Source organism: Arsukibacterium sp. (assembly GCF_036735525.1).
GTDB lineage: Bacteria > Pseudomonadota > Gammaproteobacteria > Enterobacterales > Alteromonadaceae > Alishewanella.
In genome coordinates, this window is record NZ_DAINOE010000004.1 from 1 (window position 1) to 57,671 (window position 57,671).

General features: G+C 49.4%; 50 protein-coding genes, 1 tRNA gene and 1 pseudogene (1 of these 52 running past the window's edge). 32 read left to right on the forward strand and 20 right to left on the reverse strand.

What is annotated here, in order from left to right; translation table 11 throughout:
- On the forward strand, window positions 1–1,784 hold a 1,784-nt coding region (locus V7D78_RS01440; protein ID WP_333606645.1), incomplete at its 5' end, for a putative bifunctional diguanylate cyclase/phosphodiesterase.
- Here V7D78_RS01440 and V7D78_RS01445 read toward each other — a convergent pair.
- The 3 genes from V7D78_RS01445 to V7D78_RS01455 all read right to left on the reverse strand — a co-directional run bounded on the left by V7D78_RS01445 (window position 1,758) and on the right by V7D78_RS01455 (window position 3,947).
- The gene (locus tag V7D78_RS01445) at window positions 1,758–2,411 is read right to left on the reverse strand and encodes a cold shock and DUF1294 domain-containing protein (RefSeq protein WP_333606646.1); all 654 of its coding nucleotides are present in this window, start codon (window positions 2,409–2,411) and stop codon (window positions 1,758–1,760) included. The genes V7D78_RS01440 and V7D78_RS01445 overlap by 27 nt on opposite strands.
- 127 nt (window positions 2,412–2,538) lie before the next feature.
- Window positions 2,539–3,423, reverse strand: coding sequence for a carboxylating nicotinate-nucleotide diphosphorylase (gene nadC, locus V7D78_RS01450; RefSeq protein ID WP_333606647.1), 885 nt, complete (start codon window positions 3,421–3,423; stop codon window positions 2,539–2,541).
- A 2-nt stretch (window positions 3,424–3,425) separates the two neighbouring features.
- On the reverse strand, window positions 3,426–3,947 hold the full coding sequence (locus V7D78_RS01455; RefSeq protein WP_333606648.1) for a retropepsin-like aspartic protease family protein: 522 nt from the start codon (window positions 3,945–3,947) through the stop codon (window positions 3,426–3,428).
- 82 nt (window positions 3,948–4,029) lie between these two features.
- On the opposite strand from V7D78_RS01455, the gene ampD reads away from it, so the two are divergent.
- The 14 genes from ampD (at window position 4,030) to V7D78_RS01525 (ending at window position 21,788) form a co-directional block, all read left to right on the forward strand.
- Entirely contained in the window at window positions 4,030–4,569 is a 540-nt protein-coding gene (gene ampD, locus V7D78_RS01460) for a 1,6-anhydro-N-acetylmuramyl-L-alanine amidase AmpD (protein WP_333606649.1), read from the forward strand.
- Between the two features lie 12 nt (window positions 4,570–4,581).
- Window positions 4,582–5,454: a regulatory signaling modulator protein AmpE gene (gene ampE, locus V7D78_RS01465; RefSeq protein WP_333606650.1), complete on the forward strand. Its 873-nt coding sequence runs from the start codon at window positions 4,582–4,584 to the stop codon at window positions 5,452–5,454.
- Window positions 5,455–5,818: 364 nt separating this feature from the next.
- Window positions 5,819–6,577, forward strand: coding sequence for a pyruvate dehydrogenase complex transcriptional repressor PdhR (gene pdhR, locus V7D78_RS01470; RefSeq protein WP_333606651.1), 759 nt, complete (start codon window positions 5,819–5,821; stop codon window positions 6,575–6,577).
- A 52-nt stretch (window positions 6,578–6,629) separates the two neighbouring features.
- Window positions 6,630–9,296: a pyruvate dehydrogenase (acetyl-transferring), homodimeric type gene (gene aceE, locus V7D78_RS01475; RefSeq protein ID WP_333606652.1), complete on the forward strand. Its 2,667-nt coding sequence runs from the start codon at window positions 6,630–6,632 to the stop codon at window positions 9,294–9,296.
- An 11-nt stretch (window positions 9,297–9,307) separates the two neighbouring features.
- A complete protein-coding gene (gene aceF / locus V7D78_RS01480) occupies window positions 9,308–10,981 on the forward strand; it encodes a pyruvate dehydrogenase complex dihydrolipoyllysine-residue acetyltransferase (RefSeq protein WP_333606653.1) in 1,674 nt (557 codons plus the stop codon).
- Window positions 10,982–11,133: 152 nt separating this feature from the next.
- Entirely contained in the window at window positions 11,134–12,546 is a 1,413-nt protein-coding gene (gene lpdA, locus V7D78_RS01485; RefSeq protein WP_333606654.1) for a dihydrolipoyl dehydrogenase, read from the forward strand.
- A 628-nt stretch (window positions 12,547–13,174) separates the two neighbouring features.
- Entirely contained in the window at window positions 13,175–16,360 is a 3,186-nt protein-coding gene (locus tag V7D78_RS01490) for an ATP-binding protein (protein ID WP_333606655.1), read from the forward strand.
- A gap of 223 nt (window positions 16,361–16,583) precedes the next feature.
- Window positions 16,584–16,814, forward strand: a complete 231-nt coding sequence (locus tag V7D78_RS01495) for a type II toxin-antitoxin system CcdA family antitoxin (RefSeq protein WP_333606656.1) — start codon at window positions 16,584–16,586, stop codon at window positions 16,812–16,814.
- A gap of 328 nt (window positions 16,815–17,142) precedes the next feature.
- Window positions 17,143–18,147 (forward strand): nuclease-related domain-containing protein, encoded by a 1,005-nt coding sequence (locus V7D78_RS01500; RefSeq protein ID WP_333606657.1) that lies wholly within the window; start codon window positions 17,143–17,145, stop codon window positions 18,145–18,147.
- Between the two features lie 110 nt (window positions 18,148–18,257).
- The gene (locus V7D78_RS01505; RefSeq protein WP_333606658.1) at window positions 18,258–18,434 is read left to right on the forward strand and encodes a hypothetical protein; all 177 of its coding nucleotides are present in this window, start codon (window positions 18,258–18,260) and stop codon (window positions 18,432–18,434) included.
- A 49-nt stretch (window positions 18,435–18,483) separates the two neighbouring features.
- Window positions 18,484–19,110, forward strand: a complete 627-nt coding sequence (locus V7D78_RS01510; protein WP_333606659.1) for a tetratricopeptide repeat protein — start codon at window positions 18,484–18,486, stop codon at window positions 19,108–19,110.
- Between the two features lie 86 nt (window positions 19,111–19,196).
- Window positions 19,197–20,327: a tetratricopeptide repeat protein gene (locus tag V7D78_RS01515; protein ID WP_333606660.1), complete on the forward strand. Its 1,131-nt coding sequence runs from the start codon at window positions 19,197–19,199 to the stop codon at window positions 20,325–20,327.
- A gap of 18 nt (window positions 20,328–20,345) precedes the next feature.
- Entirely contained in the window at window positions 20,346–20,885 is a 540-nt protein-coding gene (locus V7D78_RS01520) for a hypothetical protein (RefSeq protein WP_333606661.1), read from the forward strand.
- 228 nt (window positions 20,886–21,113) lie between these two features.
- Window positions 21,114–21,788 (forward strand): hypothetical protein, encoded by a 675-nt coding sequence (locus tag V7D78_RS01525; protein WP_333606662.1) that lies wholly within the window; start codon window positions 21,114–21,116, stop codon window positions 21,786–21,788.
- A gap of 17 nt (window positions 21,789–21,805) precedes the next feature.
- On the opposite strand, the gene V7D78_RS01530 is transcribed toward V7D78_RS01525, so the two are convergent.
- Both V7D78_RS01530 and V7D78_RS01535 read right to left on the reverse strand, forming a co-directional pair.
- Entirely contained in the window at window positions 21,806–23,476 is a 1,671-nt protein-coding gene (locus V7D78_RS01530; RefSeq protein ID WP_333606663.1) for a serine hydrolase domain-containing protein, read from the reverse strand.
- Between the two features lie 216 nt (window positions 23,477–23,692).
- A complete protein-coding gene (locus V7D78_RS01535) occupies window positions 23,693–24,001 on the reverse strand; it encodes a hypothetical protein (RefSeq protein ID WP_333606664.1) in 309 nt (102 codons plus the stop codon).
- 212 nt (window positions 24,002–24,213) lie between these two features.
- Here V7D78_RS01535 and V7D78_RS01540 point away from each other — a divergent pair, with 212 nt between their 5' ends.
- Entirely contained in the window at window positions 24,214–25,302 is a 1,089-nt protein-coding gene (locus tag V7D78_RS01540; RefSeq protein WP_333606665.1) for a nuclease-related domain-containing protein, read from the forward strand.
- A 7-nt stretch (window positions 25,303–25,309) separates the two neighbouring features.
- A complete protein-coding gene (locus tag V7D78_RS01545; protein WP_333606666.1) occupies window positions 25,310–26,248 on the forward strand; it encodes a glutaminase in 939 nt (312 codons plus the stop codon).
- Window positions 26,249–26,257: 9 nt separating this feature from the next.
- Here the strand turns inward: V7D78_RS01545 and ctlX are convergent, their stop codons facing one another.
- Window positions 26,258–27,169: a citrulline utilization hydrolase CtlX gene (ctlX, locus tag V7D78_RS01550; protein WP_333606667.1), complete on the reverse strand. Its 912-nt coding sequence runs from the start codon at window positions 27,167–27,169 to the stop codon at window positions 26,258–26,260.
- A gap of 308 nt (window positions 27,170–27,477) precedes the next feature.
- Between ctlX and V7D78_RS01555 the strand changes: the two genes are divergently transcribed.
- The gene (locus V7D78_RS01555; RefSeq protein ID WP_333606668.1) at window positions 27,478–28,302 is read left to right on the forward strand and encodes a substrate-binding periplasmic protein; all 825 of its coding nucleotides are present in this window, start codon (window positions 27,478–27,480) and stop codon (window positions 28,300–28,302) included.
- A 10-nt stretch (window positions 28,303–28,312) separates the two neighbouring features.
- Here V7D78_RS01555 and V7D78_RS01560 read toward each other — a convergent pair whose 3' ends face one another.
- Both V7D78_RS01560 and V7D78_RS01565 read right to left on the reverse strand, forming a co-directional pair.
- The gene (locus tag V7D78_RS01560) at window positions 28,313–28,999 is read right to left on the reverse strand and encodes a cupin domain-containing protein (protein ID WP_333606669.1); all 687 of its coding nucleotides are present in this window, start codon (window positions 28,997–28,999) and stop codon (window positions 28,313–28,315) included.
- A gap of 13 nt (window positions 29,000–29,012) precedes the next feature.
- On the reverse strand, window positions 29,013–29,387 hold the full coding sequence (locus V7D78_RS01565; RefSeq protein WP_333606670.1) for a VOC family protein: 375 nt from the start codon (window positions 29,385–29,387) through the stop codon (window positions 29,013–29,015).
- A gap of 278 nt (window positions 29,388–29,665) precedes the next feature.
- Between V7D78_RS01565 and V7D78_RS01570 the strand changes: the two genes are divergently transcribed.
- A complete protein-coding gene (locus tag V7D78_RS01570) occupies window positions 29,666–30,562 on the forward strand; it encodes a PAS domain-containing protein (RefSeq protein ID WP_333606671.1) in 897 nt (298 codons plus the stop codon).
- Between the two features lie 16 nt (window positions 30,563–30,578).
- Window positions 30,579–32,111 carry a putative bifunctional diguanylate cyclase/phosphodiesterase gene (locus tag V7D78_RS01575; RefSeq protein WP_333606672.1) on the forward strand — a complete coding sequence of 511 codons (1,533 nt, stop codon included), beginning with the start codon at window positions 30,579–30,581 and terminating at the stop codon, window positions 32,109–32,111.
- 48 nt (window positions 32,112–32,159) lie between these two features.
- Here V7D78_RS01575 and V7D78_RS01580 read toward each other — a convergent pair whose 3' ends face one another.
- From V7D78_RS01580 to V7D78_RS01590, 3 genes and pseudogenes are all read right to left on the reverse strand, one after another.
- Entirely contained in the window at window positions 32,160–33,071 is a 912-nt protein-coding gene (locus V7D78_RS01580; RefSeq protein WP_333606673.1) for a metallophosphoesterase family protein, read from the reverse strand.
- Window positions 33,072–33,170: 99 nt separating this feature from the next.
- Window positions 33,171–36,233: pseudogene (locus V7D78_RS01585) on the reverse strand (efflux RND transporter permease subunit).
- Complete coding sequence (locus V7D78_RS01590; RefSeq protein ID WP_333606674.1) at window positions 36,230–37,306, reverse strand: efflux RND transporter periplasmic adaptor subunit; 1,077 nt, start codon at window positions 37,304–37,306, stop codon at window positions 36,230–36,232. Before V7D78_RS01590 ends, V7D78_RS01585 begins: the two are co-directional and overlap by 4 nt.
- 265 nt (window positions 37,307–37,571) lie before the next feature.
- On the opposite strand from V7D78_RS01590, the gene V7D78_RS01595 reads away from it, so the two are divergent.
- Both V7D78_RS01595 and V7D78_RS01600 read left to right on the forward strand, forming a co-directional pair.
- Entirely contained in the window at window positions 37,572–38,624 is a 1,053-nt protein-coding gene (locus V7D78_RS01595) for an alkene reductase (RefSeq protein WP_333606675.1), read from the forward strand.
- Window positions 38,625–38,641: 17 nt separating this feature from the next.
- Window positions 38,642–39,667 (forward strand): zinc-binding alcohol dehydrogenase family protein, encoded by a 1,026-nt coding sequence (locus V7D78_RS01600; RefSeq protein ID WP_333606676.1) that lies wholly within the window; start codon window positions 38,642–38,644, stop codon window positions 39,665–39,667.
- 20 nt (window positions 39,668–39,687) lie between these two features.
- Here V7D78_RS01600 and V7D78_RS01605 read toward each other — a convergent pair whose 3' ends face one another.
- The gene (locus V7D78_RS01605) at window positions 39,688–40,293 is read right to left on the reverse strand and encodes a YkgJ family cysteine cluster protein (protein WP_333606677.1); all 606 of its coding nucleotides are present in this window, start codon (window positions 40,291–40,293) and stop codon (window positions 39,688–39,690) included.
- A 113-nt stretch (window positions 40,294–40,406) separates the two neighbouring features.
- The gene (locus V7D78_RS01610) at window positions 40,407–41,597 is read right to left on the reverse strand and encodes a 7TM-DISM domain-containing protein (RefSeq protein ID WP_333606678.1); all 1,191 of its coding nucleotides are present in this window, start codon (window positions 41,595–41,597) and stop codon (window positions 40,407–40,409) included.
- A gap of 175 nt (window positions 41,598–41,772) precedes the next feature.
- Between V7D78_RS01610 and V7D78_RS01615 the strand changes: the two genes are divergently transcribed.
- The gene (locus V7D78_RS01615) at window positions 41,773–42,114 is read left to right on the forward strand and encodes a c-type cytochrome (RefSeq protein WP_333606679.1); all 342 of its coding nucleotides are present in this window, start codon (window positions 41,773–41,775) and stop codon (window positions 42,112–42,114) included.
- On the opposite strand, the gene recQ is transcribed toward V7D78_RS01615, so the two are convergent.
- A complete protein-coding gene (gene recQ / locus V7D78_RS01620; protein WP_333606680.1) occupies window positions 42,093–43,916 on the reverse strand; it encodes a DNA helicase RecQ in 1,824 nt (607 codons plus the stop codon). The genes V7D78_RS01615 and recQ overlap by 22 nt on opposite strands.
- Window positions 43,917–44,037: 121 nt before the next feature.
- On the opposite strand from recQ, the gene V7D78_RS01625 reads away from it, so the two are divergent.
- From V7D78_RS01625 to V7D78_RS01640, 4 genes are all read left to right on the forward strand, one after another.
- Window positions 44,038–44,490, forward strand: coding sequence for a thioesterase family protein (locus tag V7D78_RS01625; RefSeq protein WP_333606681.1), 453 nt, complete (start codon window positions 44,038–44,040; stop codon window positions 44,488–44,490).
- 83 nt (window positions 44,491–44,573) lie between these two features.
- Window positions 44,574–45,479: an EamA family transporter RarD gene (rarD, locus tag V7D78_RS01630; RefSeq protein ID WP_333606682.1), complete on the forward strand. Its 906-nt coding sequence runs from the start codon at window positions 44,574–44,576 to the stop codon at window positions 45,477–45,479.
- 33 nt (window positions 45,480–45,512) lie between these two features.
- The gene (locus tag V7D78_RS01635) at window positions 45,513–46,190 is read left to right on the forward strand and encodes a DUF599 domain-containing protein (protein ID WP_333606683.1); all 678 of its coding nucleotides are present in this window, start codon (window positions 45,513–45,515) and stop codon (window positions 46,188–46,190) included.
- Window positions 46,191–46,638: 448 nt separating this feature from the next.
- The gene (locus V7D78_RS01640; protein WP_333606684.1) at window positions 46,639–47,346 is read left to right on the forward strand and encodes a hypothetical protein; all 708 of its coding nucleotides are present in this window, start codon (window positions 46,639–46,641) and stop codon (window positions 47,344–47,346) included.
- A gap of 108 nt (window positions 47,347–47,454) precedes the next feature.
- Here V7D78_RS01640 and V7D78_RS01645 read toward each other — a convergent pair.
- The 4 genes from V7D78_RS01645 to rpsU all read right to left on the reverse strand — a co-directional run bounded on the left by V7D78_RS01645 (window position 47,455) and on the right by rpsU (window position 51,915).
- Window positions 47,455–47,531 (reverse strand) — tRNA-Ile (locus tag V7D78_RS01645).
- Window positions 47,532–47,859: 328 nt separating this feature from the next.
- Window positions 47,860–49,704, reverse strand: a complete 1,845-nt coding sequence (gene rpoD / locus V7D78_RS01650; protein ID WP_333606685.1) for an RNA polymerase sigma factor RpoD — start codon at window positions 49,702–49,704, stop codon at window positions 47,860–47,862.
- Window positions 49,705–49,790: 86 nt separating this feature from the next.
- Window positions 49,791–51,557 (reverse strand): DNA primase, encoded by a 1,767-nt coding sequence (dnaG, locus tag V7D78_RS01655; RefSeq protein WP_333606686.1) that lies wholly within the window; start codon window positions 51,555–51,557, stop codon window positions 49,791–49,793.
- Between the two features lie 142 nt (window positions 51,558–51,699).
- Window positions 51,700–51,915 (reverse strand): 30S ribosomal protein S21, encoded by a 216-nt coding sequence (rpsU, locus tag V7D78_RS01660; protein WP_189430033.1) that lies wholly within the window; start codon window positions 51,913–51,915, stop codon window positions 51,700–51,702.
- Window positions 51,916–52,158: 243 nt separating this feature from the next.
- Between rpsU and tsaD the strand changes: the two genes are divergently transcribed.
- Window positions 52,159–53,172 carry a tRNA (adenosine(37)-N6)-threonylcarbamoyltransferase complex transferase subunit TsaD gene (gene tsaD, locus V7D78_RS01665; protein ID WP_333606687.1) on the forward strand — a complete coding sequence of 338 codons (1,014 nt, stop codon included), beginning with the start codon at window positions 52,159–52,161 and terminating at the stop codon, window positions 53,170–53,172.
- A gap of 162 nt (window positions 53,173–53,334) precedes the next feature.
- On the opposite strand, the gene plsY is transcribed toward tsaD, so the two are convergent.
- Window positions 53,335–53,940, reverse strand: coding sequence for a glycerol-3-phosphate 1-O-acyltransferase PlsY (gene plsY / locus V7D78_RS01670; protein WP_333606688.1), 606 nt, complete (start codon window positions 53,938–53,940; stop codon window positions 53,335–53,337).
- Window positions 53,941–54,078: 138 nt separating this feature from the next.
- Between plsY and folB the strand changes: the two genes are divergently transcribed.
- The 3 genes from folB to V7D78_RS01685 are packed head-to-tail and all read left to right on the forward strand — an operon-like array spanning window position 54,079 to window position 55,753.
- Window positions 54,079–54,456 carry a dihydroneopterin aldolase gene (folB, locus tag V7D78_RS01675; RefSeq protein WP_333606689.1) on the forward strand — a complete coding sequence of 126 codons (378 nt, stop codon included), beginning with the start codon at window positions 54,079–54,081 and terminating at the stop codon, window positions 54,454–54,456.
- Complete coding sequence (gene folK, locus V7D78_RS01680; RefSeq protein WP_333606690.1) at window positions 54,456–54,950, forward strand: 2-amino-4-hydroxy-6-hydroxymethyldihydropteridine diphosphokinase; 495 nt, start codon at window positions 54,456–54,458, stop codon at window positions 54,948–54,950. Before folB ends, folK begins: the two co-directional genes overlap by 1 nt.
- The gene (locus tag V7D78_RS01685) at window positions 54,947–55,753 is read left to right on the forward strand and encodes an undecaprenyl-diphosphate phosphatase (RefSeq protein ID WP_333606691.1); all 807 of its coding nucleotides are present in this window, start codon (window positions 54,947–54,949) and stop codon (window positions 55,751–55,753) included. Before folK ends, V7D78_RS01685 begins: the two co-directional genes overlap by 4 nt.
- Window positions 55,754–55,760: 7 nt before the next feature.
- Here the strand turns inward: V7D78_RS01685 and V7D78_RS01690 are convergent, their stop codons facing one another.
- Window positions 55,761–56,993, reverse strand: coding sequence for a multifunctional CCA addition/repair protein (locus tag V7D78_RS01690; RefSeq protein WP_333606692.1), 1,233 nt, complete (start codon window positions 56,991–56,993; stop codon window positions 55,761–55,763).
- 91 nt (window positions 56,994–57,084) lie between these two features.
- On the opposite strand from V7D78_RS01690, the gene V7D78_RS01695 reads away from it, so the two are divergent.
- Window positions 57,085–57,671 carry the 5' portion of an ExeA family protein gene (locus tag V7D78_RS01695; protein ID WP_333606693.1) on the forward strand. The gene runs 337 nt beyond the window's last position, so the window shows 587 of its 924 coding nt (coding positions 1–587); the start codon lies at window positions 57,085–57,087; its stop codon lies off the right edge, out of view.

The window sequence follows — 57,671 nt, forward strand, 5'->3', positions numbered from 1 at the left end:
TGCCACTAGGCTTGTTGTTCACACCCTTTATCAGTTGCTGGTGGTTACGACGGCGTTACCAGCACCAGCTATCCAGCCTGCAAGCGAGCGAGCAGCAACTCACTACTTTGCTAAATACGGTAGATGCCTATATTTATATTAAAGACTTAAAACTACGCTATCAGTATGTCAATCCTAAGGTGGCGCAGTTGTTTCAGCGCACCCCTGAGCAAGTTATCGGCCATTCCGATTTTTTATTTTTTGACAGTCAAACTGCCGCCATTTTACAGGTTAACGATCAACGCGTGCTGCAGGGCGGCGAACGCATCGTTGAAGAAGAGCCCTTAACCACGACCGATGGCAAGAAGCTCACCTGCCTGGTGGTAAAGATTCCGCTACGTGATGCCAAGGGCAATATCTACGCGCTTTGTGGTATTGCGACTGATATTAGCGAGCATAAGCAAAGTCAGGCGGCCATTCATCATCTGGCATTTTACGATGCACTGACTGAGCTACCCAATCGCCGGTTATTTTTGGAGCGGCTGGCACAGGCGCATCAACTGTCCTGTCGTTTACCGCAAACCGGCGCCGTGCTGTTTATCGATCTTGACCATTTTAAAGATTTAAATGATACCCTGGGCCATGCAGTAGGCGATCAGCTTCTGCAACAAGTTGCAAAACGTCTTGCGGAGCAACTGAGAAAGACCGATACGCTGGCGCGGTTTGGGGGCGATGAATTTGTGGTGTTGGTCACCGATCTACAAGCTAAGTCCGAACTGGCCAGTCTGCGGGTTGAGGTGCTGGCGAATAAGTTATTGCAATGCCTGATCAGTGATTTTACTCTGGCAGAGCGGCAGTACAGCATTAGCGCCAGTATTGGCATTGCTATGTTTGATGATGCCGCCTCGGTAGATGAGTTGTTACAACGGGCTGATTTAGCCATGTATGACGCGAAAAATCGCGGTCGTAATCAACTTTGCTTCTTTAATCATCAGATGCAAGCGCAAGCCAGTGAGCGCACCCAATTACTGGCCGGTTTACGCCAGGCATTAAACGAGCAACAATTTTTTCTGCATCTGCAAGGACAGTATGACAGTCAGGGGCAACTGCTGGGCGCTGAGGTGTTATTGCGCTGGCAATATGCAGAGCATGGTTTAATATCGCCGGCTGATTTTATTCCGCTGGCCGAGAGCAGTAACTTAATTATCCCTATTGGTAATTGGGTGCTGCGCCAAAGCTGTGAAATCTTAGCGCAGTGGCGTTATATGACGCAGCGCCAGCATTGGCATCTGTCGGTAAACATCAGTGTCCGCCAACTGCAAGCGACTAACTTTGTCAGTACAGTGGCGGATATTTTGCAAAGTACCGGCGCAGATGGTGCTAATTTGGTGCTGGAGTTGACCGAGAGTCAGTTGCTGGAGGATGTTGAGCAAGTGATAAACACCATGCAGCAATTACGGCAGTTAGGCGTGCAGTTCTCACTGGATGATTTTGGTACCGGTTATAGCTCGCTCAGTTATTTAAAGCGGTTACCGCTATCACAGTTAAAAATTGATCGCAGTTTTGTGCGTGACATCTTAATTGATAGTAATGATGAAGCGATCGTGAAAACCATTCTGGCCTTAGGTGAGGCGCTGGAGTTACAGGTTATTGCTGAAGGGGTAGAATCAGCGGCACAACATCAGGCATTAACTATGTTAGGCTGCCAGCAGTTTCAGGGTTATTATTTTGCCCGTCCCAGCCTGTTACAAGACTTAAAGGCGCAATGGCAGCCGCCGTCAGGACCACAGAGCGAGCCTGTTTAAAAACTGTTGGCCGTGTTGTGATAGCAGCCATATCAACAAGATACTATTGCCGATAACGACCAGCCAGAATTCGCGTTGAAATAAAAACTTACTGCGTTTATGCGCCAGTTTCTTTTGGGCAATTAACGCCCCTGGCCAGCCACCGATTAAACTAAATAACTGTAGGCTTTGCTCGGGCAGGCGGGTACTTTGCCGGGCGATAGCAGCATTTTTGTCGGCCTGGTACAGCCAAAAGGTAAACAAGCTGGCTTCGATATACAGCAAAGGCAACACATAGGGCAAAGAGCCAAATAACAGCGCTATCACTACCAGCACCAGAAAAGCACAGCGAAAATACAAGGCGACATCCTGGGTGTAATCTAAATCAACAACAGGAGCAATCCGTTGTGCGGTGTGAGGGTGGGCGTTTGGCTGTGCCTGCTGCAGCACGGTTAAGGCCTCGGCGATAGGCCGGTTTTTGCGGTCATGGCCAAGTTTAAATGACAGCATGTCACCTTCGCCTGGCCTTGGGTTTGGCACCTCAAAGTCACGAATATGGAAAAATAATTTTTGCTCCGTTTGGTCGCAGACCACAAAGCCAAAGCCTTTATCGTCGCGCCAAAACACTACCCTTCCGGTTAACTGCATTATGTATCACCAGGCTGTCAGTCAGCAGTGTAAGAAGTCGACGCTGCACATCAGCTGTGCAGCCAGCACTATCGTAATAGAGTACTGTAACAGATTATAACTGAATTGCCGGTGAATTCAGTTCGTATTAGCGGTCGTTTATCTGCAGTCTCATCGACAGATCCACTGCCTGTACATGTTTGGTCAGGGCGCCGCTGGAGATATAATCAACCCCGGTACTGGCCAGTTCGGTTAATCGTTCAGCGGTAATATTACCTGACACCTCAAGTTTAGCTTTTCCGGCATTAAGCGCCACTGCTTGTTGGATATCAGCCAGGGTAAAATTATCCAGCATAATGATATCGGCATTCGCCGCTAAGGCCTGTTGCAGTTCGCTAAGGTTTTCTACCTCCACCTCGAGGGGTTTTCCAGGAAAGTTTTGCCGTGCAGTGTTAATAGCGGCACTAATACTGCCAGCCGCAGCGATATGATTTTCTTTAATTAAAAACGCATCGAACAGACCAAAACGATGGTTTAAACCGCCACCACAACTGACCGCATATTTTTGGGCAAAGCGCAGCCCCGGCAGGGTTTTGCGGGTATCCAGCAGCCGGGTGTTGCTGGCGGCTAAATACTGCACATAATGCGCAGTGGTGGTGGCGGTGCCACTGAGTAATTGCAGAAAGTTCAGTGCTACCCGCTCGCCGGTCAGTAAGGTGCGGGCCTGGCCACTCAAAGTGCATAATAGACTGTCTGGTGCCACCTGCTGGCCATCTGTTACTTGCCAGTTAATGGTCACGGTGCCGCCAAGCTGGCTGAACACTTCATCCAGCCAGGCACAACCACAGACAGTACAGGCTTCGCGGCTGATAATAGTGGCCGTGGCCTGTTGTTCCGCCGGGATCAGTGACGCGGTAATATCGCCGGTATCCAGCGGTTGGCCGCCCAGATCTTCGGCCAGTGCGGCAGCCACAGTGCGGCTGATTTCTTCAGACAATAACGGATGACGTACAACAGCAGACAAAGTAGGCATAATTAATTTCGCTGGATCAAAGTGAGTTGGTTTCCTTGCTGGCGGAATTCTAACTGTTTTAGCGCACTCATGCCTAATAAAATCTCTGTGCCGCCCATATTCGGCACTATGCTGGCGGCGACCTGGGTCAGCACTATATCACCCAATTGTAGACTGGCGATTTCACTGCGCCAGGCCTGTGCCACGCCGTTGGCGGTCATCACCTGAATAGCGGCGCCACGCGGCATACCCAGTTGCTGCGCTATGGCAGAAGGCACTGCTACCTTAGTGGCACCGGTGTCCAGCAAAAAGGTTACCTTTTGCTGGTTAATCAGGGCAGTACCCACATAATGGCCGGCGCGATTGCGGGTTAGCTCAGTGATCACTTCGCCTTGACCGCCACGCAGGCTATGTAATTGCTGGTTTGGATTATCCTGTTTAGCCAGATAATCCTGAAAAAACCAAAATAGCCCGCCCAGTAAGAGTAGCCAGGTAATGAAGGTAAATACCCGGGCAATGCCGGCTGTGCTCTGTGGCTCTTGCATAAAAACTCCGCTGCACCGACAATAAGGCTACAGCTTACGCAGAGCCGCTTTAAAAGGCAAAAATCACAAGGCAAAATTCCTGATGCTATTGCCACCTCAAATGATTCAGCGTGCCAGCCCGCACCATGACGAGCGCCCAGTTGCCGGCGATATCAGCTTATTGGTGATCCATAATATCAGCTTGCCGGCGGGTGAATTCAGCCGCGATCCGGCAAACAGCTATGTCGATGCTTTATTTTGCGGCACCCTGGATTGCCAGGCGCAAGCCAGCTTTTGTGACTTACAAGGCTTAAAGGTCGCCGCGCATTGTGTGATTTGGCGTGATGGTCAGATATTTCAATATGTGCCTTTTACGCGCCGCGCCTGGCATGCCGGTGTCAGTGAATTTCAGGGAAGGGCGCGCTGTAATGACTTTTCTATTGGCATAGAGTTAGAAGGCAGCGATAATTTACCTTATACTGAACAACAATATAGTAGTTTGCTGCAACTAAGCCGCTACTTATTACAGCAGTTTCCTGCTATCAGCCCAGAGCGGATAGTCGGGCACTGTGATATTGCACCTGGTCGGAAAACCGATCCCGGTCCGGCATTTGACTGGACCCGCTTTTTATCAGCGCTCTAAGGAGAACTAGGCATGACCCTGATTAGTATGTTACTGGCATTGATTATCGAGCGGCTGGCAGTGCGCAGTGCTGTCTGGCAGGCCCGGCCGTATTGTCAGGCATATTTGCGACTGAGTGCCGATAGCCCATTAGCCAAAGTAGCGCAACATCCGCAGGGCCAATATCTGTGGATTATTCTGCCGGGTGCGCTGCTGGCGTTATTGTTAGGTTTGATTGATAGTCGTTTACTGACGCTGGTGGTGAATACGCTGATATTACTACTGGGCATCGGCTGCTGGCATTACCGCCAGTTGTATAAGCAGTATTTAAACGCGCAGGAGCGCGGCGATCAGGAAGCGGCGTTTTTAAGTATGCAGCAAATCCGCCAGGATAGCGGCAGTAGCCTGGAGCAAAGCAGCTTTGGCCAGTTATTGGTATGGCTGAACTTCCGCTATTACGCTGCTGTGGTGTTCTGGTTTTTAGTGTTGGGCGTATTTGGTGTCATTACTTATGTGTTGCTGCGCCAGCTACAAGAGCCGACTATTCTGGAAGGAGAGCAGGATGCCGAACGTTTCGCCAGCTTGCAGCCCGAGGGCGTCAGTAAAGATGCGGTAAGCCATTTAGCCCACTGGGCCGATTGGTTCCCGGCCCGCTTGTTTGGCCTCGGTTTTGCGCTGGTGGGGTATTTCTCGCGCGCCTCTAATGCCTTACTTGGCTATTTTTTAGATTTCTCTGCCAGTAACGAGCAATTAATCAGTGAAGTGGCTGCTGCCGCTGAGCCACTGCCAGAAGCCAGCCAGAATACCCTGGAAGACACCAGCGCTATGGTGCAACTGGCTAAGCGCAATATGCTGTTCTTTTTAGCCTTTACTGCCATCTTAACGCTAAGCGGCTGGCTTAGTTAAACCCGTTTTACTCTAAAACAAGGCGCCCATATCGGCGCCTTTTTTGTGCTTTTTATGTATTGCTCATAGCGCCTTTTTTGCTAAAGGCGCCAGTTAACGTTAACGACCGGCCGCTAATGGCTTCGTCAAGTTATAATTGGTCAGACCAATTTATGCCATTGGTGAGACATCGGGCGATTTTTGAGCATTAACTCTAACTTATTGCAGCTTGCAGACTGTGAAAAAATCTGCTTTATTTACATCCTGTGCCAAAAATGATAGCCTGCTGCCCACTTTAGTTAAATTGGTAAGACCAATTTACAATGATGGATTTAGCCGAAGGTGTTAAGCCCTCGCCGCAGCAAAAGGATGCAATTGACTCACTATGGCTGATTTAAAAATTAAGCCGGCCAAACTGTCTGATCAGATAGTGGCGCAACTGGAGCATTTGTTGTTAGAAGGCAGCTTTGCGCCAGGGCAAAAACTGCCGTCAGAGCGGGAGTTAGCCGAGCGCTTTGCCGTGTCGCGCCCATCATTGCGTGAGGCTATTCAGAAACTGGAAGCCAAGGGGCTGCTGAGCCGGCGCCAGGGTGGGGGTACCTATGTTTGCGATAATCTGGTTAAAGATCTCACCGATCCGCTGTTTAGCCTGATGGCGCAATATCCGGATTCGCAATTTGACTTTCTGGAGTTTCGCCACGCGCTGGAAGGCATTTGTGCTTACTATGCGGCGCTACGCGGTACCGAGAGCGATCATAAAAAAATTAAAAGCTTATATGAAGAAATATGCCTGAATCAGCAGTTTCAGGATGCCGAGGCCGAAGCCAAAGCGGTGAGCCAGTTTTATCTGGCGGTAGCCGAAGCCTCACATAATGTCGTGTTGTTACATTTGGTCAGAAGTTTAACGCCGTTAACCGAACAGAATATCCGTTTAAATCTGGATGCATTGCAGCAACGTGATGGCATCGCCGAAAAATTAAATGAGCATCGGCGGCGGTTAATGCAAGCGGTGATTAGCCGGCAACCAGAATTGGCGCGGCAGGCCAGTAATGGTCATTTGGCGTTTATTGAAGAAGCCTTGTTAGAACTGGACAAGGAGCGCTCTCGCATCGAGCGTTCTTTGCGCCGCTCGCAACAGAGTTAATACTTATAATTTTTAGCGCCCGCGGGCGTGCACAACCATAGGAAACCTCGATATGTCTGAAGTCAGCAAGATTGACATCGACGCTCTGGAAACAAAAGAGTGGCTGGAAGCACTGGAATCTGTAGTGCGTACCGAAGGGGTAGAGCGGGCGCAATTCCTGCTTGAACAGGTACTGGAACAAGCCCGCTTAGAGGGCGTGGCTATGCCAACCGGCGTGACCACCAACTATATTAATACTATCCCGCCGCAACAAGAGCCGGCTTACCCGGGGGATGTTAATCTGGAACGACGCATCCGCTCGGTTATCCGCTGGAACGCCATTATGATCGTACTGCGTGGCTCGAAAAAAGAGCTGGAACTGGGCGGCCATATGGCGTCTTACCAGTCTTCCGCGGCCTTTTACGAAACCTGTTTTAACCATTTTTTCCGCGCACCCAATGACAAAGACGGCGGCGATTTAGTCTATTATCAGGGCCATATTTCGCCGGGTATTTATGCCCGCGCCTTTGTTGAAGGCCGCTTAACCGCTGAGCAGTTAGATGGCTTTCGCCAGGAAGTTGATGGCAACGGCTTATCCAGCTACCCGCACCCTAAATTAATGCCGGAGTTCTGGCAGTTCCCTACGGTGTCTATGGGCCTGGGCCCGATTTCAGCGATTTATCAGGCACGTTTTTTAAAGTACTTAAATGGCCGTGGTTTAAAAGACACCAGCGCGCAACGGGTGTATGCCTTTTTAGGTGATGGCGAGATGGATGAGCCGGAATCACGCGGTGCCATCAGCTTTGCGGCCCGTGAAAAACTGAATAACCTGTGCTTTTTAGTTAACTGTAACCTGCAGCGGCTAGACGGCCCGGTAATGGGTAACGGCAAGATTATTCAGGAACTGGAAGGCTTGTTCCGTGGCGCCGGCTGGAATGTCATTAAAGTGGTGTGGGGCCGTGGCTGGGATAAGCTGCTGGCTAAAGACACCACTGGCAAGCTGTTACAGCTGATGAACGAAACAGTCGATGGTGATTATCAGACCTACAAAGCGAACGATGGCGCCTTTGTGCGTAAGCACTTCTTTGGCCGTTATCCGGAAACCGCTGCGCTGGTCGCCGATATGACCGACGAAGAAATTTTTGCGTTAAAGCGCGGTGGTCATGAGCCGTCTAAGCTGTTTGCGGCCTTTAAAGCGGCGCAAAACTGCACCGATAAGCCTACTGTTATTCTGGCCAAAACCGTTAAAGGGTATGGCATGGGTGACGCCGCTGAGGGTAAAAACATTGCCCACCAGGTGAAAAAAATGGACATGACTCATGTGCTGCAATTACGCAAGCGCCTGGGGCTGGAAGACTATATCAGCGAAGAAGCAGTTGCAGATTTACCCTATATTGAGCTGCCAAAAGGCTCGCCTGAGCTGCAATACCTGCATGACAGGCGTCAGGCGCTGCATGGCTATACGCCGGTACGCTTACCTAACTTTACCAAGCCGCTGACACTGCCTGAACTGAATGCCTTTGAGCCGTTATTAGTGGAACAAAAACGCGAAATCTCCACCACCATGGGGTATGTGCGGGCGCTGAACATATTGTTAAAAGACGAGCACATTGGTAAGCAGGTGGTGCCGATTATTGCTGATGAAGCCCGTACCTTTGGTATGGAAGGCTTGTTCCGGCAAATTGGTATTTATAACCCGGGTGGCCAGACCTACACCCCGGAAGATCGCTCTGTGGTCAGTTACTACAAAGAAGATACCGGCGGTCAGGTGTTGCAGGAAGGCATTAACGAGCTGGGCGCGATGTCGTCCTGGGTCGCGGCGGCTACCTCTTACAGCACCAACGATTTGCCGATGATCCCGTTTTATATCTACTACTCGATGTTCGGTTTCCAGCGGGTGGGCGATATGGCCTGGATGGCCGGTGATCAGCAAGCACGCGGCTTCCTGTTGGGCGCCACGGCCGGTCGTACTACGCTCAATGGTGAAGGCTTACAGCATGAAGATGGCCACAGCCATGTGCTGGCCAGCACAGTGCCAAACTGTATTTCTTATGATCCTACCTACGTGTATGAGCTGGCGGTGATAATGCAAGACGGTATTCGCCGTATGTATGGCCCGCAGCAGGAAAATATTTATTACTACATTACCGTGATGAATGAAAACTACCATCACCCGGCAATGCCAGAGGGCGTGGAAGAGGGCATTCGCAAAGGGATTTACAAGCTGGAAAGCCTGAACGGCGATCGCGGTAAGGTACAGCTGTTAGGCTCAGGCACTATTTTAAATGAAGTGCGTAAAGCCGCAGAGATCCTCAGCAAAGATTACGGTGTGGCGTCTGATGTGTATTCAGTGACCTCGTTTAACGAGTTGGCGCGGGATGGTCAGGATTGTGAGCGTTACAATATGCTGCACCCGGATGGCAAAGAGAAAACGCCTTATATCGCCAGTGTGATGAACAAGGCGCCGGCCATTGCGGCCACCGACTATATGAAAAACTATGCCGAGCAGGTACGGGCTTTTGTTCCAGCCAGCGCTTATAAGGTGTTGGGCACGGACGGCTATGGCCGCTCAGACAGCCGGGAAAACTTGCGCCGGCATTTTGAAGTCAACGCCGGCTATATTGTAGTGGCTGCGCTGAACGAATTAGCGAAGCAGGGCGAGTTGAAAAAAGCGGTCGTTGCCGATGCCATTAAGAAATTTGGTATCGACGCTGATAAAACTAACCCGCTGTACGCATAAGAGGATGAGTCATGACGATTGAAATTCATGTGCCGGACATAGGTGCGGATGAAGTTGAAGTAACCGAGATCCTGGTCAAGGTGGGCGACAAGGTGGCTGCCGATCAATCATTGCTCAGTGTTGAAGGTGATAAAGCCAGCATGGAAGTGCCGGCTGCTGAAGCCGGGGTAGTGAAAGACATTAAGGTGAAGGTGGGCGACAAGGTGAAAACCGGTAGCCTGATTATGACTTTTGAAGGTGAAGGCGCTGACAAAGCCGAAGCGGCACCGGCAAAAGACGACCCCAAAGCCGACAGCAAAACTGAAGCTAAAGCTGAAGAAAAAACTGCAGCCAAAATGCCAATCCAGGCGACCTCAGCACAACAGGTGAAAGTACCGGATATCGGGGGTGATGCCGTTGAAGTCACTGAGATTATGGTGAAAGTGGGCGATACTGTTACCGAAGATCAGTCTTTGCTCAGCGTTGAAGGCGATAAAGCCAGTATGGAAGTACCGGCTCCCTTTGCGGGTAAGGTAACAGAGATCAAAATCAGTGTCGGCGATAAAGTCTCGACTGGCAGCCTGATAATGGTATTTGAAGCTGCTGCGGCTGAGAGTGAAGCGGAAACTGCCGAGGCGCCAAAAGCGGAAACTAAAGCAGCAGCTAAAACCGAGGCGGCGCCAAAAACCGAAAGCAAAGATGACGATAAGTCCTCTGCCAGCTCAGACACTGCTGCTAAAGGCGATGGCTTTGTTGAAAACAGTGCCTATGCCCATGCCTCTCCGGTGATCCGCCGTTTAGCGCGCGAGTTTGGCATTAACCTGGCTAAGGTAAAAGGCAGTGGTCGCAAAGGCCGGGTGGTGAAAGAAGATGTGCAAAGCTATGTGAAGCAGCTGGTAAAACAAGCGGAAAGTGGCGCTGCTTCTGGTGCAGGCAGCACTGGCTCTGGAAATAGTGTTGGCTTTGATTTAATTGCCTGGCCTAAGGTCGACTTTGCCAAGTTTGGTGAAGTAGAAAGCAAGCCGTTGTCACGTATTCAGAAGTTGTCGGGCAATAACTTGCACCGCAACTGGGTGCGTATTCCTCATGTGACTCAGTTTGACGAAGCCGACATTACTGGCCTGGAAGACTTCCGCAAAGAGCAAAATGCGCTGGCGGATAAGAAGAAGCTGGGCGTGAAATACACACCACTGGTATTTATCATGAAAGCGGTGGCTAAGGCACTGGAAGAGTTCCCGACCTTTAATAGCTCACTGTCAGACGATGGCCAAAGCTTAATTCTGAAAAAATACGTGCACTTAGGCATTGCAGTCGACACACCAAATGGCTTAGTGGTGCCGGTAGTAAAAGACGTCAACAAAAAAGGCATTATTGAGTTATCGCGCGAGCTGATGGAGATATCGGCCAAGGCACGCGAAGGTAAACTGACCGCTGCCGATATGCAGGGCGGCTGCTTTACTATCTCAAGCTTAGGTGGCATTGGCGGCACGGCCTTTACGCCGATAGTGAATGCGCCGGAAGTGGCCATCTTGGGTGTCTCTAAGTCGGAGATTAAACCTAAGTGGAACGGTAAAGAGTTTGAGCCTAAGTTGATGGTGCCCTTGTCGGTATCCTACGACCATAGGGTTATTGACGGCGCCCTGGCGGCACGCTTTACTGCCACTTTGGCCAGTTATCTGGCCGATATCCGCCAGATTATTATGTAACAGCTTAGCTAAGAGCGAATTTTGTGTCCCGTACTGAAAAGTTACGGGACAACGCTCAGGCAGGATGTTAAAATTCTGCCACTTTTTTCGCCTGACAGCCGTGCCCTACATGCCGTTGTCAGTACTCTGAACCGATAAAGAAAGGTAATACGATGAGCAACGAAATTAAAACCCAGTTAGTAGTAGTTGGTGCAGGCCCTGGTGGTTACTCTGCCGCATTCCGCGCCGCCGACTTAGGCTTAGAGGTAACACTGGTTGAAGCGCGCAGCACCTTAGGTGGCGTCTGTTTGAACGTGGGTTGTATTCCGTCAAAAGCCTTATTACACGTTGCTAAAGTGATTGACGATGCCCGTGATATGGCGTCACATGGCGTGACCTTTGGCGAGCCAAAAATTGATTTAGACAAAATCCGCAGCTGGAAAGACAAGGTAGTTGGTCAGTTAACCAACGGCCTGGCGGGCATGTCTAAAATGCGTAAGGTTAAGGTCGTTAACGGCTTTGGTAAATTTACCGGTGCCAACACCTTACAGGTTGGCGATACCAAAATTACCTTTGAACACGCCATTATTGCCGCGGGTTCAGAGCCGGTATCACTGCCGTTTATTCCAAAAGATGACGATCGCGTCATTGATTCAACCGGCGCGCTGGAATTAAAAGATATTCCGGGTGAAATGCTGGTTTTAGGTGGCGGTATTATCGGTCTGGAAATGGGCACTGTGTATCGCGCACTGGGTTCTAAAGTATCAGTAGTAGAGTTTGCTGATCAGTTAGTCCCGGCTGCTGATGCGGACATCGTGAAAGCTTACACCAAGTACAACAGCAAAAACTTCAACATCATGCTGTCTACTAAAGTTACTGCAGTTGAAGCAAAAGACGACGGCTTATATGTAACCTTTGAAGGCAAAAATGCCCCAGAGAAAGCGGTACGTTACGACAAAATTCTGGTAGCGGTTGGCCGTAAGCCAAACGGTAACCTGTTAGATGCTACCAAAGCCGGTGTCAAGGTTGATGAACGTGGCTTTATCAATGTAGACAAGCAACTGCGCACTAACGTGGGCCATATCTATGCCATTGGTGATGTAATTGGTCAGCCGATGTTAGCGCACAAGGCCGTACACGAAGGTCACGTTGCCGCTGAAGTGATTTCTGGCATGAAGCACTACTTCGACCCGCGTTGCATTCCATCAGTCGCCTACACAGATCCAGAAATGGCCTGGACGGGCGTTACCGAGAAAGAAGCCAAAGAGCAGGGCTTAAAGTTCGAAACCGCCGTGTTCCCTTGGGCCGCTTCTGGTCGTGCTATTGCTTCAGCGCGTACTGAAGGCTTCACCAAGCTGATATTCGACAAAGAAACCCACCGTATCATTGGTGGCGCTATTGTTGGTATTAACGCCGGTGAAATGCTGGGCGAAATCTGCTTAGCGGTAGAAATGGGTGCTGATGCTGAAGACATCGCATTAACCATCCACGCTCACCCAACGCTGAACGAGTCTATCGGCCTGGCCGCTGAAATTTACGAAGGCTCAATCACCGACCTGCCAAACCCTAAAGCCAAGAAAAAGTAATTTTCTGACGTTTTAGATAACACAAAGGCCGCGTATGCGGCCTTTGTTGTTTTAATGGCGCAGTCTTTTATACAGCAGTTTTAATGCAACGATAAAGCTTGTCACCAAACATCTGCCAAGCTGATATTCGACAAAAAACCCACCGTATTATTGGTAGCGCTATTGTCGGTATTAACGCCGGTGAAATGTTGTGCGAAACCTCCGAAAGCTCAATCACCGACCTGTTGTTGAACTCTTTATGAGTGTAAATATAGGGAAAATGTTGCTAAATAGTGTTTTGTGGTTATTCTTGTGCCGCAAAAAATGCTATGCAGTCTTAAAAAATGGAGTTTTTATGAAAGTTTTTTGGAGGCATAGCTTCATTAGAATGTGCCCGCGCTTTACAAAATATGCGGTATTAGGTCGGAATTAATATTTCTGATCCTTCGACATCAATAATAATTTTTTTGATCATGATGTTTTACATCATTTCGATGGTGGTCTTAAGTTACTATCTGAGTAAACGTAAAAACCAGACACCCAAAATATGTGCCGCTTTGTTTTTATAAAGGTTTTTATCACGCCCACCTTGCTTTCAGCAGCAGCTTCTAACACACTGAATTGCGACTTACCATAGAGGAGTTCACATTTGCGGCTTGCTTCGTTTTGCCGGTGTTTGTTTTTCCTGTTCAGTTTGGCGTTAAGCTGCTGCGTTTTATCGTCAGCTAGCGCGGCCTCCAGCTATTATGAAAAAGTACGCATTGACAACAATCTGCCTAATGTCGGCATTTACAGTATTACCCAAGACCATCATGGTTACCTGTGGCTAGCGTCAACCAACACCGGTCTGTTGCAATTTGACGGTTATCAGTTTCAACAACATCCACTACTAAACAACAGTCTGACCAAGCTGAAATCGGTGCCGGATATCGACGCCATAGTGTTTGATCAGCATAACAATTTATGGGCAGGCACCTGGGGTTATGGCCTGGCGCAACTTCAGGCGGCTGATGGCAGCATCAGGCTGTTTAATGGCATTGAAGATGCCCTGGCTGGCAGTTATGTACAAACGCTGTTTAAAGACCAGCAACATCGTATCTGGATCGGTACCACTACCGGCATTAATCGCTATGACGACGCCAATGGCCTCAGCCGGCTCGATAGCGACAGCAACGCCTTACCCAGCCGGCGCATCTGGGCTTTTGCCGAAACGGACGATCAAACTATCTGGCTGGCCACCTCCAACGGCTTATTAAGCTGGCACGATAGTACCGGATTTGGCCCGGTGTTGTTTCCGCATGACGAGGGTAGCGCCGATAATGAAATCCGCGCCCTACACGTTATTAATAACGAGCTTTGGGTGGGCACGAGTGCTGGCCTGTTTGTTTATCTGCCAGCGGAAAACCGCTTTGAGCCCGTCACGTTGCCGGCAGCGCACCAACTGCCGGTTATCAATACGCTGGCACGCAGTGTTAACGGCCATTTACTGCTGGGTACTTTCAATGGCATTTACACGGTGGACGTGGCGCAGCGGCGCTTTATCCGCCATGTTAATAACCAGCTAGCCGAGCTTGAACAAGTAAATGTGCGCAGCATTTTTGTCGATAACAGCCAGGTGACCTGGGTGGGCACACGTGAAAGCGGCTTGCTGTTTAAAACCCGGCAACGAGCTGCCTTTCAAAATAGCGCTGACGCTGCCCTTACCGCTTTGCAACAAAGCCTTACTGCGCCGGTGCTAACCTTGCTGGCCGAACCTGACCAGCTTTGGCTTGGCCAGCAAGGCATAATAAGCCAGTATCAGCATGCCAGTGGCCAGACTCAGCATTTTACGGTACCGGGCCGGGTTAACGTGCTCAGGCGCGCGCCGGATGGCAGCCTGTGGGCAGGCAGCGACAATGGCATTTTTCGCTTAACCGCTGATACGCATCAGTTTGTTCGGTTTGAGCAGCCTTACACTAGCGTTCAGCTACCGCAACGCAATGCGCGTGATATCCGCATTATTGATGAGCAGCACACGCTGATCAACCTGTGGCAAAATGGCATTTTGTTATTTGATCAACAAAGCGGTAAAAGCCGGCAGTTTATGGCCGATATCAGTCGCGTCCTGGTGGGCGATGCTATTCAGGCTACATTGATAACGCCACAACATATCTGGCTAGCCAGCCGCCTTAGCGGTATTTATCTGCTGGATCGTAACAGCCTTAGCGTCAGTTCACTAACCAGCAGTAACCCCTCACCGTTACTGGCCCCCGACTTCACCGGCCAGCTCACCTGCCTGGCTACAGCGCCCAATAACAGCGTGTTAGTCTGTACCGAGCAAGGCTTGCTACGCATTTGGCTAAACAGCGGCGAGGTCAAACTGATTGCCGCTAAATCTGGCTTAAAAGGCAGCTGGCTGGTGGGCGCCCATAGCGACAAACATCATAATATCTGGGTTATGACCACAGCCGGTCTGGATTTAATTAAAGCTGATGGCAGCATTAAATTTTTTAATATCAGTGATGGTTTAACCAGCAATGAAATGATGTTCGGCGCGGTAGCAGAAGATGAGCGTCATTTGTACTTTGGCTCAGACGCGGGCCTGGAACTGGTAACCCCGACCTTATTGCTGGCACCGCTGCCCCCGCTGCAGCAAGCTATCAGTAAGGTTACCTTAGACCAGCAGCTGGCTACACCATTAATTAATTTAGCGCCGGTGACCAAACTGCAAGTACCGGCAACCATTTCAAGAGTGGCTTTTCATTTCGCCAACTTTGACTTTAATAAACCTGGCCGGCAACGTTATTTATATAAACTGCAAGGCTATGACGACAACTGGCAACAATTGAACGACAGTAATGTCGCGACCTACACCAACCTGGCTCCTGGCAACTATCAGTTGCAATTGCGTGCCGGCAATGAACTGCAGGCGTTCAGCGACATCAACAGCTTTATGGACATCACCGTACAGCCACACTGGTGGCAGCGCCGGAGTGTGCAGTTTATCGCAGTTGCACTTGCCATTCTGCTGATCAGCTATCGGGTAAAGCGCCGTATTGGTGAGGTTCAGCAGGTTAATTTGCAGTTGGAGCAAGCAGTAAACCAGCGTACTGCAGAGCTGCAACACAGCTTACAACAACAGCAGGCTGCTTATGATGAGTTGCAACAGCTGGACTTGCTAAAAGATCAGTTTATCTCCAGCGTGAGCCACGAATTACGGACACCGCTAACCTCGATCAGTGGCGCATTAAACCTGATCCATAGTGGCGCGCTGTCGATGCATAAACAGCAACAGCTGTTGGAAATCGCCAGCAGTAACAGTGAACGCTTAACCCTGCTAATCAATGATTTACTTGATTTAGAAAAACTCAGCGCCAGGCAGATGGTACTGAACTTTAAGCAACAGAACCTGGACCTTATAGTGCAGCGGGCAGTGCAGGAAAACTCCACTTATGGCCAGCAGAGGCAAGTCAGCCTGGTGTATCAGTCCTTGCCGCAGTTTAACGCACTGGCCAACGTAGACGAGCACCGTCTGTTACAGGTGCTGGCCAACTTGTTGTCTAATGCAATAAAGTTTTCGCCGCAACAAAGTGTGGTCACTGTAACGCTTCAGCAACAAGATAACCAGTTGGTAATCAGCATCGCCGATCAAGGCCCTGGCATTGCAGAAGCTTTTCAATATAAAGTGTTCCAGCGTTTCGCACAGGAAAATAACGGCAATACCCGCGAACAAGGCGGCACAGGCCTTGGGCTGGCACTGTCAAAAGAGTTAATGCAAGCTATGCACGGTAATATTTGGTTTAAGTCTATTCCAGGCAAAGGCGCTACTTTTTACCTTAGCTTTGCTGCAATTTAGCTAAAGCGGTTGATTAAACCGAATCTAATGCTCTTGTTTTATCGGCTCACTGTTCTACGCGAATGCGCTAAGCAACATGAGGGGCAGATAAAATTAAAACAGTTTGCAATTGGCAACGGGCCATTAATGCAGCAGTGCATTTTGAATATATACAGGTGCGCAATTTTCATGCGCAAGATATTTGCGCTAAAGTGATTCGACCTATGCTGATATGGAGCTTACGATGAGTCAGAATACTAAAGCGGCATGTAATACCTCAGTTGATGCCAGTTTATTGGCTGAAGCTAAAGCGCTGAACATAAGCCCCTCTGTTGTATTAGAGCAAGCTCTGAGAAATGCTGTCAGTCGGGCAAAAGCAGAGTTGTGGCGGGTACAGAATGCTGATGCCATAGCAGCTTATAACCAGCAAATTGCAGATCAGGGCACCTTTGCTGAAAGGCTGGGGCAGATCTAGTCATATCTGGGGAAAGACACCATTAAAGTAGTGGTGTAAACAAGTGTGGTGAAAACTCCATTTGCTGATGGAGTATCCTTAATACAAAATATCGTGCTGGCGGCTACGGTAAAAAATGCTATGCCGTTTATGATCGTGGCGCCTGACATCCTTTGCGACTGCTTCACATGCTGGCGCCATCAGCGGGCCATGGATTAACCCCTGTATGAATAGTTAACACAAAGTGTCGCATGCAGCTGAACGAGTTCAAATGACGAGTATCAAACCTTTGCTTGCCGCTAACTCCTTAGCTTGCTAGCATCAGCATTCCATATATCCGGGACGCCCTATGCGCTGTTGGTTGCTTTCCTTATCGCTGCTTTTACTAAGCTCGCCGCTGGCTTATAGCCAGCAGCAATACACTGAAGCTGCCTGTATTTTGCTGCAACAGCAAATAGAGCGCTTTAGCCATCAGCCGCAATTGAGCACTTACCAGGATAGCAAACGCCAGTTTGATAACCATTGCCAAAACCCGCTACCGGCGCCGGATAAACCCTTGGTGCTAACTAATATTCCTGCTAAACCGACAGTGCCAGCGGCTAACACTGTAACAATGCCGGCGTCGGCAACCACGACTGTCACCGCTAAGGCTGCACCGCCGGCACAAAAACTTGATATAGGCGCTATGATGCTTAGCCTGATTACGCCCTATATTCCGTTTGTTATTGGTGGCTTGCTGCTATTAGGGCTACCCGGTTTGTTAATAGCTTTGCTGTTTGGCAATAAGGCGCGGTTTAAAGGTGCGATGGCCGAGCGGCAACTGCACCGGCTATTAATGCGTGATTTACCTGGCGCGTATCAGCATTACCGAAATTTGATATTAGAAACCGCGCAAGGCGATTTAACCGAAGTGGATCATCTGGTATTAAGCCCCTACGGCATTTTTGTGATTGAAGTGAAAAACTATCAGGGCTGGATTTTTGGCAGTGAACACCAGCCACAGTGGACAGTGCAGCATGTTAAACGCAAACACAGTTTTCAAAACCCGCTGCAGCAAAACAGCAAACATACCGGCGCAGTAAAGTTCGCGCTGGGGTTAAGCTTACAAGACAGCAGGCTGGTGCAATCCATCGTCGCTTTTAGTGATCGCGCCGAGCTAAAAACCCCACTACCCGCCCAGGTTTGCTATATCCGGCTGGTGGCAGCGTATATTCAGCAGTTTAAGCAGCCTTGCTTTAACGACACGCAACTGCGCCAGTTTAGCGCACGCTTGAATGTGGCGGCGGATAACAAGAAAGTACTGAGAAAGCGGCATCTGCAGCAAGTGAAAATGAAGACTGAAAATGACACCTGAGAACAAGGCTTAAGCCAATGCTGTTGTGTGCAATTTTTTGCTGTTAACTTTATTTAACGTTATAAAGCGTCTGCTTTGATGAAGCGGGCCAATCTTGAAAAGGATTTTGCATGAAAAAGTTTTTATTGTTATTGCTGGTATTGGCGGGCATCTACCATTTTCAGGGTAGCAATGTAAGCGAAGGATTCAAGGATAGTTATCAGCAAGGTGCTGCGCAGCAAAGCGCATTAAAGCAAACTACCGGGCCGCAATCACAACTTTCAACTCAGCAGCAAGAGCTGCAATAAACGTTACAATGTAATCTTTGCAAAAGACCTGATGATATGAGGTTATGAATTGAGCAATAAAAAATTAGGCTGGCTCAACATTTGTGTATTTAGTGGCTTGTTTGGCATCTTCACTACTACAGCTGCAGACATTCAGTCTGCTACAAATGTTAGTTTCAAAAAAACAATGCCGACGGCACCAGCGCTATTGGATGTTTTCGAGCAATACGTTGGTGTAGAGGCTACTTTATCTAATCCCTCCTTAACATATTTTGCTCAGGCGTTGTTTTACGCGCAGCAACGACAGAGCGACGATGCCATGCAGCAAGCCTTTGTCTGGTTTATGCGCTCGGCGCAGGAGGGGTATGCGCCGGCTCAATATATTGTAGGGAGAATGCATGAGTTGGGTGAGGGAGTAACGCAAGATAAAGTTGAAGCAATAGCATGGTATAGGTTGGCCGCTGCACAACATCATTTAGATGCTCAGTACAACCTGGCTCTATTACTGCTGGTGACCGAAGAGACAAAATCTGAAGCCATTGGTTTATTGAAAACGGCTGGGCAACACTGGCCTGCTCAAACACTATTGGGCTGGCTTTATGAAAATGGAAATGGCGTGCCCAAAGACCATCTGATGGCTGAACAATATTATCTTCGGGCAGCTAATGCCGGGCATGCAAAGGCCATGTTTTTTTAAGTGCACTTTATGCTGAATTAGCCAGCACCTGGCGTGACGAAAAGGCTTCTTTATGGTTAGCCAAAGCAGTAGACACAGGATTTCCTTTGGCTTTAACCAGAGCGGGTTATGTTAGTGAATATGGTTTACAAGGCGAAGTGAAATTACAACAAGCCTACGAGTTTTATACGCAGGCCGCATTGGCTGGTGAGCCGATAGCGCAAAACAACCTTGGTTTGATGTTTTATCGAGGCACAGCTGTGCCAAAAAATTATCAGCGTGCTTTAGTGTTATTTTCGTTGTCAGCAAAACAAGGTTCGGCCGATGGGCTTTATCATTTAGGGATGATGCACGAGAACGGTTTGGGTATTCAGGCGAGTCAAGAAACGGCTAACTCATATTATCTTGCAGCAGCTGAGCGTGGAAGCGCCTCTGCACAGCTAAGTTTAGGCCTGGCATATAAGTATGGCCGTGCATTGGAGCAGAACCATGAGAGCGCTGCATATTGGTTTAGTTTAGCCGCAAAGCAAAATGATGTATCTGCGCAATTTCACCTGGCTGATGCATATGATCGCGGCTTAGGTGTCGATGTAGATTTGCAACAAGCGGCATATTGGTACAGCCGAAGTGCTGAGAATGGCGACAGCAGAGCTCAGTATGCGCTAGCCTGGCAATATGAATTTGGCAGAGGGGTTGCTCAAGACTTTACCAAGGCTCAGCAATTGTATCGCTTAGCGGCTTTGCAGCATCATATGAGTGCTAAGTATCGTTTGGGTTTGCAGCTATTGCGGGGGCAAGGCAGTGATTTTGAATTTGAACAAGCATTCGAATGGATAAAGCAGGCCGCGGAAGAGGGCCATTCCGATGCACAGTTACAACTAGGCGCTTTTTATTTTTCTGGGCTTAGCGTGCCAGTTAACTACAGGCTTGCCTTAAAATGGTTTAATACAGCCGCAGCAGCAGGAAACGATTTTGCCAAATACAGAGCAGCACAAATGTACCTTGCAGGTATTGGCGTGCCCGTAAATGAAGCTAAGGCTTTTAAATTAGCGTTAAGTGCGGCACAGGCCGATGAAATGGGTGGTCACTATCTGGTTGGGCGGATGTACTATAAAGGCTGGGGTACAGCTATTGATAACAACAAAGCTATAGAGCATTTGAGCCAGGCAATAGCGCTTGGATATGTCAATGCAACAGGCGAGCTGAATATGCTTAAATCACAGCGGTCAGATATTTAAATATAAAAGGTGTTTAGCATGGGTTTAAAAATAGGAAGTATTGTCTGTGCCTTAGCTATTATTCTGGCAGGCTGCGCTTCTACCACTGTTGATACAAACAATCAGGCTGAAAGAGTAAGGAGCGAAGCCCAACAACTTTTTTCGGGTGGATTTGAAGGCAACTGGGTCGGCGAGTTGCAAGCGATTGGCTTAGATAAAGTGCCCTTTGAAACTGCGGATTGGACGCTCACGGTTCGAATTCGAATTCGTCAGGGCAAGGCAGAGGTGTTTCACTTAAACGATAATAAATGGAGCCCCATTTATCCGACACAGTTTAACACTAACATTCAGGGCACCAATGCTGTGCTTCATGTTACTGCTATTGCGCCAGATATTCATTTTAAAAGTGGTTTTGGTGGCTGGGTTGAACGCAGGGTGCTGTTATTGACCCGTAAAGACGATAACACCCTGTATGTGTCGATGCAGCGAGCGGTAAATAATTTTTTAAAGCAAGACCATGAAGATAACAGCCGTTTCTTTACCTTTTTTGTTGGGGAGTTGGCTCGCACTGAACTGTAAACTAAAAAATTGAGGCCGGATAACGATAAAACGTTTACCGCTTGAGGCTTTAACTGTTAAATCACCTTATAGATGGTAACTCGGGGTTTGCCCACTTTTTGTTAGCGTGGGTAATACTTATTGCGCAATATCTTAACGAAGAATTTGATTATCCCGGTGCCGACGGATGTGTTATACTGTTCATGTTTTGAGCTATTTCAGTGAAAGCAACCTGCAGTTAGGTGATGTTTGAGATACCTGCTTCTGTTATGTTTAATCCATACATCAGCTTTAAAGGCCGAGACGGTTCGCTTTTTTTATTCTGAATCGCCCCCTTTTGAGCAAACTAGCGCAGATGGTAGCGCGGCGGGTTTAGGTATTATTGTAGTTTCAAACATTTTAACGGCTGCCGGACTGTCGCCTATCTTTGAGTTGTACTCTATCCAGCGTGGCGTAGCCGCGCTGCATAGAGAGGTACATTTTACCACTGTTGTTTCACCCACTGCCGAGTTTAAAGCCGATTTTGCAGTAAGTCAGCGGCCTGTTTATAGCATTTCGCTGGGTGTTGTAAGGCTTAAGCACACCCCCAAACTGACCCACCTCAGCACGCTGCAGCCACAAAGCCTGGTGAGTTTGACTGAGACCAGTTTTTCTTATTTACTTGAAAAATCAGATTTTTCTGGTGTCGATTTCAGTAATCATTATAAGGTGTCAACCTTAGAAGATGCCTTACGGCTGATACAAAATAAGCGTTATCCTTACTTTCTGAGTTACTACTTAAGTGAGCACGAATTACAATCACCTTTTTTGGTGTTCGACGAGCTTTTAACCTTACCTGTGTATCTTGCCATGTCAAAGAAACAGCCGGATGTGACGCGCCTGATGCATCAGGTCGATCAAGCCATGCTGAATCTTGATGAGTAAGTGTGGCTTTTAATAGCTCACTGGCGTGTTAGCACAAAGCGGCCCGCGCCTTGTTGTAGTGTGAGCTGCTGTGCCTGGCCCTCGGCTGGCGAAAACTCCAGAGTGGCATCCACTACGGTAAGGTACAGGCTACGCGCACTGGCTGCTTTAAGCTCAAAGGCCGGTTGGCCGCTCACTTGTACCAGCAAGCCATCGCCACTTTGCTGTTGAAAAATCTTCAGTTGCAGCTGATCTGACGCATAGTCCCCCACCAGTGCCAATTGCTGTTGCTGGCTTAAACTGATCTCGGTTTTTAGCGCTACATCAGCGGTTCGTTGCCATATTTCGGCTGTACCATCGCCGTCATAAAACATGCTCAGGCTAGTGGCACGGCCAGTCGCATCACGCTGAACGACCAGTCGGGTAACACTGTTGGTGAAACCGAAACTGTCATTCCCCTGAGGGATAAGTGGAAATGGCCTGCCACCAGCACGGGTGGAGAACAGCTGGCCATCACGGACCTTCAGAGTGCGGCTGTCAGCGCCCATGCTATAAATACCCGTAACACTGTTAAGTTGTGCTGTGGTTAACGTCACCGGCGGATACTCAGGGTAGGGATTGCCTGCGGCAAAGGCCGCAATTTTACGACTTAAATAAGATAAGTCGGGGCCAGGGCCATCGCTGTTTCTGAGCATCACTATGCTGATCTCAGGTTGAGGCAAATACACCAGTAGCGACACAAAACCATGAATACCGCCGCCATGCTGCAGCTCCTGCATACCACGTAACTGACCGCTGATAATCCCAAAGCCGTAACTACCTTCATTATTGGCTGCGGCACCCGTTGGCGTTATCATCTGTTGGTAGGTCGCCTCTTTAAGCAACTTGCCGCCATGTAACAAGCGGTTCCATTGCCATAGCGCCTCGACATCAGCCACCAGAGCCCCGGCGGCGTGTGGTTGCGTCATACTCAGCGGGGCAGCCAGTGTCACCTGCTGGCCTGGACGCAAGCTGTAACCACCGGCCATGCCGGGGATCAGTGTTTGTTCAGCGGGATACACAATATTGCTTAGCTGATGCCCTTGCAGCAGGTGCTCTGTAATATACTGGTGCCAGCTTGTGCCACTGATGGCTTCTATCACAGCGCCCAGCAGCACATAGCCAGAATTGTTATATCTGAAATCGGCAGCAGGGGCGAAATCGACCGGCAAGTCCTTAAACACCCCGATAAGTTCAGCCGTACTAAGCTGACGGCGGATGTCATTTTGCATATAGCCTGCAATGCCGGTATAGCTTTTCACGCCAGAAGTATGATTCAACAACTGGAGCAAGGTGATGGCATCGGCATTGGGGTAATCAGGCAGATATTTACTCAAGGGGTCATGCAGTGCCGCCTTACCCTGATCAATCAAGGTTAATAAAGCGGTAGCGGCAATTTGCTTGGTGACCGAGCCGATACGAAATTTATGCTGCGGGCTGAGTGGTACCCCCAGCTCAATACTAGCCTGACCATAAGCTTGTTTAAATAACAGTTCATCACCGCGGGCCACCAGTACCGCCAGCCCCGGGCCCTCAGGCTCAGGCAAATGTTGCTGCAACAACTGATCGGCATATCGGCTCACTGCCTCAGCGTTGGGTAGGGTGTCAGCGGCCAATACCGCATTACTGACACAGCAAAATGCCGTGGCCAGCCAGAGTTGTTTTAACATACTTGCTCCTGCTTGTTTTGCTGTTCATTCATGATGATGTTGCAGTTTAGCTGCAACATCATGCTAGACAAGCAAAAACGAAGCCATGTTTTTATATCTTTAAAAATCATGTCATTAGATGTTTTTCGTTGTGATGCCGATGAGGAATGCGAGCAAACAGTAGGCGAATAAACCAAAAATTAGTGAATTTGGCTGGGCAAAATGGCTCAGGCTCAGTCAATAGCCTTCAGCATCCTCTTGGTAACAGATCCGAAAGCCGTTCTCCATGGCACAGCGTAACTTGGGTTCTGCTTTGGACGGAAAAATAGCCTGTTGCATTTTTTTGATAAAAGCGATATTAACGTCCAGGCCAATTGAGGCAAAAGAAGCATCATCATCATGTGGTGGTAGGTGTTTGCCTGGCTGTGCCTGAGTGTGACTATGGTCGTCACCCTCTATACGATTATCGAGAACTGCACCTAAAATGGTGCAGCCATTTAACAGCAGCAGGCTGCTGAAAACGGCGGGTCTGGTCAGATACTTCATAATGCCTCAGTTAAGATAAATCAGTCTTGATACAATAATTAAGCAAAAGTGTTACATGGGTGAAGAGTGCTGTCTAAATAAGATTTGTGACAAATGGTAATTAGTTTAAATAATAGGCTGTATAGGTTAATTCTGTGGTGCTAAAACAACTGTTTGTTGTCGTTAAGCACTTCCCTTGCTAGTATCAGGATTGATTTTATCAGGAATGGCTTATGCGCTGTTTGTTGCTAATCATATCGCTGTTTTTACTCAGTTTGCCATTGGCTTATGGCCAGCAGCAATATACTGAGGGCGCCTGTATTTTGTTGCATCAACAAATGCAGCGGTTCAGCCACATTCCTCAAAGCAGCAGTTACCGCAACGCACAACGTGAATACGACAGATTTTGTCGCAAACCCGCGCCTGCGACACCGGCAGAACCGCAGCCAAAGCCAGTTGTGCAGCCACCACCAGCAGTGGTGCCAGAAGCCAACGTTCAACCTGAGCCGAAACCTGAACCGTTACCACCACAAAACAATGTGCCGGAGGTTGAAAGCACAGATGAACCGGTATCTGCTGATATCGCCCCTGAGCCAGAAAAAGAGCTCACTCAACCCACGGCAGAGGTCGCTACAACAAGCCAAGAACCGAACATTAATGACTCAGCTACGACAATACCAGCCAGTGAGGTTGTGACTCCTGAGCCCTTGATGCTGAAAGTGTTAAATAATTTACCCCTGGTTGTCGCTAATATTTTCGCCCTGTTACTAGCGATATTTTTGCTGACGACCTGGCTAGGGTGGAACTTACCGGGCTTTAAAGGGGTATTTGCAGAATATAAATTAAACCGGTTGCTGCGCTGGCGCTTTGCACGCGGTTACCACCATTTTCGCAAACTAAAAATGCTCACCGCCAAAGATGAGCTGGTGATGATTGACCATCTGGTACTTAGCCCTTTTGGCATTTTCGTCATTATGGTGAAGGATTATCGCGGCCATATTTTTGGCAGTGAAACCGAAGCGAACTGGATGCGGCTGTATCTGGGTACAACCAAACAATTTATGAATCCGCTGCATGAAAACTTTAAACATGTTGAAGCGGTGAAAAATTTACTGCAGTTGCATGGCTCGGATGCATTGCAACATGTGCATTCTGTCATTGCTTTTAGTCGGGTGGCACAATTTAAAACCGAGATGCCAGCTAATGTTGCCTATATTGATCAGGTCTCCGCTTATCTGAAACAATTTAGCGAGCCTTGTTTTGGTGATGAACAGCTGGGGCGTTTTTCGGCATTGTTAAGCCGCGCCAGTACGGATATCTGAGCGCATTATGGAAGGTACCCCTAAGCAACCCAGCAATTTGTCTTTATTATTACAAAGCTTGCTGGAGGAGGCCTGGCAGCTGCCAGAGGCGGGCAAGGTCGCCGATTATATTCCGGCGCTGGCAGCAGTGGCGCCGGATCAATTGGCTTTGGCGGTGGCCACTATTGATGGCCAGATCCATAGTGCCGGCGATGCTGATATGCCGTTTTCTATTCAAAGTGTTTCCAAAATTTTTGGCCTGGTGCAAGCGATGAACCGCAAAGGTGATGCGTTATGGCAACGGGTGCATATGGAACCGTCAGGCCAGCCATTTAACTCTATAGTGCAGCTGGAGTGGGAGCATGGCATTCCGCGCAACCCCTTTATTAATGCCGGTGCCCTGGTTATTGCCGATATGCTGGTCAGCCACTATTCGGCCAGTAAAGCTGCGGCATTAAACTTTATCCGCCAGTTGGCGATGACCGAAGACATCTGGGTCGATAATGCGGTGTACCAGTCAGAAAAGCAGCATGGCAATCGCAATGCGGCCCTGGCATATCTGATGAAAAGCTTTGGCAATATTGAGGCTGAAGTGCCAGATGTGCTGGATCATTACTTTTATCAATGCTCCATTGAAATGAGCTGCAAACAGCTGGCGCTGAGCTTATTGTTTCTGGCTAACCGTGGCGTACATCCCCTTACTGAGCAAAGCATTTGCAGTCGGCGTGATGCGCACCGGGTCAACGCCATTTTATCGACCAGCGGCATGTATGACCAATCAGGTGAGTTTGCCTTTACCGTCGGTTTACCTGCCAAAAGTGGCGTAGGTGGCGGTATTGCGGCGATTGTGCCGAATTACGGGGTTATTGCTGCCTGGAGCCCCAAGCTAAATGATTTTGGTAACTCCTGCCGGGGGATGCATTTAATCACCCGGCTGGCCAGCCAATTTGGGTTATCGGTGTATTAGTTCGACGCTCTAGCGCTGTGCTAAATGGATGCCGGCAATCATGCAGCGCAGCGAACCGCCGGCCGTTTCGATAGTGCTGACCTCTATGGGGAGTAGCTGCGCGCTCTGGCGAATAACAGCGATTTGTGCAGGTGTCAGCGCCTGATAGGCGGTGCTGGATAACGCCAGCAGGTTACCGTCTTTGCCTTTGAGCTCGATGGCATTGCCACAAAAATGGTTAATTTGCTCCGGGCTTAGCGTTATCACCGTTTTTTGCTGTTTATCAAAACTCGCCAGCAATGCAGTCTGTTGGTTTTTAGGCACCATATCCAGACCAATAAGCACAAAATGCTCGGCCACACACATCAACACATTGGTGTGGTACACCGCTTTGCCACTGGCATCAGTGGCATCAAATAATTGTGCCTGATAACCCAGCTGCTGACACCATTCAGTAAACAGCGTTTTATCGGTGCGTTTAGACGCCACGGCATAGGCAGTCGCCCCGGCATGGTCAATTACTATAGAGCCAGTGCCCTCCAGAAACCAGCCTTGCTCTGCCAGAGGCGACAAATCCCGATAGCAACTGACCTGATAGCGCTCGCGGATAAAGGCAATAATATCCTGGCGTAGCTCTAGCCGGCGGTTAGGCACATACATAGGGTAGGTGATCAGCTCACCACTACAGTGGGTACTAAACCAGTTATTGGGAAACACTGAATCGGGCGTACTATTGCCTTCATCTTCAAATAAATGGACCTGAATGCCGGCCGCGCTCAGCTGCGCTGCAGCCTTGCTCACTTCATCATAAGCCAGTTGGCTTATTTGCTTACTGCAGGCGACTACCTGAAAGGCATTATCCTGCATGGTTTGTGGGTTAGACACAAACTGGTGCGGCCGGATCATAATAATATCTGTTGGCGTAATAAGCTGTGTTTTCATAGTATGTCGTAGATTGTTATTGGGTAGGTGTTTGCGTGTTGTGATGTATTCCGCTGTGCCAAAAAGTGCGGTTGGTCTGGGCGCTCACTATAGCGGGCGCTTTGCTGCCTGTATAGCCCGCCGTGACCTGATGGCTAAATTGTGTTAAAACTTATACTAGATTTAACATTTTAAATGAGATAGCTATGTTGACACGGTGCTGCAGTTTGTCTTTCTTCAGTTTGTCCTTTTTCAATTTTCCTGCTCTAAAATTGCTAGGTTTCGCTTTGCTGCTGACGGCATGCAGCCCGGCGGAGCAGCAAGCATCGATGCCATCCGATACAGTAAACAGCAGTGACGCCGGCACGAGTTTGCAACTGGCCAAAGCCAAAGGCAGCGGCCAGCTGACAGTGCTTTTTGTGGCGGCTGAGGGTTTTGCTTATATTGATCACAAGCAGCAGCTAACCGGAGTCACTGTTGAAATTATGCGCGATTTTGTGCAGTGGCTACACCAAACTCAGCAACTGAGCCTGAGCTTGGATTTTGTGGCTGAAACCGACTGGACCCGCTTTTATCAACGGATAGTGGCGGCAGATGGCGGCGTCTTTGGTTTGGGTAATGTGACGATCACCGAAGCCAGAGCGCAGGAGTTGCAGTTCTCGCCGCCTTATCTGAATAATGTGGCGGTATTGATAAGCCATGCTGATGTGCCTGAACTATCGAGCCTGCAGCAATTAAGCGACAGCTTCAGTGCCATTCAGCCACTGGCGTTTAGCGGCACTTTGCATGAAGTACGGGTACGTGCGCTGCGCGATAGTTTTCAGCCGGGAGTAGAGATTGGCCGGGTAGGCTCTAATCAGCAGTTGCTGGAATTGGTGGCGTCAGGTGCCTGGTATAGTTATGTTGATGCCTACAATTATTGGCGGGCGCAGCAACAGGGTATGCCGCTGCGCCATCATCCGGTGGCTGATGACAGCGGCGAAACCTTTGGGATTATCATGCCGTTAAACAACGACTGGGCGGGGCTACTAAATGACTTTTTTAATGCAGGTCAGGGTTATCGCAATACCGCGCGTTACCAACAGATTTTACTGCAACACCTGGGGCCGGAATTAACCGCCATTTTAGAGCAAGCCCGGCTGGCGCAGCAGTAAAAAATACGTATTAAGTAATAAACTGATCTCCCAGCAAGCCCGCGCCCAAATGGCCAACTTTAACGTAAATAAGTGCTCCTTCCGGGCCGGTGAAGGGGGTATGCTGGCTGTAACGTGGGTTGCGCAGCCAGCTTTTTGCCGGATACTGGCCATATTCATCACAAAACAGACCTTGCAACACCAGGATTTCCTCTCCGCCAGCATGAATATGAGGGTTAAATTGGGTATTAGGTGCCCATTTCACTAATGCAGTACTTACCCCATCATGCTCATGCAATGGCATAACAGTTAATCCTGGCACCAAACCCTGGCGCCACGCTGTTTGCTGAGTATTGATGACCAATTGTTGCTGATCAGTGGCAGCAAACTGCCATAACTTAACCAGCAAGGTACAACCGTGAAGTGAAAATGGTTGATGTGATGTCCCAGGTGGGTTCCGCAAATAAGTGCCTGCGGTGTAATCACCATGCTCGTCACTAAAGGTCCCTTCAAGTACCAGTATTTCTTCACCACCATCATGGCTATGGCGACTGTAGCCGCTGCCTGCGGCATAGCACACTATACTGGTCGCGCGAGCCACTTCATCTCCCGCCCTATCAAGCATCATGCGGGTAACACCCGGCAGAGGTGAGTCCACAAATTGATACTGCTCAGCTAATATGAGCGCCCGTTGGCTGAAGTCGCTGTTTAACTGCATTAGCGGCTAACCCTTAGCCAAAGTGGCAAAAACACAGTTTATTGCCATCGGCATCTTTGACGTACGCCCCATAAAATTTACCAGGGATGCGCTGGCCAGGTGCCCCATCGCAGTGAGCGCCCAGTGCTATGGCTTTGTGATACAGTGCATCGACCTTTTCTTTTGAACCTGGTTGAAACGACACCATATTACCATTTCCAGGTTGGGCGGCTTGTTCATTAAAGGGCACGCACACTGCGAGCATGGGTTGCGCCAGACTTTTGCCAAAAAAGGCGATTCTGCCCATATCCATTAATGATTTGGCGCCTAAATCAGCCAGCAAGTCGCTATAAAATGCCTTGGCCGCGGCAATATCATTTACACCTAAAGTTACATAACTGATCATCATTGCTCTCCGCTTGTTGTTAACTACCTAACTATGCTTGCGCTATACGCAGGCTGCAAGGGAACAGAGCAGCAAGACGTTGTTTTTTTCTCTGACTATGGGGGTAAAGCTACATTTTAGCGGTTTATGCGGATCCTTAATGCAGTGTGGAATAACTCTATTTTAGGGTTTTTTGTTGGAAAAAATCAGATAATGCTTCTAAAATTGTCATAATTATCAATTAAATACTAATTACATTTGTTTTTTTATGCACTAATTAGTAACAATAAGGTGTGAAATGTATGGATACATTCGAACTCAGCCAGTTGCAGGATGCTATTGTCCACTCGGCTGTAGATGCCATTATTGTTATTGATCTGCAAGGACTTATTTGTTTTTTCTCACCTTCCGCCGAAAAGCTGTTTGGTTACAGTGCTGCAGACTGTGTTGGGCAAAATGTTCGTATGTTAATGCCCGAACCCTTTCATGCTGAGCATGATAGTTATCTGCACAATTACGTTGCGGATAAAAAACCGGCAAAAATTATTGGTATAGGCCGTGACGTCCAGGGTAAACGCAAAGATAGCAGCGTGTTTCCGATGCATTTATCGGTGGGCGAGGCCAAAGCCAGCGGCAAGCGTTATTTTGTTGGCATTTGCCATGATTTATCCGCTTATCAGGCTAGTGTTAAGGCACATTTAAACTTGCAGTCAGTACAGGATGCACTGCTGGAGGCAGCGGTAGATGGCATTATTTCGATAGATGAATGGGGCAAAGTGCAAAGCTTTAATCGGGGCGCCGAGCTGTTATTTGGTTACAGCAAACAAGAAGTGATAGGTCAAAATATCAATATGTTGATGACTGATGCTCATGCCAGTCACCATGATGGCTATTTGCAAAATTATAAAAGTGGTGGCAAAGCCAAGATTATCGGCATTGGCAGGGATGTGCAGGCCCGGCGTAAAGACGGCACGGTATTTCCGATGCATTTATCCGTCGGTGAATCGAAATCTGCGCAAGGGCGGATTTTTGTCGGGGTCTGCCATGATTTATCCGAATTTAAAGCCGTGCTGCAGCGTTTAATTTCTGCAGAACAGCGCTATCGGGATATCGTGCAAAACCAGAAAGAATTTATCTGCCGCTTAAGTAAAAACTCTCGTCTGACCTTTGTGAACAATGCTTTTTTGCCGGCAACTTAAACAACAATTGTTTCAGATGCTAGGCATTTCTATTTTCGAATTTATTCATGCTGACGAGCGCCATACCATAGAAGCCTTACTGGCTCAGTTGCGCCAGGGGGGACAGGATGACGCCATTTCATTGTCTGTGCGGATGTTAGGCCCGGAAAATGCGGTGCACTGGGTGGACTGGACCTTCAGTAACCTTGCCGCCGGAGCCGAATCTGCAGATGAAATTCAAGGTGTGGGTATTGATATTACCGAGCAGGTGAAAGCGAAAAACCACGCTAAATTTTTAACCAGCTTTGATAGCTTAACCGGTTTATTAAACAAAGACGGTTTGCTGGAATATTTCGGGAGGCGAAGTGATCCTGCGGTTCTATATGGCGTGTTGTTTATCGACTGTTATCGTTTTCGACTTATCAACGAAAAGTATGGCTATGAGTTTGGCGATTTAATGCTGATTGAAGGTGCGCACCGGCTGCAAAATCTGTTGCCAGAGGATGCTTTAGCCTGCCGCCCAGGGGCCGATGATTTTATTGTATTGTTACCGCTGGCCGATAGGGCGGAGCTGTTGCCCTTTGTGCAGCAGCTTATAGATCATTACGTTGAACCCTATTGGTTGGCACAAGAAAAGATTTCTCCTTCAGTGTGTGTCGGGATCAGTGTTTATCCAGATGATTCAACTGAACTCAGCTCATTGATCCAGCATGCAGAGGCCGCGATGTTTGAGGCAAAGCAGCAGGGCTTGCCGTTCCGGGTTTACCATGAGGATATTCATAGTGAACTGACCCGCCGCTTAGAGATAGAGCAAGGCTTACGCCGTGCACTGGAGCAAAACCTGTTGAGTGTTGTGCTGCAACCCAAGTATCAACTGTCTACTCAACAACTGATAGGTTATGAAGCGCTGACACGCTGGTATGATGATATTTTGGGTAATGTGCCGCCTGATGTATTTGTCGCGGTGGCAGAAGTGGTTAATCTGGGTAAAAAACTCGATTGCTGGGTAATTAAAGCCGTACTGCAGCAACTTAATCAGTGGCAGCAAGCGGGTTATAATCTTCATCCGGTAGCGGTAAACATCACCAGTAAGCACTTTGCTGATCCCTCGTTATTCAGTTTTATTATGCATGAGCTGCAGGCGCTCAACTTGCCACCCGCTTGCCTGCAACTGGAAATTACCGAGGGCGTAGCAATGGACAAAACTGCAACCACCTTAAAGAATGTGAAATCCTTTCAGCAGGCCGGTATTAAAATTGCGATAGATGATTTTGGTACCGGTTATTCATCGTTATCCTACCTTACATCTTTACCTATTGATTATATTAAAATAGACCGTGTATTCGTGCAGGCGCTAGATAATGAAAATAACCTGAGCCTGGTTAAGGCGATGCTGGCGATGGCACAGGCTATATCTGTTGAGGTCATTGCAGAAGGCATAGAAACTGAAGCCCAACAAACGCAATTAGCGGCGCTGGGTTGTCAGTTCGGCCAGGGTTATTTATATGCTAAACCGGCTAGTTTTAAGGATGTTGAACAACACTTTTTGGGGATGATTAACCAGGGTTGAGTGTCAACCCTGGAGCAGCAGTAGTAAAGGCTTATATAACAGTGAATACTAATCGCTGCGATGCAGGCTAAACTGATACGCGTGTCGTGCTAATGGCTGCTTTACACCGGTTTGATAGGTATCAACCTGCACCAGGCCACTGCTATCAATGCTGAATACCCTGAACATCGCAGTGTGCTGTGTTTCATCCGGAATTTTGGTACGTTCCAGTGCCGGGATGTGCAGGTAGTGCACTTTCCCCAGCTGTTTTGAGTGCTCTACCCGGTCCATATCCATATGTAAATCCCCGGAAATGACGGCAGCCAGATTAGGTTGAGCAATCACATCGGCAAAACCAGGATGATGAACCCCTTTATCTGCGCTTTCCGGATATACGCCAGCCTGGGCACCATGCACAACCAGTAACACTGGTTTTGGGTGCAGAGTGCTGATTTGCTGCTGTATCCAGGCAATACCACTGTCGTTAAAATCGCGGCCATGATCCGGGGAGGCCAACACCAGAGCCACAGTATCAAATTCCAATACATAGCTTGGTGCATTTAACGTTACTTTGCCCTGGTTCCATAAATTGGCGTAGTGCATAAAGCGCTCTACCGTGCTGCCATGTTCTTCATTGCCCATAATGGGGTAAAACGGCAGGTTCAGTTGCTGCAGTACCGGCGTCACATTGTCGTACTGAACCAGTGTCCCTTTGTGGGCGATATCGCCTACGCCAAGTACAAAGTTTAGCTGTAACGGCCCGGTTAACTGATTAACGTCAGCCACTGCTGCCGCCACATTGGGAAACTGTGGCTCTGGTTTCGGCTCGGCATCACCCAGAACTGCAAAACTCAGCACTGTGTCTGGTGTATTGATCTTTGCTTGTTGTTCGGCACCGCTGCAGGCTGCTAATGCTATCAATAAAGTGCTTAATAATGCTGAACGCAACAGGCTTGAGTAAGGATATTGGGGCAGTTTCATGGCTTTCCTTGTTAGATAACAGATAATATAACTAAGGCATAGTTTGCTACAAAAACATGACAGCGAAATGACAACACGTTAAGGCAGGTAGGGCAGCTTTTATGAACGCGATCTTTGCCGGAGCAGTGTTTCACCCATTACCAGCATGCAGGGCGTTAAAAACAAGGTAAGCAAGGTGGCAAAAGTGAGGCCGCCGGCAATGGCACTGGACAGCTGGGTCCACCACATGGTTGAAGGGGCGCCAAAGCCGAGGCTGGGCTCAAGCAGGTTAACGTTCACTGCCAGCACCATCGGCATTAACCCCAGTACGGTGGTAACTGAGGTTAATAACACCGGCCGCAAGCGCAAACAGCCGGTTTCCAGTGCCGCATCCAGCGCAGACAAGCCACTGGCACGCAGTTGGTTAAAGGTATCGATTAAAACAATATTGTTATTTACCACTATGCCCGCCAGGCCAATAATGCCCATGCCGACCATGACTATGCCAAAGCTCTGACCGTTAACCAGTAAGCCTAGCAACACGCCGGCGGTAGAAAACACAATGGCAGACAGCACCAGCAAGCTTTGATACCAGCTATTAAATTGCACCAGTAAAATCATCAGCATCAGAAAAATCGCAGTAAAGAAGGCGCTGATTAAGAAATTCATCGCTTCTTGCTGATCGGCACTTTCGCCGGCGGTTTTTACATTAACATTCTCAGGGAGTTGCAAATCGCTGGCCAGCAGAGCCTGTAAGCGCTCGCTAACCTGAGCACCGGGCGCTAAATCACTTTTAATGGTAATGGCACGATTGCCATCAATGCGCTTTATCACACTGGTTTTAGGCGCCGGCACCAGCTCGACAAAATTGCTCAACGGTACCTGGCCGCGCGGTGTTTGAATAGTCAGGCGGCCCAGTTGATCCAGTGATCGCCAGTTTTGCGGGAAACGCACCCTAATATCCACTTCGTCACTGGCATACTCCGGCCGAAACTTAGCCAGCAATAAGCCATTACTGATCATTTGCACCGCATTGCCTACGGTAAGTACATCGGCGCCAAAGCGCGAAGCCGCAGCACGGTCTACTTCGATGCGCCATTCAATACCAGGCAGGCTGCGGTCATCTTCAATATCGACAAAGCCACCCATGCGTTGCATCTGCCGGATAATTTGCGTTACCGCCTGCTCAGTGGCTTGCGGGGCACTATTACTGACTTGCAACTCTATCGGCTTACCGGCAGCCGGGCCTTCCTGCTGCTGGCGGAATTCTAGCATGATGCCGGGAATGTCCTTGGTTAGCAGGCGCATATCATCCAATATCGCTGCCGCTTTGCGCCGTTGATGCCAGTCAATAAACTGAAACTGTAAGGTGCCAACCACATCTGATGCCAGCTCGCCACCGGCGCTGGCAAGTGATCTGGCATACAAGGCTTTTACTTCAGACAGCCCCATCAGCCGCTGCTCAACCTGGCTCAGCAAGGCATCTTTTTCATAAATAGACATATCGCCCCGAGCCCGCACCCATACCTGTGCTGACTCCGGCTCCACTGCCGGAAAAAACTCCAGGCCATGATTAAATGTGCTGTAACCGACAAAAATCAGTGCCATGAAGGCGAGCATACTGCCCAGGGTAAGCCCCGGCTTGTGCAACAGCTTACTCAGCACTCTGCGGTAAGCTTGACCGGCGCGACTGGCTTCAACCTGATGTGGTGCCGGTTTTGTCTGGCTGATGCCGCCCATTACCGGCAGGAAAATCAGCGCCATAAATAGCGAAGCTAACAAGCAAAGGATCACCGTTGCCGGTAGGTATTTCATAAATTGGCCGACCACACCGGGCCAGAACAACAACGGCATAAAAACGGCGACAGTGGTGGCAGTAGAGGCAATGATTGGCCAGGCCATGCGTCCGGCAGCATTGGCCCAGGCCTGTTTGGGTTGTTGGCCTTCGCCAAGGTTGCGGTCGGCCAGCTCACTGACCACCACGGCACCATCAACCAGCATGCCTGCCACCAGAATAAGCGCAAACAGCACAATAATATTCATGGTGTAGCCCAGCGCAAAAATCATCAGAATGCCGGCAAAAAAGGCGCCCGGGATGGTAATGCCTACCAGCAGCGCAGAGCGCATACCCATGGTGGCGATAATTAAAATTAGCACCAGCACTACGGCAGTCAACACGTTGTTCAGAAGGTCTGACAACATGTTTTTCACTTCTTTTGACTGATCCATAATGTAGTTAATTTGCATGCCAGCCGGAAACTGGCTGCTGGCCTGCTCAATCAATGCTTTGGTTTGCTCAATGGTGGAAATAATATTGGCACCGGCCCGTTTTTTTACTTCCAGTACTACTGCCGGTTGGCCGTTAATGCGGGCAAAACCGAGCGGATCTTTAAAGCTACGGCTAATGGTGGCCACATCAGCAAAGGTAATCACAGTATCACCGTCAACCTTAATCGGCATCGACAGCACATCGTCTAAATTTTCAATAACGCCGGGCACTTTCATCGCCATGCGACCGGCGCCGGTATCCAGGCTGCCTGCCGCTACCAGCCGGTTATTATTTGACACCAGTCTGAACAATTGCTGGTAATCCAGGCCATAGCCTTCCAGTACCTGTGGGTCGACCACGATTTCCAGCATATCTTCGCGGTCACCACCAATTTCGACGTCCAGTACTTCGGGAATCGCTTCAATGTTTTCCTTGAGTTGGCGGGCGATAAACACCAGCTGGTTTTCTGAAACCGGGCCGGATAAGCCGACAGACAAAACCGGGAACAGGCCAACATTAATTTCATTGACCGTAGGCTCGTCTGCTTCACTGGGCAACTTGGCGCGGGCGGCGTCGACTTTTACCCGCACATCGGCCAGCGCTTTGTCGGCATTAAAGCCGGCATCAAATTCCAGCATGACCGAGGCATGGCCTTCACTGGAGGTGGAGGTCATTTTCCGGATGCCCTCGAGTGAGCGCAGTTCATGCTCCATAGGCCGGACTAACAAGCGTTCGCCATCTTCCGGGCTAATGCCATCCAGCGACATCGACACGTACATCATCGGAATGGCCACGTCGGGATTAGCTTCTTTTGGAATAGTGATTTAAGCGGTAATACCGGCGATAAACAAAAACAACAGCAACATTAGGCTGGCGCGGCTACGATTAATCGCCGCCTGAATAAGAGTATTCATCGCTTGGCCTCTGCCACCCTAACTGTATCGCCAGGTTTAACAAAACCGGCGCCCTGGGTAATAATTTGCGCCCGTGCCGGCAAGCCACTGACTCTGGCGCCGTCGTTATCGGCCGTTAAAATGTCGACCGGGTAAAACACTACTTGCTGTTGCTCATCTACCACGGCGATGCCCAGCTTGCCATGGTTATCCAGACTCAGTAGTGCGGGCGACACCAGATGCGCCTGCACCGGTGTTAGTTCCACAGAAACCGTGGCGCTACCGCCGGCTAGCCGCAGTCGTTCTGGGTTAGCGACCGTGACTTCAATATAAAAGCTGCGGGTAGCGATATCTGCGGCATAACTGATAAAACTGAGCTCGCCGCTCAGTGTTCTGCCATCCAGTAACTGGACATTGACCTGCTGGCCTGGTGTTAATGCAGCTACATGCTGTTGCGGGATTTGAGCGGTGACTTTAAGTTGTTCTATTTGCACCAGTTGCATCAGTTCAGTGCCTGTTTGTACCACATCGCCGACTTCAATATGGCGGCGGTCTACCACGCCGTGAAAAGGGGCGACCGGTGTAGTTTGCATAAGCGCCAGTCGGGCGCTTTCCAGCTCCGCTTCGGCGCGGGCCAGTTCGCTTTGCAGCCGGCTGAGTTCAGTGTCGGATAAAAACTTCGATTGGCTAAGCGTGCGGGCACTGGCCAGTTCACTCTGTTTTAAGCTTAAATTGGCTTTAGCCTGGGCTAATAAGGCGCTGCGGCCCTCGTCAGAAAGCTGCAGCAGTTTGTCGCCTTGCTGCACGCTGTCACCCTGCTGCTTTAAAATGGCAGTTACTGTGCCGGCTTGCTGCGATTTAATACTGACACTGCGCCAGGGTAATAGCTGGCCCTGCGCTACCCTTGTTAACTGGTAGGGCTCCGCCTCTGACCAGCGCGTTTCAACCAATGCCAGTTGTGCAGTAGGGGCTTGCTGCTCTGCCGGTGCCGCTTGGCGGGCACGGAATTTGTCACCACTGAGTAACCACAACAGCAAAACGACGGCAAGAATAACAGCGATAAACAGCGGAGAGGCAGCCAGCTTTTTAAACATCAGGGTTCCTTGACAATGGCACAGAACATTGAGGGTAACGTAATTGCTAAAATATACCTAGACAGGGGTTTGTAAACAAGCTGATAACTGTAAGCATATATGGCAAGCTTTACAGTTGTAAGCATACTGTTTGTTAGCTAAGGCTTGTTTTTTGATGCGCTAAGGCCAATTGAATACTGTCAGACTGATCTGAGTGTGAACATGGCTATGGTATTGCCAACTTACTCAGCCCCCTTAGCAACAAAGACGCTCAACAGGATAAGCTATGCCTAATGTATTTGACCCACTTCTCGTCGGCGAGCTCACGCTGCCCAATCGTATTATCATGGCGCCGTTAACCCGCTGTCGGGCAGGGGCTGGTCGTGTCCCCACCGCATTAATGGCAGAGTATTATCAGCAACGTGCCAGTGCCGGTTTAATTATCAGCGAGGCTACCTCAGTATGCCCCATGGGGGTGGGTTATCCGGACACGCCCGGCATTTGGTCCGACGAGCAGGTAGCCGGTTGGCAACAGGTTACCCGCGCTGTGCATCAGGCCGGGGGGCGCATTATGTTGCAGTTGTGGCATGTCGGACGCATTTCAGATCCACACTATTTAGCCGGTGAATTACCGGTTGCGCCCAGCGCCATAGCACCGAATGGCCATGTGAGTTTGCTCAGACCCAAAAAAGCCTATGTGACGCCACGCGCCCTTAATACAGAAGAGCTAGCCGGTATTGTGGCAGCTTACAGCTTAGGTGCCCAGAACGCTAAAAAAGCCGGTTTTGATGGCGTGGAAATACATGGCGCTAACGGCTACTTGCTCGATCAGTTTTTGCAGGATGGCAGTAATCAGCGCAGCGACCAATACGGCGGTAGTATTGAAAACCGTGCCCGCTTAATGCTGGAGGTGACCGATGCGGTGATCTCAGTGTGGGGCCCAGGCCGGGTAGGCATGCATTTGGCCCCGCGCGCTGATGCGCACAGCATGGGCGATTCACAGCGCAGTGATACCTTTGGTTATGTGGCGCAGCAGCTTGGGCAACGAAAACTGGCCTTTATCTGTGCCCGTGAAGCCCAGGGAGCTGACAGCCTGGGGCCACAGTTAAAGCAGCAGTTTTCCGGTGTTTATATTGCCAATGAGCAGTTTGATTTAGCCAGTGCCAATGCGGCTATTGCCAGCGGCACAGCCGATGCGGTAGCCTTTGGCGTGCCCTACATTGCAAACGCCGATTTGGTTGAGCGCTTTGCCCGTAAGTCGGCGCTGAATCAGCCAAAACCTGAGCTGTTTTACAGCGGTGGCACTATGGGATATACCGATTACCCTTTGCTGACCTAATTTGACAGGATGCCGCCATGAAAGCCGTAGCATATCAACATTCATTAGCCATTAGCGAGCCGTTAGCCTTAGAAGATATTGAGCTGCCTGTGCCCAAAGCCAGTGGACGGCAGTTGTTTGTTAAGGTAGCGGCCATCGCGGTAAATCCGGTGGATACCAAAATCCGCCAGCGCGTGCAGCCGGGGGCCGGTGCTTACAAAGTATTGGGCTGGGATGCAGCCGGTGAGGTGGTTGAGGTAGGTGACGAAGCGACGTTGTTTAAGGTCGGCGATAAGGTGTTTTATGCCGGAGCCTTGCAGCAACCCGGTTGTAACAGTGAGTTTCAGCTGGTCGATGAGCGTTTAGTCGGCCCTATGCCAGCTAACCTGAGTTATGCACAAGCCGCTGCTTTGCCATTAACCACTATCACCGCCTGGGAGCTGTTGTTTGAGCGCTTACAAATCCAACACAATAGTTTGCAGCACCCCAAGCCAGTATTATTAGTAGTGGGCGCTGCTGGCGGCGTGGGTTCCATATTAGTGCAGCTGGCCCGCAAGCTCAGTCAGGTGACTATCGTTGCTACCGCTTCCAGACCAGAAACACAGGCCTGGGTCAGCCAGTTGGGGGCGCACTATGTTATAAATCACCAGCAGCCACTTTTGCCACAACTGCAGGCGTTGGGCATTGATAGCGTAAGCCATGTTGCCAGCCTGACCGCAACCGATCAGCATTACAGCCAGTTAGTCGCTTTGCTGGCCCCGCAAGGTAAACTGGCACTGATTGATGATCCTAAAACACCAATAGATATCATGCCGTTAAAGCAAAAAAGCATATCACTACATTGGGAGTTTATGTTTACCCGCTCTATGTTTAACACGCCTGATATGCAGGCTCAGCATCAATTATTGTCTGATGTCAGCCGATTGCTAGAGCAAGGTCAACTGGTCAGTACCTTAAAGCAGCAGGTTGGTAGCATTAATGCTGCCAACCTGAAGCAAGCGCATGCGCTGTTAGAAAGCGGCAAGGCTATAGGTAAAATAGTGTTGGCGGGGTTTGACCGCTAAGCAACTAGTAGCGGCGTCAGTCAGGCTATCTGCTGACCGTCATCGGCAAAACTATAATATGATTTAAACAATACCCGCTCCAGAGCCTGTTGCAGCGCCTGATTAATGGGTAACTGTTTGGCACCTAGCTCATAGTCCAGCTGATTCACCAGCTCTTTACTGAGCAGCATCATTGGCGGTGGATCAGACTCCATCGCTATCAGTTGTTGTTGATAACGGCTGGGATGGTCTTGTTTAATAATCTTACAAACCGATAACGAGGGCTTACCGGTTTTATCCCGATAGCCAGCGGCACCAAATAACCGGCACAAAGGAGGGCGGTGCTGATACACACTGCATTGCCCCTGTTTGCCATCAAAAGATAACCGCTGATAGTTTATACAGCTATGTCCATCACCTAACTCTTCGAGTTGGGTCAGTGTCAGTTCTGCTTTGCCCTGATCAAACAGGTGCAACGCCAGCGGCAGCATTTCCAGGATAGTCGCTTCAACGGTGGGTTGAGTGCAACACTCACCACAACCACTGCGACAACTCAGGCCACTGGCCTGCTGGTACCCGGAAAAGGTGTCCGCTATTTCGCCATACACAGCCTCAACACGACGCGATAATTCACGCAGCCGTTGCATACAGACTCCGAACGAAATAAAAAAAAAGGTATCTTTGTTAAGAACCAGCGATAAGCTGGCCGCTCATTCTATGGCCAGTTTACTGCGCCAGCAAGAGCGCAGCTAAAATATAGTTAGTTGCCCTGATTGTTTGGTGTGGCGGGTAGGCTTAACAATAAGACTACGCAAAGCAGTAGCATGATAAATTGCAATGTGCTGTAGCTGCCCTCGGCAGGCACCAGATAACTGGTATGTACAAGGCACAGTAGCATAGACGTCACAATGCAACATTGAGCTAACCATGACATGCGCCGCTGAACAGAGATCGTCGCCAGGCTAAAACGTACAGCCTGTAACAGGTTAATCAACAGCACAAAAGCACTGATGATTATTAATAAATAGAGGCGTTGCTGCCCTTGCGCATAAAGCGGGCTGAACAATAATAACCAGGCTAGCAAGGCATTGAATTGTGCCAGTATCTTGCTGAGTGGCTGCTTAGTGAGTAACAGTCCATGCTGAATAAAGGCATTAAGACACAACAAGCTAGTGCCGGCAAAAATATACAGGATGGAATGATTAATCTCTGGCTGCTCTGGCCAAAGCCAGGCAAATGCCAACCCATTCAAGGTGGCCACTACCATGGCGAGCGCGGCAAAAAAACCTGCCAGATATCGTTGGCTGGGCTGACGATAAGCGGTGAGCGCAAACAGCACTAACAGCCACAGCATCCCCTGAATAAACCAGTCAGTTTGGTCCAGCTGTTGCTGATGGGCATGAAACGCCGGCTCAGACCACAGTGATAACACCGTACTGGTTAAGGCGGCATCCTGAATTTTGATATAGATGTCGTGTTGCTCGCCTGCTTGCAGTGTTAGCCGGGTGGCAAAGCTGCGGCTTGGGATCTGGCGCATTGAGAACGGGTAGTCAGTACCGGTGCGTTGTAACTTGGTAAATCGTTGATTACTGCGATTTACCTGATAAAGGGTCACTCTGTCAGCCAGAGGAAAGGGGTAATCCAGTACTGCCTGCAGATCAGTACTACCCTGATAATCTAAGCGCACAAACAGCCAGGTCGCTTGTCCGGTTGGGGCCAGCAAAGCATTCTGCTGTGACGGAAGCGGCTGAAAGCTGTGGTAAATAGCGGGATCTGCCAGCACATCTTCTAAGATGAGATGCTCAGGCAACAGTTGAAAATACAGCGGGGCCAGCCGCTGCGCTTGGGGTAATTCAGCATCCAGGCGCTGCACTTGCGCATGAAACGCCCGGGCCGGTGAGGCTGCGAGCCATATAGTCAGCAGTAGAAAAACTAAAATAAACGGGCGCACAGCGTCTCCTCAGCGACCATACAGCGGCAAAAGCACCTTAGCATAAATTACAGGATCTGGGCAGATAGCCGGTTTTTTTAGCTTAAGCCGGGTTAATTTGTAATATAGCCGTATATACGGCTTGAGCATCAGGCCTACTTTAGGCATTAATAATAAAAAACCACAGGACAAACTGATGCTAAAAACAGGGCTAGTGTTGATATTGATGGCAAGCAGTCTGACTGTAGCCGCTGAACCTCAGGGGGATGCAGACGCCGGGCGGGTTAAAGCGGCCAGTTGTGCCGCCTGTCATGGGGCAGATGGCATCGCAGTGATACCGGATTATCCTAATTTGGCAGCACAGCAACAGCGCTATTTACAATTATCGATCAGAGCTTACAGAGACGGTGAGCGTAAACATGATGTGATGTCGCCAATGGCCGCAGGCTTAACCGAGCAGGATATAGCCGATCTGGCCGCTTTTTACAGCAGCTTACCCGTTCAAGCTACCGCAGCTCAGTCTACCCCTGCCAAATAATGCTCAATTTGTTCGATAAAGGCATCACCAAAGCGGCTTAGTTTAGTCTGGCCAACGCCACTGACCTCTAACAAGCTACTTCTATTAGTGGGAAGCTTTTGGCACATATCTATTAAAGTAGCATCTGAAAAAACCATAAAGGGCGCAATATCGTGCTGCTCTGCCAGCTGCTTACGGCGCTGGCGCAGCCGGGCAAACAGTTGTTTATCATAGTTTTGCGGTGTTTTACGCTTTTCTTTTACGCTGCTGCTGGTGATAAGTCTGGGCACCGCCAGTTGCAGCGCCAGTTCACCCCGTAGCACTGGTCGGGCGGCGGGCATCAGTTTGAGTGCGGCGTGCTGGGTAATATCTTGTTGTAAAAAACCAAAATGAATCAACTGGCGCAAAATGCTCAGCCAATAGTCATGGCTTAAATGTTGCCCCAGGCCCCAGGTGGATAACTGCTGGTGCTGATGTTTCAGCACTTTTTGACTTTGGCTGCCACGCAGCACTTCGATAACATGGTTCATGCCAAAGCGTTGATCTACCCGGTACACACAAGATAAGGCCTTTTGCGCTAATTCGGTGCCATCAAAGCGCTGCGGCGGGTTGATACAAATATCGCAATTACCACAGGGTGTTTGCCGCGACTCGCCAAAATAATTCAGTAATACCAGGCGGCGGCAGGTTTGGGCTTCGGCAAAGGCGGCCATTGCAGAAAAGCGCTGGCGGCTAACCATAGCGCGCTCAGCATCAGGCTCCTGATCCAGCCAATGATAAATTTTACCGACATCGGCCGGGTCAAATAAGGTCAGGGCTTCAGCGGCGACGCCATCGCGCCCGGCGCGGCCGGTTTCCTGATAATAGGCCTCGATAGTGCGCGACAATTCATAGTGCACCACAAAGCGGATATTGGATTTATTAATGCCCATACCAAAGGCTACGGTGGCGACAATGATTTGCACATCATCGCGCTGAAACGCCTCCTGCACCCGACCACGCTCTGCGCCATCCAGACCAGCATGGTAGGCAGCGGCCAGTAAGTTGTGCTCCAGCAGTTGGCTGGTTAGTTCATCGACTTTTTTGCGCGAGTTGCAGTAAATAATACCGCTGTGGCCTTCCTGTTGTTTCAGGTAGCTCAGTACTTGCTCCAGCGGGCGGAATTTTTCCTGCACCACATAGCGGATATTCGGTCGGTCAAAGCTACCCACATAGATATATGGCTGCTGCAGGCCAAGTTGTTGCACGATATCGCGCTGGGTAGCCGGATCGGCCGTGGCGGTAAGCGCTAATACCGGCGCTGTTGGAAAACACTGTTTTAGCTGGCCAAGTGCCATATAGTCAGGCCGGAAGTCGTGGCCCCACTGCGAAATACAGTGTGCCTCGTCCACCGCTATTAAGCTGACCCCTACTTCTTGCAGCCGCTCGATAAAAGCCGGTTGCAGTAAGCGCTCAGGTGCGACGTACAGCAATTTGAGCTCACCGCGCCTGAGCCTTGCAAAAATCTCCAGAATAGCTTCGCGGCTCAGGCTGCTGTTAACAAATTCTGCTGCAACGCCACTGGTTTTGAGCGCATCGACCTGATCTTTCATTAATGACATCAACGGCGACACGACAATGCTGACGTGGGGTAAATGCAGAGCAGGTAGTTGATAACACAAGGATTTGCCACCACCGGTGGGCAGTAATACAAAGGCATCCTGGCCTTGTAGCACAGCGGACATCACTTCCGCCTGGCCGGCGCGCAAGCTGCTATAACCAAAGGTTTGTTTAAGCTTAGAGAGTAGTTCGGTGATCACGCGTGGCCAAAGAGTGTTATTCAATGCGGCTATTGTAAGCAGAAACGCGGCAAAGTTATAGCGCTAAGCGGTATTAACAACAGGCTTTGCTTTCGGCGGGCGACTGGTTACACTGGCTGCAAATGGTCAAACCAGTGAGCGTGTTATGCAACCCGAACAACTGTTACCCTTTATCGCCGAGACCTTTAACCAGATGCCCTTTAACCGGGTGCTGGGGCTGCAAGTCACCCGCTTTGATCAGCAGCAAGTAGAGGTCAGTTTTCCCTGGTCGGCGCAACTGGTCGGCAATCCGCTGCAGCAGATCTTACACGGCGGGGTTATTGCCTCCGTGCTGGATGTGGCCGGTGGCATGATGGCGGTGGCCAGCGCGCTGGAGCGTTTTACCGACATAGAGCAGAGCGAGTTAATTGCCCGTTTTGGCAAAATGAGCACTATTGATATTCGTACCGACTATTTACGGCCGGGTCGTGGCGAGCGCTTTATTGCCAGTGCTCATGTTATCCGCTCAGGCAACAAGGTGGCGGTGTGTCGGATGGAGCTGCATAACGAACAAAATTTGCATATAGCGCTGGGTACCGGCACTTATTTGGTGGGTTGAGCTAAAACTGTGCAGCCTGCATGGGCTGAATTGGTTACAATGCGCGCCTGCTAATTTGTCGTATTAATTGTCTGGGTATTGTTATGCCATTAAGCCGGGAACAAAAACTGGGCGGTTTGTTTGCTGCCAGCGCCTATTTTTTATGGGGTATAGCGCCGCTGTATTTTAAGCAACTGGCGTTTATTCCGGCTACCGAAATTCTGGTGCATCGCATTGTCTGGTCGGCCTTATTGTTAGGCATAGTGGTCTTGCTGCTGGGTCAATCCAGTAAAGTGGTGGCGGTATTTAAGCAAGCTAAGTTACTGGCGATGCTGCTGTTAAGCGCGGTATTGCTCGGCATCAACTGGGGGCTTTTTATCTGGGCCATTAACAGCAACCATATGCTGGATGCCAGCCTCGGCTATTACATTAATCCCTTATTCAATGTGTTGTTAGGCATGCTGTTTTTAGGCGAACGGCTGCGCCCTTTGCAATGGCTGGCCGTGGCCCTGGCCTGCGCCGGGGTGCTGATCCAGCTGATTAGCTTTGGCTCGCTGCCCTGGATAGCGCTGGCGCTGGCCGGTACCTTTGCCGTGTATGGCCTGCTGCGTAAAAAGCTGGCGGTAGATGCCATTAGTGGCCTCTTTATTGAATCGATGTTGTTATTGCCGCTGGCGCTGTGGTACTGGTCGCAGGTAGCCAGCAGCAGTGCGGTGAATTTATTAGACAACAGCCTGGGGTTAAACCTGCTATTGGTATCGGCGGCATTGGTCACTACAGTGCCATTATTGTGCTTTATTGGTGGCGCCAGGCGGCTGCAGTTATCCACCATGGGCTTTTTTCAGTATATCGGGCCAAGCTTAATGTTTGTGTTTGGCGTCTGGCTATATCAGGAGCCACTGGCGGCGGGGCGTTTACTGACCTTTGGCTTTATCTGGCTGGCGCTGAGTATTTATACTTATGATGCCTGGCAACGCAGTCGTCAGGCGAAGCGAAAAGGTGTACAGTAAAATTATCAGTTAAACGCGAAGCGCGGAGTAACAATGCCAGAATTGCTGGATTTAATTGCGGTAACGTGGTTTTTAAGTTTGTGGGTGGGCTATACCTTTTACGCCAAAAGACGCGCTAAGGTGGTCAGCTGCTTGTCGTATGAACTGCGCCGCAAACGCACCGACTGGATGCAGCAAATGCTGCGCCGTGATAATAAAATGGCGGATGTTGGCTTACTGTCGACGCTGGAACGCAATGTCAGTTTTTTTGCCTCAAGTTGCTTGCTGATCCTGGCCGGTTTATTAACGGTACTGCCTTCGGCCGATAAGCTGAGCCTGGTGTTAACCAATTTAATCCCCTGGTCAACCCAAACAGAAGTGGGGGTGCAAGTTAAGATACTGTTTCTGGCCTTTATTTTTGTATTTGCGTTTTTTCAGTTTACCTGGTCGTTGCGTCAGTATGGCTTTGGTGGCGTACTAATAGGCGCTGCTCCAGATGGTAGGGAGATGGCAGCAGAAGAGCAGCAGTTATATGCCAACCGCGCCGCTAAGGTGGTCGATCAGGCCGGTCACTCCTTTAACTATGGCCTGCGCGCCATTTACTTTTCGCTGTCAGCATTAACCTGGTTTATCGATGCCGGCCTCTTTATGGTGGCATCAGTCGTGGTGATGCTGGTGATGAAGCACCGCGAGTTTCACTCTAAAGTACTCAAAGCACTGCAGGAATGTTGAGCTAAGCTGCACTACAGTTTTACGCTTCATGCTGCATGTGGCATGAGCGTTTTAAACAAGGAATAGCAAAGTTAACGCAGCGGCGGCAGCACCTAGAGCAAAGAGGACGGCCTGAGGGCAAAAAGACTCGGAATTAATTTTGTTCTGACGCTAATATCACTAATATCATTGAAAGGTAATTTGAATGAGTTTTATAGAATTTTATAGACCACAAATTAAGTTTCATTTTGTGTTAAGTGCAATGATTTCGCTTCTTGGTGGCTATCATTATTCTTTTTTGCGGGGGGCCGTCTTTTTTATAGCTTACAATCTGTTCTTTTTGGCTATTGGTTAGGATAATAGGGTCGGATAATAGGGTCAGATCAAAATAAATTGCTCTATGCTAAACCTAATCTGAGATAGTGATGGTAAGGCAGCGTGATGGCAAAACTTCCCGAGTGCATTTAGCGTGGAGGAAAATATTCCTATCGCTTTAAGTACCATAAGAGAAAAGTATTGGATAAGAACTCTTAATACCCGGGCGCCATATGGGCTTAATTATAGCCTAGGTGGTCAGGTGCCTAATACGAGATTTAATGAATACGCGCTTGGTCATGAAACTTATTTCAGCATTAGAGCTGCAGCTATAGCTCATTCTAGAATAACCAAAGGTAACTGCTCTGAGCACGTTGCTGCGCGCTTTATTGCAAAGGGTTTAGCACCACCAAAGAAATCACGTCAGCACTCAGCGGAGGCGCACTCTGGAAGTCCATTGTATAGAATATGGCTCGGTTTAATGCGTAGGGACCGTCTTGATATAGAATGGCAGGTCAATTCTTTTTTTAAGGAAGATTTAACAGGACAGGTAGACTCAGACGAGCATCCTAATCCAGGTGTGTGTTTGGTCACCCGGTTAGGGAAAGGTAAGCTCAATTCAACTAATTTTTTGTGGATGACAAAAGCGGAAGCTGCTGCCCGGATCCACGCTAGGGCAGTTGAGGTTGGTGGAAGGTTATATTCCTCGTTAACTGAGGCAGCCAGAGCATTTAGTGTTCCAGCATCAACTCTTCGTTACCTTATCAAGAAAATAACTGCAACGCAGAGCAAGCTATTTATGCTTATCTTGACAGAAAAGCTAGAAACAACGAATAGCATAATCTACATAAATCAATATTAAGGGTACATAATTAATTTGAGAGAAAGCTAACTAGACCCGTTACTTGACCCTTTGGGCCATTTACGGTTAGCTTAAAGAAAGGAGTTTGACGTAAGTCATTGAAAATAATGGTGGCCCCAGCTGGACTCGAACCAGCGACCGATCGATTATGAGTCGAGCGCTCTAACCAACTGAGCTATGGGGCCATTTGTAACTAACTTTTTGAGTACAGTGTTAACACATCCATGATGATCGGCACTCAGCTCGGCCATCCACGGCCTCGCATTCATCGTTCTCGAAGTGATGTTAAATCACTTCTCGCCACTTGCAGTGACCACTCTTCACCTAAGCTATGGGGCCACATGCCGTTTCCTATTTATAGCAAATTAGGAAGCGGCATGCAGTATAAGAAGTTTTACCGGCTTTGTCATCTGGCTTATCAGCGTCAGTTGGCTTAACTGCTTATTTTTTCGTCGTTAAAATTAAAAAGGCGCCGTCAGGCGCCTTTTTCTGTATAGCTAAGTTAGCTAACGCTTACTCGTCCAGGAAGCTTTTTAACACTTCAGAGCGTGATGGGTGGCGCAGTTTACGCAGAGCTTTGGCTTCAATTTGCCGGATGCGCTCGCGGGTAACGTCAAACTGTTTGCCAACTTCTTCCAGCGTATGGTCGGTATTCATATCAATACCAAAGCGCATCCGCAGTACTTTTGCTTCGCGCGCGGTTAAACCGGCCAGTACTTCATTGGTGGCGTTTTTCAGGCTTTCCATAGTGGCAGAATCCAGTGGCGATTCGCCGCCGGAATCTTCAATAAAGTCGCCTAAATGCGAATCTTCGTCATCACCAATAGGGGTTTCCATAGAAATCGGCTCTTTGGCGATTTTTAACACCTTACGAATTTTGTCTTCCGGCATTTGCATGCGCTCTGACAATTCTTCTGGTGACGGTTCACGCCCCATCTCTTGCAACATCTGCCGCGAAATGCGGTTAAGTTTGTTGATGGTTTCAATCATGTGCACCGGTATACGGATAGTGCGCGCCTGATCGGCGATAGAGCGGGTGATGGCCTGACGGATCCACCAGGTGGCATAGGTTGAAAACTTATAACCACGACGGTATTCAAACTTATCGACGGCTTTCATCAAACCGATGTTACCTTCCTGAATTAAATCAAGGAATTGTAAGCCACGGTTGGTGTATTTTTTGGCAATAGAAATCACCAGACGTAAGTTAGCTTCTACCATTTCTTTTTTGGCGCGACGGGCTTTGGCTTCACCAATCGACATACGGCGGTTGATATCTTTAATTTTAAAGATACTTAAGCCGGTTTCTTCTTCAACCTTTTTTAGCTTTTCAATGCTGCGTACTAAGTCTTCCTGCATTTCCTGCAGTTTAGCAGCATAAGGCTTGGTACCGTTGATCTCGGCCATTAACCAGGCAGAAGAGGTTTCGTTGCCGGTAAAGGCTTTAACAAAGTTTTTCTTCGGCATTTTGGCGTATTCAACGCAATGCTTCATCAGCAAACGCTCTTGCACCCGTACCCGGTCCATCATTTCACGCATGTTTTTAACCAGGCGATCAAACTGCTTGGGTACTAAGCGGAAACAACGGAACACTTCGCTCAGTTTTTCAATTTCAACTTTGGTGGTGGCATGCTCACGGCCATTTTGCACGATAGAGTGACGGGTCACTTCGTACTGGGTGCGCAGCTCGGTAAATTTAATACGGGCGACTTCTGGATCCGGGCCGCTGTCACCGTCATCGCTGTCGGCGTCATCGTCTGAATCGTCATCATCATCGCTGTCATCGTCCTGTTTATCTTCAGGCACTTCTGAACCGATGTGGCTGCCGATAATAGGCGCATCTTCAATTTCGTTCGGATCGATAAAGGCAGAAACGATATCGCTTAAGCGAATTTCTTCTGCTTCAAATTTGTCCCACTGCTCCAGCAGGTACGTAATGGCTTCCGGGTACTCGGCTACCGAGGTTTGTACCTGGTTGATGCCGTCTTCAATCCGTTTGGCGATGTCAATTTCGCCTTCACGGGTTAATAGCTCAACCGTACCCATTTCGCGCATGTACATCCGCACCGGATCGGTCGTGCGACCCAGTTCTTTATCAACACTGACCAGCGCCTGCGCGGCTTCTTCTGCGGCATCTTCATCAGCTGCGGCATCAGACATGATCAAATCATCGGCATCCGGGGCGCTTTCAAACACCTGGATACCCATATCGTTGATCATCCGGATGATATCTTCGATCTGCTCAGAGTCGATGATGTCTTGTGGAAGGTGATCATTTACTTCAGCAAAGGTAAGGTACCCTTGCTCTTTACCTTTAAGGATCAGGAGTTTTAACTGCGACTGAGGACTTTGCTCCATAGAGACTTATCTTCCACCAATGTTGATTAATAGCAAAATGCGAACTAGCGATTATAACAAACCGAAGCTTTTCTAGCCAGTCGGAGTTAGCTTGCCGCTCGAGGTTTTTTACTTTTCAGCGCTTTTAACAACAGAACGTATTCTTGTTGCTCCACACTGGTCAGTTGTCTTAATTTATCTGTACGTTCCAGCGCGTCTAACCGTTGCTGCAAATACATATTTTCTATCGAATGAAAGGTATCCAGAAAATCTGCAGTTAACTGCTCGGGTTCAATCTGATGCTGCCACACCGCCAGCTTTAACAGGATGGCATGCTCTGGCCGATCGCGCCAATACTCCAGCAATTGCGCTGTCGTCAGCTCAGGCTTGTTTAATAACAGCTGCTGAATGTCTAACAGCAGTGTTATGCCTGGTATATTGGCCTGTGCCAGCTCAGGTGTGTGCGGCATAGCGCTGGCCAGTAGCGGGTTTTGCACTAACAGCGCAATAGCCCGCCGCATCGGCGTAATTTTTAAACTGTTGCTCACAGGCCGGTTAGCTGGCCGCTCGTTTTGCCGGCCTGAGGCTTTCGCCTGTTGGGTTTTACGGCCCAGTAAGTCATCCAGTTTCTGGCTCAGGCTTTCGCGATAAAAGCTGCCAGGGATCTGCTTAATTAACTCGCTGCCTTTGCTGGCCAGCGCAGTTTTACCGGCATCACTATTGGCATCATATTCGGCCAGCAAGTGCTCAAATAAATATTGGCTGAGCGGTTGTGCCTGCTCCAAACGGGCTAAAAAGGCAGTTTTACCTTCCTTTTGCACCAGCGAGTCAGGGTCTTCACCGTCAGGTAAAAACACAAAATTCAGTTCTACGCCGTCTTTTAATTGCGGCAGGGCATTTTGCAGTGCCCGCCAGGCGGCGTCGCGCCCGGCTCTGTCACCATCATAGCAACATATCACTTTTGGAGTAAACCGAAACAGCGTATGCATGTGATCTGAGCTGGTGGCAGTACCCAGGCACGCCACGGCAAAACGAATATCATGCTCGGCCAGTGCCACCACATCCATATAGCCTTCTACGACAAGCAACTGGCTCAGGTGCCCAGGTTGTTGCCGGGCCTGATACAGGCCATACAACTCACGTCCTTTATGAAACAAGCGTGTTTCGGGCGAATTTAAATATTTTGGCTGGCCATCGCCTAATACCCGGCCACCAAAAGCAATAACCCGACCGCGTTTATCATGAATAGGGAACATTAAGCGGTCGCGGAAAAAATCGAACTCGCGGCCATTATCATTGCGGCTAAGCAGTTTAATCTCGTGCAGTTGCTCGCGTAACTGGCGACTGCCTTGCTGGCCTAAGTGTTTTAGCAGGTTATCCCAGCCATCTGGTGCATAACCTAGCTGGTAGTCGGCAATGGTGCCTGCACTTAAGCCACGCTTTGCTAAATACTGTTGTACTTCAGCGGCTTTAGCATGTTGGTGCAACTGTTGCTGATAATAATCGGCGGCTTGCTGCATTAATACATAGTCATCTGCCTGGGCTGCAGGACGGGCCGGTTGACTGCCTTTTTCGCGCGGCACTTCCAGGTGCAAATCTTTGGCCAGCTCTTCAATGGCTTCAACAAATTCCAGTTGCTCAAATTCCATCATAAAGCTGATGGCATTACCGTGGGCACCACAACCAAAGCAATGGTAAAACTGCTTGTCCGGGCTGACGGTAAAAGATGGCGATTTTTCGTTATGAAATGGACAACAGGCCGTGTAGTTACGACTACCGGCTTTTTTCAGCGGAACACGTTTGTCAATTAACTCAACGATATCAGTTCTGGCGAGCAGATCGTCGATAAATTGTCGGGGAATTTGTCCTGCCACGCTTGTCCTTTTAGTGTTAATTCAGAAAAAGACAAACCGTGCTCAAAGAGCACGGTGTGCAGATAAAGCCTTAACGCGAGGTTGAACTGTACTTATAAGGTTGCGGGTTACGCAGCCGAACAATTCAAGCCGGTCTGTAACATTAGTACAGACGAATGCGACGTGCGTTTTCGCGAGACAGCTTCTTAGCATGGCGTTTTACCGCTGCAGCTTTCTTGCGTTTACGGATCCAGGTAGGCTTCTCGTAGAATTCTTTAGCGCGTACATCAGCTAATACGCCAGCTTTTTCACATGAACGTTTGAAACGACGTAAAGCTACGTCAAAGGGTTCGTTTTCTTTTACTTTAACTACAGGCATTAAATTCTCACCTCAGGCCAAAACTGGTTTTCGTTAACCAATACGATTAAAAATGGTGCGGCATTTTACGCAAAAAGCCCCCCCGATGTAAAGCGATAATGTGATCTTAAATCAGATCCTCTGGCTCTGGCTTGGTTAAGCCGTTACAATGCCTGCTTTTCGAGCTGGGCATCTTACCTGAAGTTAGGCGGCAGATCCGGTTTATTTAGCGTTTTTTTGTGTTTGTTAAAGGTTGAGTAAGGCATGCGTGTATTAGGAATCGAAACCTCCTGCGATGAAACCGGTATTGCTATCTATGATGGTGATAACGGCTTGCTCAGTCATGTGCTGTACAGTCAGATAGCGATTCATGCGGATTATGGCGGAGTGGTGCCTGAATTGGCATCGCGCGATCATGTGAAAAAAACTTTGCCGTTAATCAAGCAAGCCTTACAGCAAGCCGGGTTAACCGCAGCCGATATTGACGGTGTGGCTTATACCGCAGGCCCTGGCCTGGCTGGCGCCTTATTGGTGGGCGCGACCATTGGCCGCAGCCTGGCCTTTGCCTGGCAAAAGCCGGCACTGGCAGTGCATCATATGGAAGGCCATTTGCTGGCGCCAATGCTGGAAGATGATGCGCCGGAGTTCCCGTTTTTAGCCTTATTGGTCTCCGGTGGTCATACGCAGTTAGTGGGCGTTGAGGGTATTGGTCGCTATCAGTTGCTGGGTGAGTCTATTGATGATGCTGCCGGTGAGGCTTTTGATAAAACGGCAAAATTAATGGGGCTGGATTATCCGGGCGGCCCTTTGCTGGCGAAATTGGCCGTTGAAGGCGATGCTAAAAAATATGCATTCCCACGGCCGATGACCGACAGACCCGGGCTGGATTTTAGCTTTAGCGGTTTAAAAACCGCGGCCTCTACTGTTATTCAGCGCGAGGGCAGCAGCCGGCAAGTGCAGGCTGATATTGCCGCGTCATTTCAGCAGGCAGTGGTGGATACCTTGCTGATTAAATGCCAGCGGGCCTTGCAGCAAACCGGCTATAAGCGGCTGGTGATGGCGGGTGGTGTCAGTGCTAATCAGTCTTTACGAGAGCAATTAGCGCACATGCTCGCCGCCAAAGGGGGCAAGGTATATTACCCACGTAAAGAGTTTTGTACCGACAATGGTGCCATGATAGCCCTGGCCGGCTATTACCGCTTAGCCGCCGGACAGCAGCAGGATCTGACTATAGGGGTCACGCCACGCTGGCCGATGCAGGATTTAGCGCCAATCTGATTTATAAAGAGAAATAATTACCTAAGTGAGTGGGGCTTCGGTTGCAATTCCCGCTTTGGCTCGCCACAGCAACTCCCTCGCGCTGGCGCACTCACTCAGACACTCTGTGTCGACCAAATCGGGATTCCAACCTTGCTTAATGGCCATTTTATTGCTTTGGTTTTACTCGCGGATGCGCTTGCTTTTATCCCAGACTTTGCTTTCTTTGCCTTGGTATAACCTTATGATGTTCTCACGGTGGCGGGCAATGATTAAGATGCTTAGCATCAGCACAGGTAAGGTGTACAAGGGTTTTATCATATAGGTAAAAAGCGGGGCCAGCGCCACGGTAATAATAGCCGCCAGCGATGAGTAGCCGCTAAGCGCCACTATTAACAACCAGCTGCCAATCAGTAAACCTGCCAAATCCAGACCAATCGGCATCATAGTGCCAAATGCCGTAGCAACGGCTTTGCCGCCTTTAAAGCCAAAAAATAACGGATAAATGTGGCCAAGGCAGGCGCAGATACCAATAGCGCCCAGCCACACAGGTTCTATCTTTAAAAAATAAGAACCCCAAACCGGAATGGTGCCTTTGAGGATATCAAAAACCAGCACCAGTACAGCAGGTAACTTGCCGCCTAAACGTAATACATTGGTGGCGCCGGGGTTGCCGGAGCCATGAAGGCGCGGATCGGGCAGCCGAAACAGTTTACAAATCAGCACTGCTGAGGAGACTGAACCTAGCAAATAGGCCAAAATCATCATAATAGCGATTAGCAGGGTCATCTCGACGGTTCCTCAGCACCCATTTTTGCGATAAGATTAGCGCTTGCTTTTCGGGCAGCAGAATACGGTGTTTCTGGTGTTTTACCTATCCGACCAGCCTACCTGAAACCGAAAATAACGCAATGCGGATTTAACTGAATGGACATAGTTTTTATAAAACAGCTACAAGTAAACACCGTGATTGGTGTCTATGACTGGGAAAAAACCATTCAGCAAGCCTTGTTTCTGGATTTAGCCTTAAGTGCCGATCAACAGGCTGCTGCCGCCAGCGACGACATTCGCTTAACCCTGGATTACGCGGTTATTGCTGAAAAAGTTCAAAGTCTGATCACCGCTCAGCCCATAGAATTGATTGAAACTGTAGCCGAGCGTGTAGCCCAGCTGTTGCTTAGCGAATTTTGCTGCAGCAAAGTGGAGGTGACCGTCAGCAAGCCGGGTGCAGTGGCCGCCGCGCAAACGGTAGGGGTGCATATAGTGCGTTATGCCAAGGGTTCTGCCCAGCCGAGGCCAGACTGATGGCGCGTATTTACATTAGTGTCGGTAGCAATATTGAGCGGGAATTTAATGTTCGTGCCGGGGTGCAGGCATTGCAACACTACTTTGGCCAGCTGCAATTATCGTCGGTGTATGAAAGTGATGCTGTGGGCTTTGATGGCGATGCTTTTTATAACATGGTAGTGGGCGCCGATACGGTCTTGTCTGTCGCCGACTGTGTGGCCGTGTTAAAAGATATTGAACAACGCTTTGGGCGGGTGCGCACTGTCCAAAAATTCTGTGGCCGCACCCTGGATTTAGATTTATTGACCTATGATCAGCTGGTGTGTCAGCAACCCATTATCTTGCCGCGCGGCGAAATTACCGAAAACGCCTTTGTGCTGTGGCCGCTGGCGGAAATTGCCCCTGATGTTGTACACCCTGTTACTGGCCTGACTTATGCCAGCTTGTGGCAGGATTATAACGAGCCACAAAAATTGTGGCCGATACCTTTTGAATGGAGTAAATCAGCTTGACTACAGTGGAAGTGATTATTTTAGCGATTATTCAGGGCATTACCGAGTTTTTACCGATTTCTTCCTCTGCCCACCTCATTTTGCCCTCGGCAGTGTTGGGCTGGCAGGATCAGGGTATCGCCTTTGATGTGGCCGTGCATGTTGGCACTTTATTAGCGGTGATGCTGTATTTTCGGCAAGATATCGCCAATTTAACTGTTGGTTGGATAAAAAGCCTGGCCGGGCAGCACAGCACCGATAGTAAACTGGCTTGGTGGGTCATTTTAGCCACTATTCCGGCTGGCTTAGCCGGATTGCTGGCGGCAGATGTCATAGAAACCTTTTTACGCTCCCCCTGGGTGATTGCCATCACTACCATAGTGTTTGGGTTATTGTTATGGCTGGCCGATGCCACAGCTAAACAACATATGGCCATGGCGCAGATGGGCTGGCGCCAGGCATTGGTGATTGGTTTGGCGCAGGCGGCGGCCTTGATACCCGGTACCTCACGCTCAGGCATTACCATGACCGCCGCTATGCTGATGGGGCTGGATAAAGTCAGTGCCGCGCGCTTTTCTTTTTTATTGTCGATACCTATTATCGTGCTCAGTGGCGGTTATCAGGCTACTAAGCTACTGGTTGAGCCTGAGCAATTTGATGTCAGTGGCATCTTACTGGGCACGGTATTGGCCTTTATCAGTGCGCTGATTTGTATTCACTTCTTTTTAAAAATCATCAGCCGCATGGGCATGTTGCCCTTTGTCATTTACCGGCTAACCTTGGGCGTTGCGTTAATTGTCTTTCTGGGTTGGTTCGCTGCGTAAGCAGGTTTTAGCCAGCTGCCATGGCCGCTTTGGCGTGTTGTATCGCCCTTAAGCGGGCGTGCTGCAATGCCTCACCTAAGGCAGGTCCGGCAATGCCTTGTGCTATTAACGCTTTGGCTGTTACCCCTAGCGCCGCGGCGGCCAGTTGCTGCAGATAGGCCGCTTGCGGGTAGTCGGCTTGCTCAAAACCAGTACGGCCGCGCAAGTCTGCGGTGCAGCACAGCACAATATCCTCCAGCCGCTGTGGCTTACGCCACAAATCAATGGCATTAAACAGCTTTAATAGGGTGCTGGCTTTTAGATCCAGAGCGCGATGTATTAACTGATGGTATTCACAGACCAGCAAGGCTAGATCGCGACAGTCATTAGGCACCCGCAGTCGCTGGCACAGCGCTTTGATTAAGGGTAACCCTGTGTGTTCATGGCCATGGTGTGAGGGCAACAGCGCTTTATCGGTAACGCCCTTCCCTAAATCGTGCACCAGCGCAGCAAAGCGAATATCCAGCCGTGGTGATAAGGTCGCTGCTTGTTGCAGTACCAACAGCGTATGGACGCCGGTATCGCCTTCCGGGTGCCACTTCAGGGGTTGCGGTACGCCCCAGAGTGCGGCCAGTTCGGGCATTAGCGCTTGCAGGGCGCCACACTCTTTCAGCAGTTCAATATAGGCCGCCGGGCTTTGGCTGCTTAATGCCTTGGCTGTTTCTACCCATACTCGCTCCGGGCTGAGCGTATTAAGCTCACCGCTGTCGCTAAGCTGGCGCATTAATCTGAAGGTGTCGCTGGCCACGCTAAAACCTAAATGCGCGTAGCGGGCATAAAAACGCGCTACCCTAAGCACCCGCAACGGATCTTCACTAAAGGCCGCAGACACATGGCGCAGTATTTTTTGCTCTATATCAGCAATACCGCCGTAAGGGTCGATAAGGTTGCCGGCGTCATCCATGGCTATGGCATTAATGGTCAGGTCGCGCCGGGCTAAATCCTGTTCCAGCGTCACATCGGGGGCAGCATAAACACTAAAACCGGTATAGCCCTGGCCGTTTTTACGCTCAGTGCGGGCCAGCGCATATTCTTCTTTGGTTTTTGGGTGCAAAAAAACCGGAAAGTCCTTACCGACCTGCTGATACCCCAGCTGCAGCATTTGCTCTGGGGTAGCACCCACCACCAGCCAGTCCCGCTCATGAAAAGGGTAATGCAGTAATTGATCGCGTACTGCGCCGCCGACAAGATAAATCTGCACGCTCTTTCCTGATGGGTGTTTTTTTGCCATTATACCCGTCGTCTTTCAAAATGCACTGTTGTTGGCTTAAGCCCTCTACTCAGGATAACGGATGTATACCGGATTTTTTGGCCTTAGCAGCCCGCCATTCTCCATTGCGCCAAACCCGGACTTTATGTATTTGAGTCCGCGCCATGCAGAAGCCCTGGCCCATATGCGTTATGGCCTGGGTGATGCCGGTGGCTTTGTGCTGCTCACCGGTGAAGTGGGGACCGGCAAAACCACGGTATCCCGATTGTTGCTGCAAGAACTGGATGACAGTACCGATGTCGCCTTTATTTTAAACCCAACCTTATCTGAGCTGGAATTACTGGCGGCCATTTGTGATGAGCTGAAAATTCGTTATAAAAAAACCGATGCCAGCTTAAAAATGTTACATGACAAAATTACCGGCCGCTTGCAAAAAAATCATCAGGCCGGCAAAAAAACCATTTTAATAATTGATGAAGCCCAGCATTTGCAACCCGCGGTACTGGAGCAGCTGCGCTTACTGACTAATCTGGAAACTAACACCCGCAAATTACTGCAGGTGATACTGATTGGCCAGCCAGAGCTACAGCAACTGTTGCAACGCAATGACTTGCGCCAGTTGGCGCAGCGCATTACTGCCCGCTATCATTTATTACCGCTGGATTTAGC

Bases quoted from the DNA above. Each gene is read 5' to 3' on its own strand.
- V7D78_RS01535 (WP_333606664.1), bottom strand. From the start codon at position 24,001: ATGAAGTATCTGACCAGACCCGCCGTTTTCAGCAGCCTGCTGCTGTTA.
- ctlX (WP_333606667.1), bottom strand. From the start codon at position 27,169: ATGAAAACACAGCTTATTACGCCAACAGATATTATTATGATCCGGCCG.
- V7D78_RS01555 (WP_333606668.1), top strand. From the start codon at position 27,478: ATGCCATCCGATACAGTAAACAGCAGTGACGCCGGCACGAGTTTGCAA.
- V7D78_RS01590 (WP_333606674.1), bottom strand. From the start codon at position 37,306: ATGTTTAAAAAGCTGGCTGCCTCTCCGCTGTTTATCGCTGTTATTCTT.
- ampE (WP_333606650.1), top strand. From the start codon at position 4,582: ATGACCCTGATTAGTATGTTACTGGCATTGATTATCGAGCGGCTGGCA.
- aceE (WP_333606652.1), top strand. From the start codon at position 6,630: ATGTCTGAAGTCAGCAAGATTGACATCGACGCTCTGGAAACAAAAGAG.
- V7D78_RS01520 (WP_333606661.1), top strand. From the start codon at position 20,346: ATGGGTTTAAAAATAGGAAGTATTGTCTGTGCCTTAGCTATTATTCTG.
- V7D78_RS01600 (WP_333606676.1), top strand. From the start codon at position 38,642: ATGAAAGCCGTAGCATATCAACATTCATTAGCCATTAGCGAGCCGTTA.
- tsaD (WP_333606687.1), top strand. From the start codon at position 52,159: ATGCGTGTATTAGGAATCGAAACCTCCTGCGATGAAACCGGTATTGCT.
- V7D78_RS01615 (WP_333606679.1), top strand. From the start codon at position 41,773: ATGCTAAAAACAGGGCTAGTGTTGATATTGATGGCAAGCAGTCTGACT.
- lpdA (WP_333606654.1), top strand. From the start codon at position 11,134: ATGAGCAACGAAATTAAAACCCAGTTAGTAGTAGTTGGTGCAGGCCCT.
- V7D78_RS01505 (WP_333606658.1), top strand. From the start codon at position 18,258: ATGAAAAAGTTTTTATTGTTATTGCTGGTATTGGCGGGCATCTACCAT.
- V7D78_RS01500 (WP_333606657.1), top strand. From the start codon at position 17,143: ATGCGCTGTTGGTTGCTTTCCTTATCGCTGCTTTTACTAAGCTCGCCG.
- V7D78_RS01495 (WP_333606656.1), top strand. From the start codon at position 16,584: ATGAGTCAGAATACTAAAGCGGCATGTAATACCTCAGTTGATGCCAGT.
- V7D78_RS01570 (WP_333606671.1), top strand. From the start codon at position 29,666: ATGGATACATTCGAACTCAGCCAGTTGCAGGATGCTATTGTCCACTCG.
- nadC (WP_333606647.1), bottom strand. From the start codon at position 3,423: ATGCCTACTTTGTCTGCTGTTGTACGTCATCCGTTATTGTCTGAAGAA.
- V7D78_RS01545 (WP_333606666.1), top strand. From the start codon at position 25,310: ATGGAAGGTACCCCTAAGCAACCCAGCAATTTGTCTTTATTATTACAA.
- folK (WP_333606690.1), top strand. From the start codon at position 54,456: ATGGCGCGTATTTACATTAGTGTCGGTAGCAATATTGAGCGGGAATTT.
- V7D78_RS01445 (WP_333606646.1), bottom strand. From the start codon at position 2,411: ATGCAGTTAACCGGAAGGGTAGTGTTTTGGCGCGACGATAAAGGCTTT.
- pdhR (WP_333606651.1), top strand. From the start codon at position 5,819: ATGGCTGATTTAAAAATTAAGCCGGCCAAACTGTCTGATCAGATAGTG.
- V7D78_RS01530 (WP_333606663.1), bottom strand. From the start codon at position 23,476: ATGTTAAAACAACTCTGGCTGGCCACGGCATTTTGCTGTGTCAGTAAT.
- plsY (WP_333606688.1), bottom strand. From the start codon at position 53,940: ATGACCCTGCTAATCGCTATTATGATGATTTTGGCCTATTTGCTAGGT.
- V7D78_RS01595 (WP_333606675.1), top strand. From the start codon at position 37,572: ATGCCTAATGTATTTGACCCACTTCTCGTCGGCGAGCTCACGCTGCCC.
- V7D78_RS01540 (WP_333606665.1), top strand. From the start codon at position 24,214: ATGCGCTGTTTGTTGCTAATCATATCGCTGTTTTTACTCAGTTTGCCA.
- V7D78_RS01605 (WP_333606677.1), bottom strand. From the start codon at position 40,293: ATGCAACGGCTGCGTGAATTATCGCGTCGTGTTGAGGCTGTGTATGGC.
- rarD (WP_333606682.1), top strand. From the start codon at position 44,574: ATGCCATTAAGCCGGGAACAAAAACTGGGCGGTTTGTTTGCTGCCAGC.
- V7D78_RS01565 (WP_333606670.1), bottom strand. From the start codon at position 29,387: ATGATGATCAGTTATGTAACTTTAGGTGTAAATGATATTGCCGCGGCC.
- ampD (WP_333606649.1), top strand. From the start codon at position 4,030: ATGCTATTGCCACCTCAAATGATTCAGCGTGCCAGCCCGCACCATGAC.
- V7D78_RS01560 (WP_333606669.1), bottom strand. From the start codon at position 28,999: ATGCAGTTAAACAGCGACTTCAGCCAACGGGCGCTCATATTAGCTGAG.
- V7D78_RS01580 (WP_333606673.1), bottom strand. From the start codon at position 33,071: ATGAAACTGCCCCAATATCCTTACTCAAGCCTGTTGCGTTCAGCATTA.
- rpsU (WP_189430033.1), bottom strand. From the start codon at position 51,915: ATGCCTGTAGTTAAAGTAAAAGAAAACGAACCCTTTGACGTAGCTTTA.
- rpoD (WP_333606685.1), bottom strand. From the start codon at position 49,704: ATGGAGCAAAGTCCTCAGTCGCAGTTAAAACTCCTGATCCTTAAAGGT.
- V7D78_RS01455 (WP_333606648.1), bottom strand. From the start codon at position 3,947: ATGCAAGAGCCACAGAGCACAGCCGGCATTGCCCGGGTATTTACCTTC.
- V7D78_RS01575 (WP_333606672.1), top strand. From the start codon at position 30,579: ATGCTAGGCATTTCTATTTTCGAATTTATTCATGCTGACGAGCGCCAT.
- folB (WP_333606689.1), top strand. From the start codon at position 54,079: ATGGACATAGTTTTTATAAAACAGCTACAAGTAAACACCGTGATTGGT.
- V7D78_RS01625 (WP_333606681.1), top strand. From the start codon at position 44,038: ATGCAACCCGAACAACTGTTACCCTTTATCGCCGAGACCTTTAACCAG.
- V7D78_RS01635 (WP_333606683.1), top strand. From the start codon at position 45,513: ATGCCAGAATTGCTGGATTTAATTGCGGTAACGTGGTTTTTAAGTTTG.
- aceF (WP_333606653.1), top strand. From the start codon at position 9,308: ATGACGATTGAAATTCATGTGCCGGACATAGGTGCGGATGAAGTTGAA.